The 45,115-nt window shown below is 59.0% G+C and carries 42 protein-coding genes and 1 pseudogene (1 of these 43 running past the window's edge); 18 read left to right on the top strand and 25 right to left on the bottom strand.

Annotation, left to right across the window (positions count from 1 at the left end; all coding sequences use genetic code 11):
* Positions 1–39: 39 nt before the first annotated feature.
* Positions 40–411 (bottom strand): Rieske (2Fe-2S) protein, encoded by a 372-nt coding sequence (locus tag HMPREF2692_RS08765; RefSeq protein ID WP_061925459.1) that lies wholly within the window; start codon positions 409–411, stop codon positions 40–42.
* A 236-nt stretch (positions 412–647) separates the two neighbouring features.
* Positions 648–1,103, bottom strand: a complete 456-nt coding sequence (locus tag HMPREF2692_RS08760) for an SdpI family protein (RefSeq protein ID WP_061925457.1) — start codon at positions 1,101–1,103, stop codon at positions 648–650.
* A gap of 167 nt (positions 1,104–1,270) precedes the next feature.
* On the opposite strand from HMPREF2692_RS08760, the gene HMPREF2692_RS08755 reads away from it, so the two are divergent.
* Positions 1,271–2,488: a dicarboxylate/amino acid:cation symporter gene (locus HMPREF2692_RS08755; RefSeq protein WP_070432470.1), complete on the top strand. Its 1,218-nt coding sequence runs from the start codon at positions 1,271–1,273 to the stop codon at positions 2,486–2,488.
* Positions 2,489–2,601: 113 nt separating this feature from the next.
* Here HMPREF2692_RS08755 and trpA read toward each other — a convergent pair whose 3' ends face one another.
* The 6 genes from trpA to HMPREF2692_RS08725 are packed head-to-tail and all read right to left on the bottom strand — an operon-like array spanning position 2,602 to position 9,261.
* Positions 2,602–3,420 carry a tryptophan synthase subunit alpha gene (gene trpA / locus HMPREF2692_RS08750; RefSeq protein WP_070432469.1) on the bottom strand — a complete coding sequence of 273 codons (819 nt, stop codon included), beginning with the start codon at positions 3,418–3,420 and terminating at the stop codon, positions 2,602–2,604.
* The gene (gene trpB / locus HMPREF2692_RS08745; protein WP_070432468.1) at positions 3,420–4,634 is read right to left on the bottom strand and encodes a tryptophan synthase subunit beta; all 1,215 of its coding nucleotides are present in this window, start codon (positions 4,632–4,634) and stop codon (positions 3,420–3,422) included. The genes trpA and trpB overlap by 1 nt, the downstream gene beginning before the upstream one ends.
* 37 nt (positions 4,635–4,671) lie before the next feature.
* Positions 4,672–6,048, bottom strand: coding sequence for a bifunctional indole-3-glycerol-phosphate synthase TrpC/phosphoribosylanthranilate isomerase TrpF (gene trpCF / locus HMPREF2692_RS08740; protein WP_070823396.1), 1,377 nt, complete (start codon positions 6,046–6,048; stop codon positions 4,672–4,674).
* Positions 6,041–7,063: an anthranilate phosphoribosyltransferase gene (gene trpD, locus HMPREF2692_RS08735; RefSeq protein ID WP_070823394.1), complete on the bottom strand. Its 1,023-nt coding sequence runs from the start codon at positions 7,061–7,063 to the stop codon at positions 6,041–6,043. Before trpD ends, trpCF begins: the two co-directional genes overlap by 8 nt.
* The gene (locus HMPREF2692_RS08730) at positions 7,064–7,729 is read right to left on the bottom strand and encodes an anthranilate synthase component II (protein WP_061925439.1); all 666 of its coding nucleotides are present in this window, start codon (positions 7,727–7,729) and stop codon (positions 7,064–7,066) included.
* Positions 7,726–9,261, bottom strand: a complete 1,536-nt coding sequence (locus HMPREF2692_RS08725; RefSeq protein ID WP_061925436.1) for an anthranilate synthase component 1 — start codon at positions 9,259–9,261, stop codon at positions 7,726–7,728. Before HMPREF2692_RS08725 ends, HMPREF2692_RS08730 begins: the two co-directional genes overlap by 4 nt.
* Positions 9,262–9,555: 294 nt before the next feature.
* Here HMPREF2692_RS08725 and HMPREF2692_RS08720 point away from each other — a divergent pair, with 294 nt between their 5' ends.
* Positions 9,556–10,197: a hypothetical protein gene (locus tag HMPREF2692_RS08720; RefSeq protein ID WP_141761318.1), complete on the top strand. Its 642-nt coding sequence runs from the start codon at positions 9,556–9,558 to the stop codon at positions 10,195–10,197.
* Positions 10,198–10,283: 86 nt separating this feature from the next.
* Here the strand turns inward: HMPREF2692_RS08720 and HMPREF2692_RS08715 are convergent, their stop codons facing one another.
* Positions 10,284–12,134 (bottom strand): FAD-dependent monooxygenase, encoded by a 1,851-nt coding sequence (locus HMPREF2692_RS08715; RefSeq protein ID WP_070823392.1) that lies wholly within the window; start codon positions 12,132–12,134, stop codon positions 10,284–10,286.
* Between the two features lie 156 nt (positions 12,135–12,290).
* Positions 12,291–13,652 (bottom strand): MFS transporter, encoded by a 1,362-nt coding sequence (locus HMPREF2692_RS08710; RefSeq protein WP_070823390.1) that lies wholly within the window; start codon positions 13,650–13,652, stop codon positions 12,291–12,293.
* A 124-nt stretch (positions 13,653–13,776) separates the two neighbouring features.
* On the opposite strand from HMPREF2692_RS08710, the gene HMPREF2692_RS08705 reads away from it, so the two are divergent.
* The 7 genes from HMPREF2692_RS08705 to HMPREF2692_RS08675 all read left to right on the top strand — a co-directional run bounded on the left by HMPREF2692_RS08705 (position 13,777) and on the right by HMPREF2692_RS08675 (position 21,728).
* The gene (locus HMPREF2692_RS08705; RefSeq protein WP_061925423.1) at positions 13,777–15,255 is read left to right on the top strand and encodes a fumarylacetoacetate hydrolase family protein; all 1,479 of its coding nucleotides are present in this window, start codon (positions 13,777–13,779) and stop codon (positions 15,253–15,255) included.
* On the top strand, positions 15,252–15,923 hold the full coding sequence (locus HMPREF2692_RS08700) for a GntR family transcriptional regulator (RefSeq protein ID WP_061925420.1): 672 nt from the start codon (positions 15,252–15,254) through the stop codon (positions 15,921–15,923). Before HMPREF2692_RS08705 ends, HMPREF2692_RS08700 begins: the two co-directional genes overlap by 4 nt.
* 31 nt (positions 15,924–15,954) lie before the next feature.
* Positions 15,955–17,469: a 5-carboxymethyl-2-hydroxymuconate semialdehyde dehydrogenase gene (gene hpaE, locus HMPREF2692_RS08695; protein ID WP_061925417.1), complete on the top strand. Its 1,515-nt coding sequence runs from the start codon at positions 15,955–15,957 to the stop codon at positions 17,467–17,469.
* A 41-nt stretch (positions 17,470–17,510) separates the two neighbouring features.
* Positions 17,511–18,587, top strand: coding sequence for a 3,4-dihydroxyphenylacetate 2,3-dioxygenase (hpaD, locus tag HMPREF2692_RS08690; protein ID WP_061925414.1), 1,077 nt, complete (start codon positions 17,511–17,513; stop codon positions 18,585–18,587).
* Between the two features lie 107 nt (positions 18,588–18,694).
* Positions 18,695–19,480: a 2-oxo-hept-4-ene-1,7-dioate hydratase gene (hpaH, locus tag HMPREF2692_RS08685; RefSeq protein ID WP_062036576.1), complete on the top strand. Its 786-nt coding sequence runs from the start codon at positions 18,695–18,697 to the stop codon at positions 19,478–19,480.
* Positions 19,465–20,244 (top strand): HpcH/HpaI aldolase family protein, encoded by a 780-nt coding sequence (locus tag HMPREF2692_RS08680; RefSeq protein WP_070823389.1) that lies wholly within the window; start codon positions 19,465–19,467, stop codon positions 20,242–20,244. Before hpaH ends, HMPREF2692_RS08680 begins: the two co-directional genes overlap by 16 nt.
* An 8-nt stretch (positions 20,245–20,252) precedes the next feature.
* The gene (locus tag HMPREF2692_RS08675; protein ID WP_070823388.1) at positions 20,253–21,728 is read left to right on the top strand and encodes an NAD-dependent succinate-semialdehyde dehydrogenase; all 1,476 of its coding nucleotides are present in this window, start codon (positions 20,253–20,255) and stop codon (positions 21,726–21,728) included.
* 47 nt (positions 21,729–21,775) lie between these two features.
* On the opposite strand, the gene HMPREF2692_RS08670 is transcribed toward HMPREF2692_RS08675, so the two are convergent.
* Both HMPREF2692_RS08670 and HMPREF2692_RS08665 read right to left on the bottom strand, forming a co-directional pair.
* Positions 21,776–22,300: an excalibur calcium-binding domain-containing protein gene (locus HMPREF2692_RS08670; RefSeq protein WP_070823386.1), complete on the bottom strand. Its 525-nt coding sequence runs from the start codon at positions 22,298–22,300 to the stop codon at positions 21,776–21,778.
* 49 nt (positions 22,301–22,349) lie between these two features.
* Positions 22,350–23,294 carry an AraC-like ligand-binding domain-containing protein gene (locus HMPREF2692_RS08665; RefSeq protein WP_070823384.1) on the bottom strand — a complete coding sequence of 315 codons (945 nt, stop codon included), beginning with the start codon at positions 23,292–23,294 and terminating at the stop codon, positions 22,350–22,352.
* Between the two features lie 124 nt (positions 23,295–23,418).
* Between HMPREF2692_RS08665 and HMPREF2692_RS08660 the strand changes: the two genes are divergently transcribed.
* From HMPREF2692_RS08660 to HMPREF2692_RS08640, 5 genes are all read left to right on the top strand, one after another.
* The gene (locus tag HMPREF2692_RS08660) at positions 23,419–24,828 is read left to right on the top strand and encodes an aldehyde dehydrogenase family protein (RefSeq protein ID WP_070823382.1); all 1,410 of its coding nucleotides are present in this window, start codon (positions 23,419–23,421) and stop codon (positions 24,826–24,828) included.
* A 30-nt stretch (positions 24,829–24,858) separates the two neighbouring features.
* Positions 24,859–25,122, top strand: coding sequence for a hypothetical protein (locus tag HMPREF2692_RS08655; RefSeq protein ID WP_061925390.1), 264 nt, complete (start codon positions 24,859–24,861; stop codon positions 25,120–25,122).
* A complete protein-coding gene (locus tag HMPREF2692_RS08650) occupies positions 25,119–25,901 on the top strand; it encodes a zeta toxin family protein (RefSeq protein WP_239299026.1) in 783 nt (260 codons plus the stop codon). The genes HMPREF2692_RS08655 and HMPREF2692_RS08650 overlap by 4 nt, the downstream gene beginning before the upstream one ends.
* A 257-nt stretch (positions 25,902–26,158) precedes the next feature.
* The gene (locus tag HMPREF2692_RS08645; RefSeq protein ID WP_070823377.1) at positions 26,159–27,133 is read left to right on the top strand and encodes an NAD-dependent epimerase/dehydratase family protein; all 975 of its coding nucleotides are present in this window, start codon (positions 26,159–26,161) and stop codon (positions 27,131–27,133) included.
* Positions 27,134–27,426: 293 nt separating this feature from the next.
* Entirely contained in the window at positions 27,427–28,122 is a 696-nt protein-coding gene (locus tag HMPREF2692_RS08640; RefSeq protein ID WP_070587075.1) for an adenylate/guanylate cyclase domain-containing protein, read from the top strand.
* Between the two features lie 9 nt (positions 28,123–28,131).
* Here HMPREF2692_RS08640 and HMPREF2692_RS08635 read toward each other — a convergent pair whose 3' ends face one another.
* From HMPREF2692_RS08635 to HMPREF2692_RS08620, 4 genes are all read right to left on the bottom strand, one after another.
* Positions 28,132–28,863: an adenylate/guanylate cyclase domain-containing protein gene (locus tag HMPREF2692_RS08635; protein WP_070587040.1), complete on the bottom strand. Its 732-nt coding sequence runs from the start codon at positions 28,861–28,863 to the stop codon at positions 28,132–28,134.
* A gap of 7 nt (positions 28,864–28,870) precedes the next feature.
* Positions 28,871–29,344, bottom strand: a complete 474-nt coding sequence (locus HMPREF2692_RS08630) for a Pycsar system effector family protein (RefSeq protein WP_070587042.1) — start codon at positions 29,342–29,344, stop codon at positions 28,871–28,873.
* 612 nt (positions 29,345–29,956) lie between these two features.
* A complete protein-coding gene (locus HMPREF2692_RS08625) occupies positions 29,957–31,849 on the bottom strand; it encodes a heavy metal translocating P-type ATPase (protein ID WP_070587044.1) in 1,893 nt (630 codons plus the stop codon).
* On the bottom strand, positions 31,846–32,205 hold the full coding sequence (locus HMPREF2692_RS08620; RefSeq protein WP_005530797.1) for a Cd(II)/Pb(II)-sensing metalloregulatory transcriptional regulator CmtR: 360 nt from the start codon (positions 32,203–32,205) through the stop codon (positions 31,846–31,848). Before HMPREF2692_RS08620 ends, HMPREF2692_RS08625 begins: the two co-directional genes overlap by 4 nt.
* A 368-nt stretch (positions 32,206–32,573) precedes the next feature.
* On the opposite strand from HMPREF2692_RS08620, the pseudogene HMPREF2692_RS08615 reads away from it, so the two are divergent.
* A pseudogene (locus HMPREF2692_RS08615) lies at positions 32,574–32,800 on the top strand (type II toxin-antitoxin system RelE/ParE family toxin).
* Positions 32,787–33,095, top strand: a complete 309-nt coding sequence (locus tag HMPREF2692_RS08610; protein ID WP_083323825.1) for a HigA family addiction module antitoxin — start codon at positions 32,787–32,789, stop codon at positions 33,093–33,095. Before HMPREF2692_RS08615 ends, HMPREF2692_RS08610 begins: the two are co-directional and overlap by 14 nt.
* 54 nt (positions 33,096–33,149) lie before the next feature.
* Here HMPREF2692_RS08610 and arfB read toward each other — a convergent pair whose 3' ends face one another.
* The 4 genes from arfB to HMPREF2692_RS13405 are packed head-to-tail and all read right to left on the bottom strand — an operon-like array spanning position 33,150 to position 34,930.
* Positions 33,150–33,593 (bottom strand): alternative ribosome rescue aminoacyl-tRNA hydrolase ArfB, encoded by a 444-nt coding sequence (arfB, locus tag HMPREF2692_RS08605; RefSeq protein ID WP_062036597.1) that lies wholly within the window; start codon positions 33,591–33,593, stop codon positions 33,150–33,152.
* Positions 33,594–33,624: 31 nt separating this feature from the next.
* Entirely contained in the window at positions 33,625–34,215 is a 591-nt protein-coding gene (locus tag HMPREF2692_RS08600) for a putative glycolipid-binding domain-containing protein (RefSeq protein WP_201054667.1), read from the bottom strand.
* Entirely contained in the window at positions 34,143–34,598 is a 456-nt protein-coding gene (locus HMPREF2692_RS13410) for a Fic family protein (RefSeq protein WP_034657303.1), read from the bottom strand. Before HMPREF2692_RS13410 ends, HMPREF2692_RS08600 begins: the two co-directional genes overlap by 73 nt.
* Positions 34,598–34,930: a Fic/DOC family N-terminal domain-containing protein gene (locus HMPREF2692_RS13405; protein WP_005530810.1), complete on the bottom strand. Its 333-nt coding sequence runs from the start codon at positions 34,928–34,930 to the stop codon at positions 34,598–34,600. The genes HMPREF2692_RS13410 and HMPREF2692_RS13405 overlap by 1 nt, the downstream gene beginning before the upstream one ends.
* Before the next feature lie 354 nt (positions 34,931–35,284).
* On the opposite strand from HMPREF2692_RS13405, the gene HMPREF2692_RS08590 reads away from it, so the two are divergent.
* Positions 35,285–36,844 (top strand): ATP-binding protein, encoded by a 1,560-nt coding sequence (locus HMPREF2692_RS08590; protein ID WP_062036601.1) that lies wholly within the window; start codon positions 35,285–35,287, stop codon positions 36,842–36,844.
* Here the strand turns inward: HMPREF2692_RS08590 and HMPREF2692_RS08585 are convergent.
* Together HMPREF2692_RS08585 and HMPREF2692_RS08580 are read right to left on the bottom strand one after the other, a co-directional pair.
* The gene (locus HMPREF2692_RS08585; RefSeq protein WP_046646462.1) at positions 36,819–37,469 is read right to left on the bottom strand and encodes an MOSC domain-containing protein; all 651 of its coding nucleotides are present in this window, start codon (positions 37,467–37,469) and stop codon (positions 36,819–36,821) included. The genes HMPREF2692_RS08590 and HMPREF2692_RS08585 overlap by 26 nt on opposite strands.
* A 29-nt stretch (positions 37,470–37,498) precedes the next feature.
* Positions 37,499–40,015 (bottom strand): hypothetical protein, encoded by a 2,517-nt coding sequence (locus HMPREF2692_RS08580; RefSeq protein ID WP_070823375.1) that lies wholly within the window; start codon positions 40,013–40,015, stop codon positions 37,499–37,501.
* Between the two features lie 134 nt (positions 40,016–40,149).
* Between HMPREF2692_RS08580 and HMPREF2692_RS13265 the strand changes: the two genes are divergently transcribed.
* The gene (locus tag HMPREF2692_RS13265; protein ID WP_070455781.1) at positions 40,150–40,359 is read left to right on the top strand and encodes a hypothetical protein; all 210 of its coding nucleotides are present in this window, start codon (positions 40,150–40,152) and stop codon (positions 40,357–40,359) included.
* A gap of 536 nt (positions 40,360–40,895) precedes the next feature.
* On the opposite strand, the gene HMPREF2692_RS08570 is transcribed toward HMPREF2692_RS13265, so the two are convergent.
* The 3 genes in view from HMPREF2692_RS08570 to HMPREF2692_RS08560 are tightly spaced (at most 16 nt apart) and all read right to left on the bottom strand, a layout consistent with a single transcriptional unit that may run on beyond the window.
* A complete protein-coding gene (locus HMPREF2692_RS08570) occupies positions 40,896–43,538 on the bottom strand; it encodes a DEAD/DEAH box helicase (RefSeq protein ID WP_210387452.1) in 2,643 nt (880 codons plus the stop codon).
* The gene (locus HMPREF2692_RS08565; protein ID WP_210387454.1) at positions 43,531–44,466 is read right to left on the bottom strand and encodes a HamA C-terminal domain-containing protein; all 936 of its coding nucleotides are present in this window, start codon (positions 44,464–44,466) and stop codon (positions 43,531–43,533) included. The genes HMPREF2692_RS08570 and HMPREF2692_RS08565 overlap by 8 nt, the downstream gene beginning before the upstream one ends.
* A gap of 16 nt (positions 44,467–44,482) precedes the next feature.
* A protein-coding gene (locus HMPREF2692_RS08560) for a DEAD/DEAH box helicase (RefSeq protein WP_070455785.1) crosses the window boundary here: on the bottom strand, positions 44,483–45,115 show its 3' end. Its footprint extends 2,010 nt past the window's final position; only the last 633 of its 2,643 coding nucleotides appear in the window; its start codon lies off the right edge, out of view; it ends in the stop codon at positions 44,483–44,485.

The following is a 45,115-nucleotide window of genomic DNA, read 5'->3' as shown; positions in this document are numbered from 1 at the left end:
GAGCGAGTGTTTCACGTGAAACACTCGCTCTTTTTGGCCTTAAGCCGAGACGTTCTTAACCTTGTCGCCCTCGGTCTCGACGTCATATTCGGTTAGCGGTTTGGTTCCAGGGCCGTCGATGACGGAGCCGTCTTCCAGGTTGTAGGAAGTAAAATGCGTGGTGCAGGTTGCCGTCATCTCCTCGATCTGGGTGATTAGGCTGCCCTGGTGTGGGCAAGTCTGCGAGTATGCTTTAAACTCACCCTTCTTGGGTTGCGCGAAAATGACCTTGTCTACAATGACGGCCGAGCCGACCGGAACCTCGGTGGCTGCGATTTCTGCGCTTGGTTCCTTACCGCATGCGGCAAGGTAGGCGCCCGCGAAGGTGGTTGCGGAGCCGAGAAGGAAGATGCGACGTGAACACTGAGTCATGTGTCTACCCTATCGCATTCTTTCGGAAAATCGGCTCAGTTTCCTTTCGGTCGGTGAGGCCAAGTCTTGGAATAAACAAATTCTTTATACTCCCCATTTTCGGCTGACATTAGTTGCCAATCTTAAAGTCACTCATGACGATAAGTCCTTAGACTATCTGATTTGTTAATTAACGTCACTGTGTCTTTATGAAACTCTATGAAAATAGCCCCCGCAGCGCGAGGGCTGAAGGCTTGCTAGGCGTGATCTGCTTGCTCGGCTGCCTTGCGGAGCGCCCCGAGATCTACCTCGGGTTCGGTGGAGCCGCATCCATCGTCGCCACAGTTGCAGCTGTCACCGCAGCCCTCTTCTGCCTTGTGGGCTTCATCCCACAGGAAGGCTGCGCGAGAACCCATGTTAGATCCGATGGACAGCGCCAGGATGGAAATCACAAAAGTCAGGGCCGGGATGGTCCACATCCAGCCGCGTGCGGAGATCGCCACGACTCCGCCGAAGAGCAAAGAGACACCAGCGAGCATCCAGAATGGGCCGGCGATTGCATGAGCATTGTCCCAAGCTTCCTTAGTCTTGCGGATTTCTACCAGGCGGAGGCCCACGACACTATTACCGGGGAGCTTACGCGCGGTGGCGAGGCCGCCCACGATGAGGAAGATGGCGGCGAGGGTAAAGAAGATGATGGCTATCGCGAGCATGTCCCCTAGTTTATCCCTGAATTTGCCAGAAGAAAATCCAGCTCTTCGTGGGTTCGCGGTGATTTTACGATGAGTGTGAAAAGCTGCTCGTTTGGTAACATTCTGCTCGTGTTGTGCCAAAGAAAACAGTGGTCACACGCACCACATAACAATGAAAAGATAGCTAAATGAACCTCAAGAGTATTACTAGCTCTTTGCTCTTTAAGATCGTCGCTGCGATCATATTGGGCATTGCTGCTAGCTTCATTCTGCCGGAATGGGCCGCGCGCATCTTCGCCACGTTCAATGGGCTCTTCGGAAACTTTCTGGGCTTCTTCATCCCAGTTCTGATTTTCGCCCTCGTGGCGCCTGCGATTGCGGGGCTTGGTCGCGGCGCTGGCAAATGGCTCGGAATGACGGTCGCACTCGCGTATGGCTCCACGATTCTCGCGGGCTTCATTGCCTATGGATTGTCAGTCGCGCTTTATCCAACGATGCTTGCGGGCCAGACCATCGATACCAACGTTTCCGATATTGAGGAAGGTGCGCTGCAGCCCTACTTCACCGTGGATATGCCGCCACCTTTCGAAGTAATGTCGGCGTTGCTTTTGTCCTTCTGTATCGGCGTTGCGATGACTGCGGTGAAGTCCGACACTCTCTATGCGGTGACTAAAGAGCTGGAAGCCGTCGTAGTCAAGATTATCTGGGGATTCGTCGTTCCGCTTCTGCCGGTCTACATCTTCGGCATGTTCTTGTCGCTGGGAATGAATGGCAATCTTGGCGACGTCCTCGTTGCTTTCTCTAAGGTGCTTATCCTCGCCGTCGTCATGACCATCGTGTACCTTCTCTTCCAGTACCTGATCGCTGGCGCAATCGCGCGCAAGAATCCCTTCGTCGCGCTAAAGAATATGGCGCCGGCCTATTTCACCGCGCTGGGTACCTCATCCTCAGCGGCCACGATTCCGGTCTCCCTAGAGTCCGCGCTTAAGAATGGCATCTCCCGTCCGGTGGCTGGTTTCGTCATTCCGCTCGGCGCAACCATCCACATCTCGGGCTCGATGATCAAGCTGACTCTGTACGCTTTCGCCATCGTCACGATGACGGGCATGGATGTTTCCTTCGGCGAGGCGGCAGGGTTCATCTTCCTTCTGGCCATCATGATGGTTGCTGCGCCTGGCGTCCCAGGCGGTGCGGTGATGGTTGCGGTGGGTCTTCTGCAGGCAAACATGGGCTTCGATGATTCCCTCGTGGCGCTCATGATTGCGGCATACATTGCCATCGACTCGGTCGGTACCGCAGCGAATGTCACCGGCGACGGTGCAATCGCGATGATTGTGGATCGCTTCGCGCGCGGCAAGATTGAGGGCCTTGACAAGGAGACCACTACCCCAGCCGAACAACAGTAAGAGCTGTTCTTATAGGCGCTTAATCCAAAACTAGGACCCGAGGAAAGTTCATGCGAGAACTTCCTCGGGTCTTTTTATATGCGTTTTGATGCGCTCAGTTTTTTTAGGTGCCGCTACTTCTTGGTCGCCGCCTTCATGGATGCGACGAAGTCGGTGATGTCTTGCTTAAGGGCATCGACATCAATGTCGGTTTCACGTGAAACGTGCTTCTCAATGATCTTGGTGATTGCGGAGCCGGTTATAGCGCCCGCTGCGCCGGCAGCGATGGCATCGGCAACATGTTCTGGGGTGGAGATGCCGAAGCCGAGGAGAACCGGAGCGCCTTCGAAGCGCTTGACGTTGGCAACCACCTCGTCGAGGCCGCGGGTTTCCGAGACTTTCTCCGTACCAGTCACGCCGTCGCGGGAGATGGCATAAATGTAACCCTTGGAGTATTTAGCCACGCCTGCCAAGGTCTTCTCGCTCGCCTGTGCCGGTGCGATGAAGATTGGGTCGACGCCAGCCTTTTCCGCGGCCGCGACGAATGGGGCGCCTTCGCGCACCGGGACGTCGGGAAGCAGGATGCTATCTGCACCCGCATCGTGGAACTCCTGATAGAAGTTCTCGATGCCGCGGGTGAATGGGACGTTGCCGTAGATCAACATGCCGATGGGAAGCTCCGGAAACTCGGAGCGAATCTGCTTGATCTGCTCAATTGCGGCATCGACGGTCGCGCCGTTGGCTAGCGCGCGGATGTGCGAGGCCTGAATCGTCGGGCCATCGGCAACTGGGTCAGAGAAAGGAACGCCCAACTCGAGGGCGTCGGCACCGCCGGCGACGGCCGCGCGGACGATCTCCAGAGCTACTTCCGGAGAGGGATCGCTCAGCATGATGAAAGGAACGAATGCTCCCTCGTCCTTGAGGGTGGCAAACAGGGTGTCGTAGCGGCTCATTAGTTTTCCTCCTTGAGGCGCAGCTGTGGGTTCTGCTCGAGGGTGTGGCGGACGTGGTCGATGTCTTTATCGCCGCGGCCAGAAAGGGATACGAGGATGGTGATGTCTTCTTCTTTACGCTTCAACGCATAGGCGAGGGCGTGGGAAGATTCGAGGGCCGGGATGATGCCCTCCTTCTTGCTCAGTAGCTGAAAGGCTTCGAGTGCCTCGGCATCGGTGATGCCGACGTACTTAGCGCGGCCGGTCTTAGACAGGTGTGCGTGTTGTGGGCCGACACCCGGGTAATCCAGGCCGGCGGAGATGGAGTAAGACTCCTCTACTTGGCCGTCAGCATTGCGCATCAGATAGGAGCGCGCGCCGTGGAGGATGCCCACCGTTCCGTTGTTGATGGTGGCACCGTGCTTACCGGAGTCGAGGCCCTCGCCTCCTGGCTCAGCGCCAACTAACTCGACTCCCTCGTCCTCGATGAAATCGGCGAACATGCCGATGGCGTTGGAGCCGCCGCCGACACAGGCGACGACGAGGTCCGGCAGTTCGCCGGTTTGTTCAATCATCTGCGCCTTTGCCTCTTCGGAAATCACCTTGTGGAACTCGCGCACGATGGTTGGGAACGGGTGTGGGCCGGCTGCAGTACCGAGGAGATAGTGGGACTCGTGGAAGGTTGCGGTCCAATCGCGCAGTGCTTCGTTAACGGCGTCCTTGAGGGTGCCGGAACCGGTGTCGACGGGGACGACCTTGGCGCCCATGAGTTCCATGCGGTAGACGTTGGGTTGCTGGCGCTCGACGTCCTTGGCTCCCATGTAGACCACGCACTCAAGGTCGAGCAGCGCGCAAGCCAGTGCGGTGGCGGTGCCGTGCTGGCCGGCGCCGGTCTCTGCGATGATGCGGGTCTTGCCCATGCGCTTGGCCAGCAGAGCTTGGCCGATTACCTGGTTCGTCTTGTGTGCGCCGCCGTGCACCAAGTCCTCGCGCTTGAGGAAGATGCGGGCCTTGCCGCCGAGCTTGGTTGCCTCGGTCAGCGGAGTCGGGCGGCCGAGGTAATCCTTCAGGTAGCCGGCGAGCTCCTCACGGAAGGAGGGATCGTTTTGGGCATCGACGAAGGCTTGCTCAAGCTGATCGAGAGCTGGGATGAGGGATTCTGGCACGAATTGCCCGCCGAATTCACCGAAGTAGGCCGGGAGCAAGGTTTCCCTGGTTTCTTGTGTTTCAGTCATGTTCTTTCCTGTGTCGGGGTGTTGTGAAGAAGTCAATTTAAGGATTTGTGTAGTTGCGGATGGTTTGGAAGGCGCGGGCGATGAGGCCAGAGTCCTTGCCGCGGGAGGTCTCCATTCCGGAGTTGAGGTCGAGGCCGGCGGTGCCGACGGCGAGCGCTTCCTCCAGATTCTCGAGGTTGAGTCCTCCAGCGAGGAGGGCCGGGATATCACGTGGAACCGTGGACCAATCGAAGGTCTGCCCCGTGCCGCCGCGGCCGGTGTCGAGAACGAGGAGATCCGCGTCTCCGGCAAGCGCCCGCGCCAAGTCCGGGGCATCCGGCGCCGTCATGTCGATGGCACGCCAGACAAAGTTCGAATGCTTGCGGGCCTCCGCGATGAGCGCGCGCTCGGCTTCGACGCTCCCCTGATACGGGGCATGCAGCTGGATTGCGTGGATGCCCTCGAATGCAATCTCCGCGAAGTTGGATGTGCGGCGCGAGACCGCAACGTAACGCAGCCCCGGCTCGTGGCTGATGATCTGTTCCGCAGTTTCACGTGAAACATTGCGCGGAGAGTCCTCCTCGAAGATGAGTCCACCGTAGATGGCACCGGCCGTGCGGGCTGCCTGTGCCGCGGAAGGAGTACTGAGTCCGCAGACCTTGTTGTCGCCGTAGACGAGGCGGCGCGCGGCCAGGTCAATGTCCGGCTGGCTCGTCAGTTGAGAGCCGACGAGGAAAGCGTTGGCGTGGCCGCCGATGCGACGCACCGTCTGGTTATCGCGGATTCCTGACTCGGAGACAATGATCTTGCCTTGCGGAACATATTCCGCGAGCTTTTCCGAACGCGTCAGGTCGATGCTCAGATCGTGGAGGTTCCGATTATTGATGCCGATGATGTCGACGCCGAAGGCGACGGCGCGGTCGACCTCCTCCTTGGTAATCGCCTCCGTCAGTACGTCCAGTCCTAAGGAATCGGCGAGCGCCTTCAGCTCCGCGTAGGTCGCGTCGTCGACGATGGACATCATCAACAAGATGGCGTCGGCGCCATAGTAGCGCGCGGCATAAACCTGAATCGGGTCGATGATGAAGTCCTTGCACAGCACCGGCAGATGTGTGGACATCGCGACGGTTTGCAGATGATCATAATCGCCGCCGAACTTATCGGGTTCGCACAGTACCGAAATTGCCGAGGCATAGTGGGAGTAGATGCGCGCGATGGCACCCGGGTCGTAGTGCTCGCGGATGAGGCCGAGCGAAGGTGAGGAGGACTTGCACTCCATGATGAAGCGATTGGTGCCATCCAGGGCGTCGTAAAGCGAACGCTCCGACTTCGGCAGGTTCGCCAGATCCACGTGGGCGATGCGCTCACGGATCTCCGCGAGGTGGGTGCGACGCCCCGCGACGATCCCCTCCAGCACCGTTGGCAGCTTAGGCATAGTTCGCCTCCTCGTGGGTGCGCAACCAATCGGCCACCTGGCCGGAGTCGATGATTTCCTTCGCGTGGGCGACGCCCTCGGCGATGGTTGCGGTTTTGCCGTAGAGATAGAACATCGCACCCGCCGCGGCGACGATGGCATCGCGGTGTGCGGGCTTGCCCTCCCCCGCGAAGACGTCGCGAAGCAGCTGCGCATTCTCCGCGCCGTCACCGCCGACGAGGTCCGCGAGCTCGTGGCGTTCAATGCCGAGGCTTTCTGGCGTGACGTCATATTCGCTGATCTCGCCATCCTTTAGCTCCCACATGTGGGTGGTGCCGTGGACGGCAATCTCATCGGTGCCCGCACCGTGGACCACCAACGCGCGGGTGCGGCCTAGCTCCTTGAAGACTTCCGCGATGAGGCGTCCCTGCGCGGGGTTGGCGATGCCCATGATCTGAAACTCCGGGCGGCCCGGGGAAAGCAGTGGACCGAGGGTGTTGAAGATGGTGGAGATGCCGAGTGCTTTGCGCACCGGCTGCACGTGTGCCACCGCCGGGTTATAGGCCGGGGCGAAGAGGAAGGTGAAGTTGGACTCCTCAAACTGGCGCACGGCGCGCTCTGGATTGAGGTCTAGCGGAATGTTCAGCGCCTCGAGGACGTCGGCCGAACCCGACTTGGAAGAAACCGAGCGGTTGCCGTGCTTGATCATCTTCACCCCGTCGGAGGCTGCGACTAGCGACGCCGCGGTGGTGATGTTGATGGTATTCGCACCGTCACCACCGGTGCCCGCGGTGTCCATCAGGCCCTCGCCGGTGATCGGGAAAGGGCGGCCGGCCTTCAGGAAGGCATGGGCGGCACCGGCGACGTCGGCAAGCGTCTCGCCCCTGGTGCGGATGTGGGTGAGCAAAGCGGCGATGTGAATGTCGTCGTACTCGCCGACGGTCAGCGAAGTAAAGACCTTCCCGGCCTGTTCGAGGGTGGGTTCGGCGGTGTTCAAGTACTCCTGGAGCAGCTTCAGTGCGTTCTCGTTTTCCATTTAGTTGGCCTTTCCAAATAGGTACTTCGCGGACAAATACTCGATGCAGCTTTCCAGCATGATGGGCCCGGTGGGACTAAGTACGGACTCTGGGTGGAACTGGACCCCGAAGGCCATCTGGTCCTCGGTCTCGGCCGCCATGACGACGTCTCCGATGGCGGTCTCGGTGGTAGCCAGCGCCCGCATTTCTGTAGGGATTTTCTTGCAGCCCAGGGAGTGATAGCGCGCCACTGGGACTTGGGTGCCGACGTAATCCGGATTGTCCGGCTCGGAGTCGACGGCGAGCCCGGTGAAGATGGGATGTTTCGCGCCAGCTTTAGTGAGGGTCATCCGGACCGACTTGCCGTGAACCGGGCCGCAGGGCTCGACGGTGCCGCCGTGGTGATCCAGCAGCGCTTGGAAGCCGAGGCAGATGCCAAACAACGGGATCTTCCCCAGCACCTTATCGATGAGTTCCATCATGCAGCCGGCCTCGCGCGGGTGGCCCGGGCCTGGGGAGAGACAGATGATGTCGGGTTCCGCAGCCAGGACTTCTTCAACCGAGACGGTATTGCGGAAGATGGTCGTGCGGTAGCCGGCGAGCGCGTCGACCAAGTTGTAGACGAAGGAATCGTGGTTATCGATGAGCACCACGTGCGGGGAATGAGTCTGCGTGGAATGCGTCACCGGACAACCTCCAGTTTTGCGTTATGAGCGAGTGCGATGGCGTGCAGCACGGCATAGGCCTTGTGCAAGGTTTCATCGGCTTCGGCCTGCGGCACGGAATCGCGGACAACGCCGGCGCCAGCCTGAACCACCGCTACCCCGCCTTTCACGTAGGCGGAGCGGATGACGATGCAGTTATCCATGGAGCCATCGCCCTTCAAGTATCCCACTGCCCCGCCGTAGGAACCGCGGCGCGTTTTCTCGGTTTCGCGGATGAGTTCCATCGCGCGAAGCTTCGGGGCGCCGGTGAGAGTGCCCATGTTCATGCATGCGCGATAGGCGTCGAGGGCGTCGTAGTCCTCGTGGAGGGTGGCGGTTACACGTGAAACCAAGTGCATCACGCGGGAGTAGCGATCCACCTGGAGCAGCTCGGCGACCTTGCGAGTCTGTGGGACGGCCACGCGCGCGAGGTCGTTGCGGGCCAGATCCACAAGCATCGTGTGCTCGGCAACTTCCTTGTTATCCGTGCGCATCTCGAGCTCGTTGCGGATGTCGAGTTCGTGGTTGATGCTGCCATCCTTGTTGAGCCCGCGCGGCCGTGTGCCGGCGATGGGATAAAGCTGAACCTCGCGGCTTGGGGCGTCGAACTTTAGGTTGGATTCTGGTGAGGCGCCGAAGAGCTCATAGTCCGCGCCGCGCACGTAGAACATATACGGCGAAGGGTTCGTCTCGCGCAGTTGGCGGTAGGCGGCGAAGGCGTCGGGGCAATCGAGGGAAAATGCGCGGGATGGCACCACTTGGTAGATGTCCCCCACAGTCACGTTATTTTGTAACTGTGACACAATGGCGCGGAACTTGGAGTCGGTCATCGAAGCTTCCGCAGCGAGGCGATCTCGGTTCGGTGCGGGTTCTAGACTTTGCGGCTTGATGGATGCGAGCTCTGCCGAGCTTGCCGACGCCGCGTCCTCATTCAGATCGACCGCATGCAACGCGGCGGTCTCTGCAGCGTGGTCGATGGTGAGGAGAGTCTGTGCGACGAGAAACTCATAATCCGGATAATCGTTCGGCCCCTCCCCTACGGCGGGCGGTTTCTCGAAGGTCTCGAGATAGTCATAAGCAAAGCCGCCTCCGACGAATGGAAGGGCGCCATCCGGCGTGGAGTATCCGGCATCTAATTGAAGGGCACGAAGTACGGCGGCGGTCGAAACGTCGCGGAGGCGCTCGCGCTCGTCGCTCTTCGCGGAAAGGCTAAAGGCGAACGCCTCGCCATCGAAGTACTCGCCAAGCTGATCCTTGAGGCGCTCCATCATTGCCTCGCCCACTTTAGTTAGTGGCGTGGCTGTGACACGCTGTCCCCGGCAGGTAACTTTCAGCGCGGCCTGGAGAATTGCGATGCAATTGAGGTTCTTTTTCGACTCGATGTCGGCGGCTTCAAGGAGGAGGCTATCCTTCGGCTGCGCGAGCCGTTGGAAAAGCAGGGATGCATCCTGCTCATAAGGTATCGCTCGGGAGGCGGTATGGAAGACCGTTCCGGAGGTAGGGGTTGGTGGCATTCGTGGTGGCCTTTCGCGGCTAAATGTTGTCTGTAGCTTTTAAAGTTTTGAAGCTTTAGATTCGCGCCGCGTGCGCCGTGGTGGTTATAAAACCACGAAAGGCCCGCATAACGCGAGCCTAAATCTTCTGGGTTCGAGTGAACCGGCCCGCAGTTACGCGAGCCACCACCAGTTCTGGGTCTTGTTGGCCAGAAGTTGCATGAGACACACCATAGCATGAGTGTGTGCTACGTGTGTGGTTTCGAGCACATTTTATGCACGAACAAATGAATGCTCCGATGTATGGTTGTGACCATGGGCACACTTGAATCCAAACTCGCACCACTTCAGGAACAGTACTCGGAACAACTAACCAAGCGTCGTGAGGAAGCGGCCGAGACCTTCAAGCGTTTCATGGAAGTTCACGGCGACGATGAGAAGCTGAAGAAGCACAAGACATGGCAAGCGCCATATGTCGACGCCTTCGCCCGTGAGGTCGCTCCGAATCTCAGTGTCGATGAGGTTGAGCTCGTGCTCGGCCAATCGCTGGTGGAATACCACGGCAGCGATTGGCTCGTGGTTGGCGAGAACGATGGCGAGCCAGTCCTCGGCATCTTCGATCCGGGCCGTCGTAGCGCTGCCCTTCCCCGCAACTACGCCCGCGAAATCGTGGAAGGAAATTGTCCCAAGTTCTTCGGCCTCGACTGGGTCCAGGTCTGGGACTTTGAGCCGGATGCTCCGGAATATGCTCCGGGCAAGCCCATAGCGGTGATGGAACAAATCGTATTGAGTGCCGCTTTCTATCGCGCGTTGAAGCACCCAGAAGAATCTTCTAACGAGGTCCTGGATAAGGTCCTTCCAGAATTTGAAGCTGCCGATCTCCGCGAGAAGGGAGCGGAGCTGAACCGCCAGCCGCTCGCGGAGCGTCTGGAAGCGCTCCTGGCTAAGCACTCCTAGGCGCTGCTAACGCTAAACGCCCCGCGTAGTGTTTCACGTGAAACACTACGCGGGGCGTTGTTTGTGGCTGCTTTTTGAGCCGTTGCTTACTTGGTTGGCAACAGCGCCTTGTCGAAGTAAGCCTCGACCGCCGCGACGTTATCAAGCGGCAGTACCGCACCGACGTATTGGTCTGGACGGACGATGATAACGGCGCCCTCGCGGGAGATTCCGCGGGCGTCGAAGATGTCGCGCTCGCCAGGCAGGGCGTTGAATACGTTCTCCCAATTGGGGATATGGAACTTGCCGTTGAACGGGCGGAAGAGACGCGGGGCGTCCAAGATCTCGTAATCGTGGTGGTTGGTCTGCTGGTAGATGGCCTTGACGTCGAAGTAGGTGTTCTCGTCGGCGTCAGCGGGAGTGAACTTGGCCAGAACCTCTTTCATCCGCTCGGCCCAGGCGCTGAACTTGGATTCCTCGCCGGCCTTCGGGGCGTCGGCAAAAGCGTAGATGCGGTAGCGGCCGTCTGCGAAATGCTGGTGGCCCAGGTGCTGCTGAACTGCGTCGCAGCGGCGGAGAACCTCAAAGGACTTAAAACGCTTGCCCACCGGGAAGCCAGTGGCCAGTTCTTGATGCTGGGTGTCGCCGACGATGATGTTCTCCTCGTACTGGGTCATCATGCCGGCGGCGAATTCCTCGGCGGCGACGTAGTACTTCTCCACCGCGCATGGATCCTCGAGCTCCTCCGGCGGGGTGGCCATAAGGGTGGACCATTCCTTATCAAAGTTGATGAGGTTCTGTGCGGCTGGCTGGCGCTCGCCGTGGTAGGTGCTCAGCAGCTCCTCCGGCGCGCGGCCATCCAAGACGTGGCCAAGCTTCCAGCCAATGTTGAAACCATCCTGCATGGAAACGTTCATACCCTGGCCCGCCTTCGCGGAGTGGGTATGGCAAGCATCGCCGGTCAGGAAGACGCGCGGGGAATCGTTGTTGTCATCAAAGGCATCGACTAGGCGGTGGCCTACCTCGTAGACGGAGTGCCAAGCCACCATCTTCACATCGATGAAATAAGGAGAGTAGATCTCGTTGGCCTTCTCAATGATCTTCTCGATTGGCGTCTCGCGGATCTTGCCGTTGTCACCTTCTGGGACGACGCCCAAGTCGACGTAGATGCGGCAGAGGTAGCCGCCCTCGCGCGGGATGTGGAGGATCGAGCCAGCCTTGGAGTGGATGGCACACTTGGTGCGCCAATCTGGGAAGTCGGTATCGACCACGACGTCCATGACGCCCCACGCGTGGTTGGCCTGATCGCCGTCTAAGGAACGGCCGATGGACTTGCGCACGCGGGACTTGGCGCCGTCCGAGCCGACGACGTACTTGGCGTGGACTGTGCGGGGATTGCCGTTCTCATCTTCGAGCTTGACGGCAACGGGGTATTCGCCCTCCCCTACCTCGAGCTCGATGAACTTCCAGCCATAGTCCGGTTCGATGCGGCCCGGGGCGCGGTGGGCAAAGCGGGCGAAGTAATCCAGAACGCGGGCCTGGTTAACGATGAGGTGTGGGAACTCGGAGATGCCACCCTCGTCATCGACGGGGCGGGCGCCGCGGATAATGTGCTCGCGGTTTTCTGGATCCGGGTTCCAGAAGGACATCTCGGTGATCTCGTAGGCCTCTTCGGTGATTTCCTTGGCAAAGCCGAAAGCCTGGAAAGTCTCCACGGAACGGGACTGGATGCCGTCTGCCTGGCCCAGGATGAGGCGGTGCGGGCGGCGCTCGATGATGCGAGTGTTGACGCTCGGGAACATCGCCAGCTGTGCAGCCGTGATCATGCCCGCGGGCCCGGAGCCCACGATGAGGACGTCCATGGTGTCTGGCAGCTCGCTGGCGCGGTCGACGCCATAACCTGCGGGCTCGAGGACGCGGGGGTCTTGGGAAACATAACCATTGTGGTGGAACTGCACTGTGATCTCCTTGTTGGCCGAGATGAAGTGGATGGGATGCGGGTGACTTAACTCAATGCATTAAGGGAGTGTGATCTAAGTCCTATGTGCGGAATCATATATGATGCCGCAATTTTCTACAATGAGCATTTCGATTTGCGTGGAAACGGTGGGGAATTACTTGCTGAAGATGAAGTGCCCGCGCGCTTGCGCGGCTTCGTGCTCTGGGCCAAGAGGGATTCCCTTGCGCTCACGGAGGATGAAGGTGCACACGAGGCCAACCAGCGAAGCCGTGACTAGATAGCCGGATACCGCGAAGGTGGTGCCCGTTGCTTCGACCAGGGAAGCCGCAATCATCGGGGCGAAAGCTCCGCCTAGGACCGAGCCGAGGGCGTAGGTGATGGAAACGCCCGTGGCGCGAATGGATGCCGGGAAAAGCTCGGCATACATGGCGGACTGGGCGCCGTAGGTCAGGCCCAGGCCAAAGGTTAGCGAGGTCAGTGCCAGATAGAGCAGCTTGAGATCGCCAGTGTTGACCAGAGGGAAAAGCGCTGCGGCGCCGAGCGCCTGAGCGATAAAGCCGATGAGATAAGTCGCGCGGCGACCAATTCGATCGGAGATGGCACCGGCAAACAACGTAAAAAGTGCCCAGGTAAACGCGGAAAGCGTGACGGCATTCAGGACGTCGCCGCGCGCGAGCGCAACCGGACCGTCCGGGTCGGTCGCGTACTTCTGGATGTAGCCGCCCGTGGTCATGTAGCCCACGGTGCCATTGCCTGCGAAAACCAGTGCTGCGGTGAAGACTAGTGGGAAAAACTTCTTGAACAGAACGGCGAAAGGATGTGGCGTTTCTTCCTCTTGGCGCTCGGCGATTTCCTCGAAGACTGGGGATTCGTCAACGCCCATGCGGATTAGGTAACCCACCAAAACCAGCACGAAGGAAAGCAGGAACGGTACACGCCAGCCCCAGGCTATGAAGGCGTCGCCAGGCGCGATGGTGTTCATGATTGAAAGAACTCCGGAAGAAAGCAGCAGGCCAGCCGGCACGCCCACCTGGGGCCCGGCGCCATAGAGCCCGCGCTTATCGACGGGTGCGTGCTCCACCGCCATCAGCACCGCACTGCCCCACTCGCCGCCTGCGGAAATTCCTTGGATGATGCGCAGGGCAATGAGCAGGATTGGCGCCCAAACACCAGCGCTATCGAAGGTGGGCAGGACGCCGATTAGCGTGGTGGCGCCGCCCATGGCAAAGAGGGTGACCATGAGAACCACGCGACGGCCAAAGCGGTCGGCGAAGTGGCCGGCGAGGAAAGCGCCGATTGGGCGGAAGAGGAAGGAAAGGCCAACCGTAAGGAAGGAGATGATGGTGGCCAGGCCGCCTTCCAGCGGGCCGAACATGAGCTTGTTGAATACGAGGCCAGCTACCGCGGCGTAGAGGAAGTAGTCGTACCACTCGATGGCGGTACCGATGGTGGTCGCGGCGACAACACGGCGGCGTTCGGCCGTCGTGATTGTCGGAGCGGCAGTTGCTTGCGACATGTTTTCCCTTTCAAGTTGTGGCTTGTCGTATACCTAACCACTTATTGTGAGTTGAACCACTTGCGGCGTTGGTAGGGATAATATACGATTTGGGCAAACATTTGAGAGAAAAGAAGGATTTTTCATGGCTGTACCCCAATTCCTGCCTGAGAAACCGGGCAAGATTATTGCCGTGCACGTGGCTTTTGAGTCCCGTGCCGCTCAACGTGGTCGCTGGCCCAAGACCCCGAGTTACTTCCTGAAGGCGACCAGTACCCTGGCGGAATCCGGCGGCGTCGTCGAGCGTCCGGCGGGCACTGAGCTGTTGGCATTTGAAGGCGAGATTGCGCTCATCATTGGCAAGCCGGCTCGCAATGTCACCTTGGATGAGGCTTGGGGTCATGTCGCCTATGTAACTGCTTCCAATGACCTGGGGCTTTATGATTATCGCGCGCAGGATAAGGGATCTAATACCCGTTCCAAGTCCCGCGATGGTTATACGCCGATTGGGCCCATGCTTATCGACGCCCAGAAGATCGACCCCGCCTCGTTGCGCCTGCGCACCTGGGTTAATGGCGAGCTGGCGCAGGAGGGTACCTCGTCTGAGAAGGACCTCATCTTCCCTCTCGCGCAATTTGTCGCGGACCTCTCCCAGCACATGACTTTGGAGACTGGCGATATCATCCTGACGGGCACCCCGGCGGGCTCCACCGTGATCAAGCCCGGCGATGTCGTCGAGGTCGAGGTTGACGTACCGGGTGGCGAGACCTCCGGACGTCTTAAGACGGCAGTCGTAGAAATCCCGGCTTCCTTCGATTCGGCTCTGGGCAACCTGCCGAATGTCGATGACAAGCAGCGCGAGGATGCCTACGGCGACCGTGAGTCCGCTGGGCTTCCGCCGCTTGCCTCTTCCTCCTCTTCCGAACTTTCCGCGGAATTGAAGCGGAAATTGGAGGAGGCGCCCACCGCCGGACTTTCGGCACAGTTACGAAATCGCGGCATCAACCAATCCGTCATCGAAGGTGTCTATCCACAGACTCCGGGCACCAAAATGGTGGGCGTCGCCCGCACCCTGCGCTTCGTTGCCGGGCGCGAAGATCTCTTCAAGAGCCACGGCGGCGGCTTCAACGAGCAGAAGAAAGTCTTCGACACCGTGAAGGAAGGCGAAGTAATCGTCATCGAGGCTCGCCAAGAGCCGGGGTCTGGCACCCTGGGCGACATTCTTGCACTGCGCGCGAAGACCCGCGGCGCGGCCGGTGTTGTCACCGATGGCGGTGTGCGCGACTACGAGGCGGTCCGTGAGATCGGCCTGCCCGTCTTCACCCAAGGCGCACACCCATGCGTGCTCGGCCGCAAGCACGTTCCGTGGGATAGCGACATTGCTGTTTCCTGTGGCAACGCCACCGTTATCCCGGGAGACATCATCGTCGGCGATGACGACGGCGTCATCGTCATCCCGCGCGAGTTGGCTGAGGAGGTAGCAGACGCTGCGCTTGCCAAGGAGCACGAGGATGACTGGGTGGCCGAGCAGGTCAAGGCCGGCGCAAGCCTCGACGGGATGTTCCCGCCAAAGGGCGCCAACAAGGAGGCCTACCTCGCCTTCAAGAATGGGGGTGGTCAATGAGCCTCGCGGAGAGCAAATCCCAACAGGCATATAACTGGATAAGCCAGCAGATCCGCACCCGCGGATACGAGCCAGGCCACCGCTTGGTTCTTACAACAATTGCGGAAGAACTCGATGTCAGCGTCGTGCCGGTGCGCGAGGCCATCAGGCAGCTCGAGGCCGAAGGGCTGGTTACCTACGAACGCAATGTGGGCGCGCGAGTAACCACCCACAACCGCGAGGCCTACTACGAATCCATGGAGATTGTGGCCACACTCGAGGCCCGGGCAACCGCCCAGTCCGCTCCCTTCCTCGAAGCCGCGGACGTCGCCAAGGCGCGGGAGCTTAATCAGCAGATGCGCGAGCTTGATGTCACCCACGACCCAGACGAGTTCACCAAGCTCAACAAAGAATTTCATAGCGTGCTCTTTGCCAAGTGTCCCAACGAAAGGCTTGTAAAGCTGGTTTACGAGCAATGGGACCAACTGGAATATCACCGCGTTTCGACCTTCCGCTACATCCCGGAGCGGGCGTTGGACTCGGTGGAAGAACACGAAAAGCTAGTCACCCTCATTGAGATTGGCGCCGAGGAAGCATACGTGGAAAAGGTTGCACGGGAACACCGCTTGCAAACCTCCCGGAGCTATCGGGCAAAAAACGCCGAAACAGACACTGCAAACGCAACCTAGATACCCAGACTTAAAGGAGAACCCTAAAGCCATGAGCATCAACAACGACGCCGCGAAGCCAAACGACCTGCCAGAGAAGATCCTCCACTACATCGATGGTGAGTTCGTTTCCTCCATCGACGGCGACGAGTTCGACGTACTCGATCCGGTAACCAACCAGAACTACATCAAGGCCGCCTCCGGCAAGCCGGCCGACATCGACAAGGCCGTTGCTGCCGCCAAGGCTGCCTTTGAGCGCGGCGAGTGGTCCAAGGCTCTCCCCCGCGAGCGCGCTCGCGTCCTCAACAAGATCGCAGACATCGTCGAGACCCGCGCAGACAAGCTGGCTGCTTGGGAGTCCTTCGACTCCGGCCTGCCCATCACCCAGGCCAATGGCCAGGCCAAGCGCGCGGCGGAGAACTTCCGCTTCTTCGCTGACCTCATCGTTGCGCAGGCCGACGACGCCTACAAGGTTCCGGGCCGCCAGATCAACTACGTCAACCGCAAGCCAATCGGCGTCGCAGGTCTTATCACCCCGTGGAACACTCCTTTCATGCTGGAGTCCTGGAAGCTCGCTCCTGCTATCGCCACCGGTAACTCCGTTGTCCTGAAGCCTGCCGAGTTCACCCCGCTTTCCGCACAGCTGTGGGCAGGCATCTTTGAGGAGGCTGGCCTCCCGAAGGGCGTCTTCAACCTAGTCAACGGCTTCGGCGAGGAAGGCTACGCGGGCGACCCACTGGTCAAGCACCCAGACGTCCCGCTGATCTCCTTTACCGGCGAGTCCCGCACCGGTCAGATCATCTTCGGGAACGCGGCACCGCACCTGAAGGGTCTGTCGATGGAGCTGGGCGGCAAGTCCCCTGCCATCGTATTCTCCGACGCGGACCTCGACACCGCAATCGACGCCTGCATCTTCGGCGTGTTCTCCCTGAACGGCGAGCGCTGCACCGCCGGCTCACGCATCCTCGTCCAGCGCGACATTTACGATGAATTCGTTGAGCGCTACACCGCCGTCGCCAAGCGCGTAAAGGTGGGCCTGCCTTCTGACCCGAAGACCGAGGTCGGCGCCCTGGTTCACCCTGAGCACTACGAGAAGGTCACCTCGTACATCGAGATTGGCAAGCAGGAAGCCAAGCTGGCCGCCGGCGGCGAGCGCCCAGAGGGTTTCGAAGAGGGCAACTTTGTGCAGCCGACCGTCTTCGTTGACGTCGACCCATCCGCCCGCATCTTCCAGGAAGAAATCTTCGGTCCGGTCGTTGCGATCACCCCGTTCGACACCGACGAGGAAGCGCTCGAGCTGGCCAACAACACCAAGTACGGTCTGGCCGCATATGTCTGGACCTCCGACCTCAAGCGTGCGCACAACTTCGCGCAGAACGTGGAGGCCGGCATGGTCTGGCTCAACTCGAATAACGTCCGCGACCTGCGTACCCCATTCGGCGGCGTGAAGGCTTCCGGCTTGGGCCATGAGGGTGGCTACCGTTCCATCGATTTCTACACCGACCAGCAGGCAGTCCACATCAACCTCGACAAGGTTCACAACCCGGTCTTCGGCAAGCAGGACTAAATCCTTTTTCTCTCACCTAGTTTTCACCCAAGGAGCACATCATGACCAACGTTCAAGCACCGGATATCCTGCGTTGCGCCTACATGGAGATCGTTGTTACCGATCTTGAGGCTTCCCGTAAGTTCTACGTGGATACCTTAGGCCTCGTCGTGACCGAGGAAGATGACAACGCGATCTACCTACGCACCTACGAGGAGTTCATCCACCACAACCTGGTGCTGCGCAAGGGCCCTGTTCCGGCAGTGGCGGCCTTCTCCTACCGCGTGCGTAGCCCCGAAGATCTGGACCGCGCTGAGGAGTTTTACAAGGCCCGCGGCTGCGAGGTTCGTCGCAACAAGGACGGCTTTGTCAAGGGTGTCGGCGACTCTGTGCGTGTGCAGGATCCGTTGGGCTTCCCATACGAGTTCTTCTACGAGGTAGAGCACCGCGAGCGTCTGGCGTGGAGCTATGACGCCCATATCCCGGGCGCGTTGGTTCGCTTGGATCACTTCAATCAGATCACCCCGGATGTTCCGAAGGCCGTGGATTACATGGAGGATCTTGGCTTCCGCATCACTGAGGATATCCGCGATGAGCAGGGCACCGTCTATGCCGCATGGATGCGCCGTAAGCCGACCGTCCACGACACTGCAATGACTGGTGGTGACGGCCCGCGCATGCACCACATCGCGTTCGCTACCCACGAGAAGCACAACATCATCGCCATCTGCGACAAGCTTGGCGCTCTCCGCGAGTCTGACGCTATCGAGCGTGGCCCAGGCCGTCATGGCGTTTCCAATGCCTACTACCTCTACTTGCGCGACCCGGATGGTCACCGCGTGGAGATCTACACCCAGGATTACTACACCGGCGACCCAGACAACCCGGTTGTCACCTGGGACGTCCACGACAACCAGCGTCGCGACTGGTGGGGTACCCCGGTTGTTCCTTCTTGGTACCGCGACGGCTCCACCGTCCTCGACCTCGATGGCAATCCGGTTCCGCTGGTCGAGCGCACCGATGAGTCCGAGATGGCGCAGACCATCGGCGCGGATGGCTTCTCCTACACCCGCAAGGAAGATTCCGAGGAGATGCCGGAGTGGAAGCAGGGCGAGTTCAAGCTCGGCAACCAGCTCTAAAGCTCTCATGGATGCTGGACTGTGATTTCAAGGTTGATTAAAACCCAGAAATGCGGTCCAGCTTTTCTGCATGTTTCACGTGAAACAACGAACTAAGGAATTCGACAATGTTAGATAGCAAGCAACATATAGCCATCGCGGATGAGCTGGCGCAGGCCGAGCGCGACCGCACGATGATTCCTCTGCTGAGCACTCGTTTCCCGGACATGGGTGTGGAGGATTCTTATGCCATCCAGGGTGAGTGGGTAAAGCGCGGCATCGCCGGTGGGCGGCGCCTCGTTGGCCGCAAGATTGGTCTGACCTCCAAGGTGATGCAGGAGGCAACCGGTATTACCGAACCGGACTACGGTGCCATCTTTGCGGACCAGGTCTATGAGAACGGATCCGCTATCGAGCACGCGCAGTTCTCGAACGTGCGCATCGAGGTGGAGCTCGCCTTTGTTCTCAAGGAGGACCTGGCGGGGCCTAACTGCAGCATCTTTGACGTGCTCCGCGCGACCGATTACGTGGTGCCAGCCTTGGAGATCCTCTCCTCCCGCATTGAGATGAAGGGCCGCACCATCGTGGACACCATCTCTGACAACGCGGCGCTCGGTGCGATGGTTTATGGCGGCAACCCAGTCCGTCCCGAAGACGTTGACCTCCGTTGGGTCTCCGCCCTCCTCTATCGCAATGAATCCATCGAAGACACCGGCGTCGCCGCGGCGGTGCTCAACCATCCGGCGATGGGCGTCGCCTGGCTGGCGAACAAGCTGCATGCCCACGGCGACACTTTGAAGAAGGGCGACATCATCCTCGCCGGCTCCTTCACCAAGCCGATGTGGGTGGAGCCGGGCGATGCCGTCCACGCCGATTACGGAAAGTTGGGAGCAATCACATGCCGATTCCAGTAGAACTTCCGCCAACCTTCACGCGCGCGCTTGACGACGCCCCCTTGATCGGCGCCTGGATCTGCTCCGGCTCCCAGGTGGCGGCGGAGATTGTTGCTTCCGCCGGTTTCGATTGGCTGCTCATTGATGGCGAGCACTCCCCTTATAGCTTGGAGACCATCGCAGAATTGCTTCGGGCCACAGATGTGTATGGGCCAACCCGCATGGTGCGTGTTCCGGTTAATGATACCGCACTTATCAAGCAATACCTAGATGTTGGTGCCCAGAATCTGATGGTGCCTATGGTCGATACTGCAGCCGAGGCCGAGAAGGCTGTAGCGGCAATGTATTACCCACCGCGCGGTGTGCGCGGCGTCGGCAGTGCGTTGGCTCGTTCTTCCCGCTGGAATGGTGTGGAGGGGTATTTGCAGAAGGCCGCTGAGACCGTCAGCCTGACCGTGCAGATTGAGTCCTTCACCGCTGTGGAGAACGCGGCGGAGATCGCGGCAGTCGATGGTGTTGACCAAGTATTTGTCGGCCCATCGGATTTGGCGGCCTCAATGGGGCTGCTGGGACAGCAGACTCACCCAGACGTGCTGGACGCTGTGCAGCGTACTTTCGATGCGGTCCGTGCCGCGGACAAGCCGGTGGGCGTCAACGCTTTCAATCTGGAGCAGGCGCAGCGTTATCTCGACGCAGGTGCGTTGTTTGCGCTGGTAGGCGCTGATGTACAGCTTCTGTCCGGTGCGGCGCGTACGCTGGCGGACAAATTCTCGAAGAAAGGTTAGCAACTTTTATGACCATCAATGTTGAGCAACTGTTGGCCAAGGTTCCGACCGGACTGCTGATTAACGGGCAGTGGCGCGATGCTGCGTCAGGTGAGACCTTCGACGTGGAGAATCCCGCCACCGGTGAGGTACTAGCCACATTGGCTTCGGGTAACTCGGAGGATGCCGTGGCCGCGCTGGATGCCGCCTGTGCCGTCCAGGACGAGTGGGCGCGCACAACCCCGCGCGAGCGTTCTAACATTCTGCGTCGCGCCTTCGAGCTTGTTACCGAGCGCAAAGATGAATTCGCTGCGTTGATGACCTTGGAAATGGGTAAGCCTCTGGCTGAGGCCTACGGTGAGGTCACTTATGGTGCGGAGCATCTGCGCTGGTTCTCTGAGGAAGCCGTGCGTGACTATGGCCGCAGCTTGCCCGCACCGGAGGGCACCCTTCAGATGGTGACCCGCCGTAAGCCGGTGGGTCCGTGCCTGCTTATCACCCCGTGGAACTTCCCACTCGCCATGGCTACCCGCAAGGTTGCGCCGGCGGTTGCTGCGGGCTGCACCATGGTGCTCAAGCCAGCGAAGCTGACTCCGCTGACCGCTCAGTACTTCGCCCAGACCATGATTGACGCGGGTCTTCCGGAGGGCGTTCTGAACGTCGTGGCGGGCAAGTCCGCTTCCGCCATTTCTGAGCCGGTCATGGCTGACTCGCGCCTGCGCAAGGTGTCTTTTACTGGCTCTACTCCGGTGGGTAAGACCTTGTTGAAGGCTGCTGCGGACAACGTTCTGCGCACCTCCATGGAGCTCGGTGGCAACGCGCCGTTCATCGTCTTCGAGGACGCAGACTTGGATCAAGCTGTAGCGGGTGCGATGGGCGCGAAGATGCGCAACATTGGTGAGGCTTGCACTGCAGCTAATCGCTTTATCGTGCACGAGTCCGTGGCCGAAGAGTTCGCACAGAAGTTTGCAGCCAAGATCTCTGAGCTCAAGGTGGGCAACGGCATGGATGAGGGCGTTACCTGTGGGCCGCTCATTGAGAAGAAGGCTCAGGACAACGTCGCCGCGCTCGTCGAAGACGCCGTCGCCAAGGGTGCCAAAGTCCTCGTCGGCGGCAGCCGTGGTGAGGGTGCTGGCTACTTCTACGAGCCGACCGTCCTGACCAATGTTTCACGTGAATCACGCGTGGCGCAGGAGGAGATCTTCGGACCGGTTGCGCCGATCCTCACCTTCAGCGATGAAGCCGAGGCCATCGAGCTGGCCAACGACACCGAGTATGGCCTGGCCTCCTATGTGTTCACGGAAGACTCCGACCGTATGTGGCGCCTGGGCGATGGCCTAGAGTTCGGCCTCATGGGCTTTAACGCCGGCGTCATCTCTAATGCCGCTGCCCCATTCGGTGGCGTCAAGCAGTCCGGCATGGGCCGCGAGGGCGGCGCCGAGGGCATCGAGGAGTACACCTCGCTGCAGTACATCGGTGTGCGTAACCCATACGCCAACCGATAAGGAATATAAGAAAAGCAGCCACTTCGATGGGGTGGCTGCTTTAGGTTTTAACGAGGGTCGCGCTCGCAACCAACGCCATCGCCATCACGATCAAACTTCGACATGAAGCCAGGATCGCCAGAGCGGATTGGGCGGCCAATGGAGTTCCACACGGCAGTGCAGTTTGCATAGCTGGCGGTGACGCGAGCAGGGGCGGGTGCCATCACGCGAGGTGGGGCTGGAGCTGGCCTAGGGGCGGGAGCGGGAGCTGGTGCCGGTGCTGGCGCAGGGGCGGGAGCTGGTGCTGGAGGATTCGGAATAATTCCAGGCAGCGGATTGGGGATCATGCGCTGTTGAACAGCCCAATAGACTCCGCCCGCGATGAGGCCGGCCAATGCGAGAGCGCCAACGACAGAGCCAACAATTACCCCGGTATCAGGTTCAGAGGACTGGGAGTTGGTGGCGGTATCTTGTTCGGCTGTAACGCTCGTTTCGGAGGCAACCGGAGCGTTAACTTCTTGTGCTTGCGCTGGAGAGATAGCGCCAAATGAGAGGGCCGCTGCAAGCAGTAGGCCAAGAGATTTCTTCTTCACAAATTTATTATGCGACTACGCAGAGCCGTATAGGGGCTAAATGGGAGATTTACCCCCATTTAGAAGTCTTAAAGGGATGGACTGCGAAACGGGCGCGATAAGCGCTGGGAGAAAGCCCGAACTCAGTCTTGAAGATGCGCGAGAAATGCGAAGGATCGTGCAGGCCGTAGCGCGCGGCGATGGTGCCAATGGATTCCTTGGCATTTACGGGGTTTGTTAGCTCCTCCCGTGCTTTCTCTAGTCGGCGGCTGCGGATATAGGAGCTTACTGACAGGCCTTGTGCGGCGAAGCGGGAATGGAGATGGCGCACGGATACGAAAAGCGCCGTGGCGATGGCGCTTGGGGAAAGATCTGCATCACCCAAATGCTGCTCGATATATGAGGTGGCCTGGTTGAATAACAAATTCTTCGAGTCAGAAGCGGTGTCGATTTCAGAAGAGAACACTGTGACCAACATGTTCAAGGCGGAGTGAACAAGGGCCGGGGCGTGCGGGCCTTCGAGCACGTCGAGGTTATTGGCCAGCTGCTCGAAAAGCGGCACTGCCACCTTGCCCAAGCCATGATCACGGGAAACTGGGCTCGCAGTTAGCTGCTGAATCTGCGCCGGTGTGAGGCTAAGTAGGCTCTGTGGAAAGTGAACGATAAGAGTGTGCTGCTCGACGGGATATTCAAGAACATAAGGCCGTTGAGTGACATACAGTGCTAAGTCACCGGGATGAAGCTCGCAGGTTCGGCCATCTTGAGCCATGGTGGAGCGGCCGGAAAGTTGAAGGCTGAGCTTGCAAAAGGGGGCGTCGGCAAGCGCTGCGTTTTCCCTTTTTACCGAATGGGGCGCGGTGTGCATGTCAAAGAGGGAGACCTCCCCCACCCTGGTGCTGGTGAGCTGGGCCCAAAAGGTGCTCGCCTCGGGTGCGTGAACCTCCAGCTTGCCGAAGGTCTCCGAAGACGCCGCGCGCCAGGCCGCGAGGTCATAGTGCGAGGAAGTGTTGGGCATATTAGTACTATACAGTGACTTCAAGCACATTTTTGAACAAGTTTTGTGCACTTAAAGTCAAGTGGAATTTTGTGTTGTAGGTAACAATGGGCGAAACTTTGCACACCTCGACCAAGGAGAATAAATGTCGCAGTTCGCCACGTATGAAGATCTTCTCGCAACCATCACCGCTGATGAGGGCCGCGAAATCATCAACCCGGCCACCGAAGAGGTTGTGGGTGTCGCGCCGGAAGGCAACGTTGAGGAGCTCAATGCGGCGGTCGAGCGTGCGGTTCAGGCGCAGAAGTCCTTTGCAAAGCTCAGCGATTCTGAGCGCTGTGACCTCCTGCTCAAGGCTGCGGACGCCATTGAGGCTTCCGCGGAGCCGCTGGTGGAGCTGCTCTCCCGCGAGCAGGGCAAGCCGCTGAACGGCCCGAATGCTCGCTTCGAGGTTGGTGCGTGCTCCGCGTGGCTGCGCGCGACGGCGTCCTTCGAGTCCCCTGATTACACCGCTGTCGATGATGACATCACCGCGACCGTGCACTACCGTCCGCTCGGCGTCGTCGGTGCGATTGGCCCGTGGAACTGGCCGATGATGATCACCATTTGGCAGATTGCCCCGGCCCTACGCATGGGTAATGCCGTGGTGGTTAAGCCTTCCGAGTACACCCCGCTGTCCGTCCTGGCGCTCATCAAGGTCTTTAATTCCGTGCTTCCGGAAGGCGTCCTGCAGGTTGTCACCGGTGACGGCGCGGTAGGCGCAGCGCTGACCACTCACGCGGACATCGACAAGATCATGTTCACCGGCTCCACTGCGACCGGCAAGAAGATCGTCGAGTCCTCTGCCGCGAACCTGCAGCGCCTCACCCTTGAGCTCGGCGGTAACGATGCGGGCATCGTGCTTGACGACGCCGACCCAGCCGCCATCGCCGGCGACCTTTTCTGGGGCGCGTTCATCAACACTGGACAAACCTGCGCGGCAATGAAGCGCCTGTACGTGCCGGAATCGCTTTACGACGCCGTCTGCGAAGCCCTCGTCGAGGTAGCCAAGGCCTCGCCGATGGGTGTGGGCTTGGAAGAAGAAAACGTGCTCGGCCCGCTGCAGAACAAGCAGCAGTTCGACATCGTGGACAAGCTCGTCAACGCCGCCAAGGACTCCGGCGCCCGCGTGCTGCTGGGCGGTGACCCGGACTATGACGCGCCGGGCTACTTCTACCCCACCACCCTGGTGGCGGACATCGACCCGGATAACGCGCTGGTCGTCGAGGAGCAGTTCGGCCCGGCACTGCCGATTGTGAAGTACACAGACCTGGATTGGGCCATCGAGCAGGCCAACAAGCTTGACGTGGGCTTGGGCTCTTCCGTGTGGTCCTCCAACCGTGAGCGCGCTCTGGAAGTTGCCGCGCAGCTGGAGGCTGGCACCACGTGGATCAACAGCCACGGTGCCGTAGATCCGCGCGTGCCGTTCGGCGGCATCAAGTCCTCCGGCTACGGCGTGGAGTTTGGCACCGAGGGCCTCAAGGGCCTGGCCTACCCGCAGATTATCAACGGCTAAAACCGCCGTGGCGCTGCTATTCTAAGCGCCATGAGCACCGCCAACGTCCCGGAGATCGAGTACGCAGCCTTCGACGCAATGAAGGAGGTTGCGTCCTCGCTGAAAGCTGCCTATTTCCACCAGCAGCTTGCGACCGACAGTGAGCTAGAAATTAAGTATTGGACTGCACAAGAGGATTTTGTCCAGCGCATTGTGAGTGGTGTTGATAACACCGACCTTGAGGAAATCCGTGCCGCAGCGGAATTCTTTGCTCGCTTGCTCGATGAGCTTGAAACCCGCGCAAAGGTGGCGTGACAGTGCTGAAGGCTGCGGATTTTCCGGTCGATGATGCTTTTAAACGCCGCGTCCTTGAGCGGCGTATCGCGTATCTCTTTCGCCAGCCATCCGCGGAACCTGAGGTCATCTACCTAGCAGGACAACCAGCATCGGGAAAGTCTTCGGTGATTGAGACGCTTACGCACGACCATGTTGTCCTAGCTTCGGATGAATTGCGTAAGTATCACCCCGCCCTCGACGAAATCATGGAGCGCGACCCCCTGCGCATGGATGTGCTCACCAACGGTCCGGTCCCCTATTGGATGTCCTCGCTGATCGAGGATGGCCGGCAGCACGGCCACTCCCTCATCATTGAGAACACGCTGTCCAACCCGGAATTCATCGCGGGTGAGATAGCCAAGTTTCGCTCCGCGGGTTTCCGCGTGAGGGTCGTGGGCTTGGCGGTGGCGCAGGAGGTCTCCAGGCTCGGTGTCGTCCAGCGCTACCTGGAGGCGCAGCGCGTGAGCCGCTACCCGCGCTGGACCAATGAGGTTTCCCATACGTCGGGCTTTAAGGCCATCGTCCCAGGGCTTCAAGCGATTGCCCCGCTTGTCGACGACCTCGAGATCCGCACCCGCGACGGCCGCACCTTGAGCGGTATCGAGGATATTGAAGCCGAGCGCGCAACCTGGTTCGACTCCCCCGCCATTCGTGCTGATTGGCTGGCCCGCTTCGACAGCTGCGACTTGAGTGGCCTTGAAGCGGAGAAGCTCACGCAAAACCTCGTGGCTGATGCAGAGCGTATCCGCAAACTTTAAGGCTGTGCCCGTGGAACTGCGCGCCCGGTAGGCGGTGGGAGCTTCGTGTCAAAGCGGCTGCTGGCGAGCTAGCGGTCTGCGAGGTCGAGCAGGCTGAGGATGTCGTCTGCGTTGAATTTAAGTTCAATGTGTAGGTTAGCCGAATAAGAAGCTCTGACAGATGGTGGGGTAATCCTGCTCTGACATCTTATTCCAGCTTGGATGCGCTGGGATTAGGACTGGTCACGTGTGAGAAGGTTTCGTGTACAACTAGTGACATGAACTTTTTATTGCTCGGTGGTACCGGTTTCCTTGGAGGACACATTGCGGCGGCAGCAATCGACCGAGGACATCAAGTTACTTGCCTCGCGCGGGGTAACGGGAAGGTTCCCAACGGAGCCGAATTTGTGAGTTCAGACCGTGACCGTGACGGTGCGTACGATGAGGTTGCGGGGAGAACTTGGGACACCATTGTGGATCTGACGAGTCAGCCGAAGCATGCGCGGGATGCGGCGACGAAACTCCAGGCCAAGCATCGTATATTTGTGTCTTCGAGCAGCGTATATGAGGACCAAGGAAGTATTTCTTCCGAGTCTGATTCCGTAGTCACTCCGCTTGAAATTGACTACATGGAGAACATGGGGCAGTACCCAGCCGCAAAGTCTGCTTGCGAAACGATATATCGCAGCACAAATCGGTCGGTAATGGTAGTTCGCCCCGGTCTGATCGCCGGCTACGGCGACGAAACAGGGCGCAGTGGTTACTACCCGTATCGCTTCGCGCATCCCACGGGTGAGAACGTTATCGTCCCAGACCCAGCGTTTCCCGTCGCTATGATTGATGTGAAAGACCTTGCAGGCTGGATAGTTGAATCTGCAGAAGTTGGGACTTTCGGAACCTTTAACGCTACGGGGTTTGCTACTTCCTTGTCTGATGTGTTCAAGATTTCGCGTGAGTTAACCGCATCGGAGGCTACGGAGCGACCTTACTCTGATGAACTGCTTCTCGCTAATGATGTAACCCCGTGGATGGGTCCAAAATCCTTGCCGTTGTGGGTACCAGGTGAACAGTTTCGCAACATCGCGCTACTCGATTGCGCCGCAGCCTACGAAGCTGGCCTGCGGATTCGTCCGTTGAAGGAAACATTGGCGGATGCGCTGCGATTCGAAGAAGAACAGCAGGGTGAAAGACTTGCTGGACTCAGCGATGAAGAGGAAGTCGTGCTTCGCCAGCGGTTAGAAGATGGTATTTAGCTTCGGAGGAACAGTTTTAGTTGCAGTCGGGACCGTGCTGAGTTGTCCTTGTTCCGCGACTGACTGTGAGAATGAGTCCGAATCTGACTGAGGGCAACTTCGGCGGTGCTAGCTCTTCGTGACGGGGAGCGATCTTGTCTTCTTTCGCCTCTCCGTGGAGTTCTGTTTCGTCATATAACCTCTGGTGTATGTGAAAGGTCGCGAGCAGACCTATTGCAGCAACCCCCTGACACCGTGCAATGGGTAAGCTGAATGAGCAAACGGTTAGAGCGATCGTGGGGAGGAGCCTCGGCATGAGTCTGAAAGATGAGCTGGAGGAGTACGTCCAGAAGACCGTTGATGAACAGTGGGAACGTCGCGCAGGCCAGAAGGTGCCCGACGCCGATGACCTTCCGCTGAAGAACCTTGCTGTCGAGCTCGACGCAACTGTCCTCTACGCGGATCTTGCGTCGTCGACGAAGATGGTCAAGGGGTACAAGGACTGGTTCGCTGCGGAGGTCTACAAGAGCTATCTCTATTGTGCAGCTAAGATTATTCGAGCGCGAGGCGGTATCATCACGGCCTACGACGGGGACCGCGTCATGGGCGTGTTTATCGGAGACTCGAAGAACACCGCCGCCGCAAAGTGCGGGCTCCAGATCAACTGGGCGTCGAAGAATATCGTGGCAGCGAAAGTCGCTGAGAAGTACCCGAAGAGCACCTTCGTGCTCAAGCAGCGGGTCGGCATCGATACCTCGAAGCTTTTCGTCGCCCGAACAGGCATCCGAGGCAGCAATGACTTGGTGTGGGTTGGGAACGCAGCAAACAATGCGGCGAAGTTGGCTGCGCTCGATCCTCGCTACCCGACCTACATCACCGCCGACGTCTACAACAGGCTGAATGAGACCTCGAAGCTAGGGGGTAACCCGAAGCAGAACATGTGGACTGACCTGGGGACCTCCGACATGGGCTATCGGATCTATGGGTCGACGTTCTGGTGGTCTGTCTGACGGGAGATGTCAACTGAGGGAGCTGATCCACTCGTCCATCTGCGGGATGATGGGATTTCCCTGGTACACGGTTCCGATGCCGGGCATCCCCTGCGGTCGGAGTAGGCCTTGGTTGTGATCGTTCAGGTTCGAGTAGAAGACGCCTCCGACGACAACCGGGCTCGATCCCCAACCGCGTCCCGCCAGGTGCGCTAGATGGGCTGCTCTGTTGACGACGTCGCCCATGTACACGACGTCGTTGATCGTGCTGCCGCTGTACCCCGCCTTGATCATGAGAACCCGCCCGTACTCAACGCCTATGCCAATGCTGAGCTGGGTGATCCCTGCCTTTTCGTAGTGGTGGTTTAGGAGCTTCAAGAGAGTATTGGCCTGCGCTGCGGTAGCGAACACATCGTCGATGTGGTTGACCTGCGTCGTCTTGTAGGAGGCCCACACGCAGTCGCCGACGATATTCACCTCACGCACATAGGCGTCTGAGTTTAGGACTGCCACCATTTCCGAGATGAACGACCGGTAGATCTTCGCAAGAACGGGCCTCTTATGCTTCGAAGTTAGGCCGGACGAGTCTCGGATGTCAATGAAGATCGCCGAGCACATGCCGTAGAAGCCGTTGGAGAACGTGAGCTTGTCTCGGTCAGGGAGTCCGTCTACCTCCTCATACGCTCCTGCCGGCTGGTCTAGGATCGCTTGGATCCGGGCCGAGCTGGCCTTCCAGTCATACGGTCTGTAGTTGCCGTCCATTTGCGTCTTAACTGTTCGTGATACCGACAACGAGGGACAGGACTGCGATAGCGGCTCCTGCAGCGAGAGCATACCGGATGGCCCTCTTTGCGGCGGTTGCTTTTACCGTGGCAATCCGAGCATTGACATGTATCTGGTCAGCGAGATCTTTCGTCAGCTCAACAGGGTTAGAGGTCAGTACATGGAGTACCTCGCTGTACTCATGTCTCTTGCCCCTGAAATTTCGATCGATGCTTCCAAAAAACAGTCTGTTGATCGCGTCTCGATCTGCATCCTTGTCCTTGACTCTCGGGGTCAGTGTCCATCCGCACCAAGCGCCGGTAATAAAAAGCAACAAGCAGGTCAACCCAACGAGAGTGTCGAACAATACAGTCCGGGAAGTAACGTCCTTTGCGAGGTTGTATGTCATTGTTGCCATCACCCCGGTGAAGGCAAGTGTCACGCTGGCCTTCGCATCTGAGTGGCGAATCCACTCGTTCACCAATGCGAGTGTCTTCCATGCGTGATCTGGGTTAGGTTCGGGTGAGCTGGCGAGCGTGGTCGCGTCGTGCGGATGGCCCTCGGTGGTCCGTCGTCCACCGCGCCGAAACGGCATTCGAAACATAGCTCTAGAGTACAAAGGTTTACATAGATACTTCAGGAACGTCCATTACACGCGAGTCTCAAATGGGGACCACGAGCCGGCAGTCACGGGTAGAGCTTGAAGATGGTTTACTCTCCTTCCCCCGCAGCTGCCGGGGCTACTGCGGCGGACGCGCCACCTATCGATTCAGAGGTTACCCTGTACTGAAACGTGGTCGAGTTCAAGTTCAACGTGTAACGCGAGGCGTTAATGACGTTTCGCGTTATTGGGGTAGGTTGAAGAGCGCTGTCTCTAACTCCGGTTTTCGTTCGGCCTCGGTCCATTCCGCTACCTCGTGTGAAGAATCTGCAAGCGGTATCAGGCCGTTGAACTATTAGGTTCACCCACAGTTCCCGTGCCTGCACGCATCGAGAAGGACCAGGCGGTGAACTCGAATGACTCGCCTGGTCCAACGTGTGTGTGTGCGCTCGGCGCGTGGTTCAACCCTTATAAGACTTGCCGGTCACAGCCTCAGCGTTTCGCTCGTGCAGCCCGCAGGCCGTTCAAGATCACGATGACTTCGGCGACTTCGTGTACCAACACGACGGCGGCCAGGCCCAGTACACCGCTGATCGCCAGTGGCATCAACACGATGATGATGGCCAGAGACAGCACGATGTTTTGGTTGATGATCCTGCTGCCTCGGCGGGCGTGCTGCAGCGCCTGCGGGATCAGCCGGAGGTCGTGGCCGGTGAAGGCGACGTCAGCGGACTCGATCGCGGCGTCAGAGCCGGTTGCTCCCATCGCAATGCCCACCGTTGCGCCCGCCAGTGCCGGCGCGTCGTTGATGCCGTCGCCGATCATCGCCGTCGGCGTCTTGGAGGAGAGTTCGGCAACGATGCTTGCCTTGTCCTCCGGTCGCAGCTCGGCGCGCACGTCGTCGATTCCGGCGATTTCAGCCAGCGCCCGGGCGGTGCGAGTGTTATCGCCGGTGAGCATGCTCACTTCCACGTCGTTGTCGTGCAGGGACTGCACGGCATCGGGCACCTCGGGCCGCAACTCGTCGCGCACCCCGATCGCCCCGGCGAGAGCGTCATCGACGGTGACTAGGACGCAGGTCTGGCCTTCGGACTCCATACGCTCAACGTCCGCCTTCAGTGGCCCGGCGTCGATCCATCGGGGGCTGCCGACCAGCACCCGTCGGCCTTCGACGGTGCCGCCGATGCCATGACCGGCTTCCTCGCTGATACCCAAGGCGGTGGGCGCTTCGGGCTCCGCTGCCACGATCGCCGCGGCGAGGGGGTGCGTCGATTGCTGCTCAACCGCCGCCGCGAAGGAAAGCACCTGCGCCCGATCGAATCCGTCTGCCGGGACCACTCCGGTAACCTCGGGCTGGTTGCGGGTAAGGGTTCCGGTCTTGTCCACCGCCAGGTGACGGATGCCGCCGAGCCGCTCGAACGCCGCGCCGGACTTGATGACCACGCCGAACTGGCTGGCCGCGCCGATCGCGGCCACGACCGTCAGCGGCACGGAGATTGCCAACGCGCACGGTGACGCTGCGACCAGAACCACCAGGGCACGGGTGATCCACGTCTCGGGGTCGCTCAGCAGCGAGCCAATCACACCGACCAGCACCGCAAGGATCATCACCCCGGGCACTAGGGGTCGGGCAATCCGGTCGGCGATCCGGGCGCGGTCGCCCTTTTCCGCCTGCGCCTGCTCGACCAGGTCGACGAGGGTGGTCAGCGAGTTGTCCGTTCCAGCTGCGGTCGTCTCGACCTCCAGCACACCGGCGGAGTTGATCGCTCCCGCGGGTACCTCGTCGCCGGGCGCAACCTCCTCCGGAATGGATTCTCCGGTGATCGCTGAGGTGTCAAGGCTGGAGCGTCCGGACCGAATGATGCCGTCCGTGGCGATCCGCTCCCCGGGGCGTACGACCATTAGCTCGCCAACCTCAAGGTCCTTCGCAGCGACCTCGGCCGTCGTACCGTCGCGCAGCACGGTCGCGGTTTGCGGTACCAGCTTCAACAGTGCCCGCAGTCCGCCTTGGGCCCGGTCCATCGCCTTGTCTTCAAGCGCCTCGGCGATCGAGTACAGGAACGCCAGCGCCGCGGCCTCTCCGACGAAACCAAGGATCACCGCGCCGACAGCGCTGATCGTCATAAGCAAGCCAATGCCGAGCTTGCGCTTCGTGACAAGGTTCCGGATCGCTCCAGGTGCGAACGTGTAAGCGCCTAACAGCAGGCCAAGCCAATACAGTACCGTTGCGGGCGTCTCCAAGTCGGACCAGTCCAGCGCCAGTCCTGTAATGAGGGCTACGCCGGAGAAGATCGGTAGCAGTAGCTCGGGGTCCTTCCACCATGGCCGATCGAGCTCTTCGATCTCCGTGGCGGGTTCGTGTTCGCATCCACATGCTGAACTCATGCGTCCGTTCCTTTCTCGCCGCAGCCGGGCACCGAGCACTCAGTGTCGATGCAGGGGGCATTCTCGTCGACGGCCAGCGTCGCGTTGACCAGCGCTTCGAGCGCCGCCGCGAGGTGCGGATCGGCAATTTCGTAGCGGGTCTTACGGCCCTCCGGCTCAGCGACGACGATGCCGCAATCGCGTAGGCAGGACAGGTGGTTCGAGACGTTCGAGCGCGTCAGATCCAAGCTTTGCGAAATCTCGGCCGGGTAGCCCGGACCGTCGAGTAGGGTCATCAGGATTCGGGAACGCGTCGGATCAGCCATGGCCCGGCCGAGCCGGTTCATGACGTCGAGGCGTGAAGCAATAGTCAGCATGTACTGAACAATACAACGTGCGCTGAACTATTCAAAATGCACTGAACTGACGGTTGCGCGAAGGTCCGGCGACCTGCAGGAATTAGTCGATGGGATAGAAGATGACTGATCCTTTGTGGTTCGGCTGCCACCCAACGCGGGAGCGACGTGGGCGGCGAGGTTCTCAGAATCTTCACGTTGACGTCTACGCCATCCCGCAAACCTTTACGTGTTTCCATGCGCCCATATGTTCTCTGTGTGCTGACGTAATTGCAGTTTTCTGATTGTTGCAGGCTAACGAGAAAGTAACTTTGCAACAACATACCGTGGAGTTCAAATTTAACGTGTAGCGTTATTGATGCTTCGCGTTATGGGGGATAGGGTGAAGCATGATCCAGTCGTTCGCTGACAAGGACACTGAGCGTCTGTGGAAGCTGCGCCAGCTTGGGTACGCGCAGACTCTTGATGAGTTACGGATTCCCCGGGAAACCGGCTCGAGGCGTTGAAAGGTGATCAGCGGGGTAAGTTCAGCATTTGAATCAACGACCAGTGGCGGATCTGTTTTCGGTGGTCCGCCGCGGGGCCAGAGGAGGTTGAGATCGTTGACTACCACTGACAAGCTCCCTCCGGTTCACCCCGGTGAGATCCTCATGGAGGACTTCCTTAAAGGAATGGGGATCACCCAGCACAAGCTCGCCGTCTCCATCGGCGTTCCGCCCCGCCGGATCAACGAAATTGTTCACGGTAAGCGCGCTGTAACCGCTGACACGGCCCTTCGTCTAGCGAAGTTTTTCGAGATGAGCCCCCAGTTCTGGCTCGGGTTACAGGCTCAATATGACTTGGACGTGGTGGAAGACAAGACCCTCTCGGAAATCGAGCGGATTCACCCGGTCCAAGCTGTCTCAGCGTAGCGGTTACCCGAACCAGGTCCGTCAGCGTGAGGATATGCACGCGGATGGTTCGAACTAGGGAATTTGGGGCCGCCGTCGCGTGGACTTGAGTTCCGAGCGCCGCTTTTTCGCTTCGAGACGGCGTCGTACCGAGCTCCGCGTCGGCTTGGTCCTGCGCCGCGGAGGAGGAGGCGGAGCGAGCGCCTCGCGCAAGAGGGCGGCCATGCGTTCGCGTGCCTCGGCGCGGTTGCGTACCTGTAATCGCTGGGTCGATGCGGTAACGGTAAGGACGGTGCCGTCTAGGCGGTGCTCGAGGTTGTGAAGGACGCGGCGACGCTGGGCGTCGGAAAGCGATGAGCACGTAGCGATATCGACGGAAAGCTGCACTTTGCTGTCCGTAGTATTGACGCCTTGGCCGCCTGGTCCCGACGACTTCGCGAACCGCTCCGTCAGGTCGGCGGCGACGATCACGAGACCCCCAGGGATCCCTGGGCCAGGCGCGATGGTCAGGTCGTTCATACCGCCCAGCTTAGTTAGCGTTGTTTCCGGATCAGACCCGCCGTGCGAGATCAGGGTAGTGTACGACCACTCCGTCACCGTCGACCTCCAACTCGACGTCGACTCCCCGTGTTCCGCTTTCATATCGGGCAGTTTCAGCATCGACGGAGCTGTAGTACTGGTCTGATGCGATCACCTGGAGGGACGGTATATCAATCCAAGCCATGATCAGCTGCGTTTTCGGAACCTGAGTCTCAAGCAGCGTCAAGCGACGAATAGGCATTGTGTTGGTGAGAGGGCACAGACCGAGATCGCAATCGAGTGCGGCTTTCAGGTCGGCTGACTGGACGATACCGGGGGAGGGCAGCTCTTCAGGCTGGGCGCCCTCTTCATTGGTTTCCGCCGACCACACGCCTTGTTCGGACCTTAACAGCTCGAGGCTTCGCCCCCATCCGTCGCCTTCAACGTTCACCGACACACGTTCGGTCATCCAGTTCTCCGCGGCGCGCAGCTCCCACGTGGCCTCGTATCCATCGCCGTATTGCACTCCGGAAGCGGTCAAACCGGCTCCTAAAAAATGAACTGCGGCCTCGTTCCGGATGAGGGGAGTCTCGACATGCTCCCACTTATACGTGCGCTCCATGGTGAGGATTTTACAACGCTCGATGGTGCGAAAAGGCAGGTAGCTTTCGATTTGGACCGCGTACCGAGGAGGAGGCTTACCGGCAGAATGGTGTACTTCGTAAGCCCGCGGCGCAGAAGAATTCCATGAATGAGAGCAGGGCCAACGTGCCCGTTGCCGTCTGCAAAGGGATGAATCGTTTCAAACTGAGCGTGAGCAATTGCGGCCTGGATGAGAGCACCGTGCGAAGCGCCATCGAGGTAAAGACATAAGTCGTCCACGAGGTCATGGACTAGGCCTGGGGGCGCTGGGATGAACTCGGCCCCAATGGGTGTGTGGTTACTTCCACCAATCCAGTTCTGAATAGTGCGAAGACCAGTGGGGATAGAGCCCTTCTCCCCCATCAACTCTCTTTGGAGCTTTTCAAGAAGGCCGATGGAGATGTTGGTTCGGTGGCAAAGCTCTTCTCAATGGAACACAGAACGGTGAGGTTACGCGCAACCTCTTCCGCGCTTTCCTTAAAGCCGCGGACTTCCTCCTTTTGGGCGAGTTCCGCGAGGACAACCTTGTCGACGTTGGGCGCAATACCTTCAATGCGTGAGGAAGAAATCGCCTCAGAACGCATGAGTAAGCGGGCCACAGACTCCAACTGGCCAGAAGCAGCATGACGGTTGAGATCCAAGATCTCTCGCTCGATACGTGCTGCCCGGCTGGTGAGCTCTGGGGAAAACTCCATGCCTTACTTACAAGATGGTCAGGGACATAGACCTAAAAAGGGCCTCCGGCCTTATCGCGCCGGGGAGTGCCGGAGCCTGATTCGGGGATCCAGCTCTCGGTAACGTAGTGAGGCTTGTAGAGGCTATCCATTCGTCAGACAGCAAATGAGTGGTTGGATAACTCTTATCCAACCACTCATTGCGGTTTATGCGCTAGATAAAGCTTAAACATACGGGGTTTCAGGGCCATAATTTGGCCTCAATGAGAATGTCAATGACACCTCAATGGGAAGATCAATGAGAACTCTTGTCATTGAAGAGGAATGAAGTTAGCATTGAGCCGTCATTGTTAACATTGAGGGCGGGTATTCATCGTGAACAATTGGTCCGAGAATCAGCTGAGAGAGCTATTGGCTGAGCTTGAGTTGCGCGGCGGTGATTCAACAACAGTCGAGGTCAAAACCGCTCAAGGGGGCATTCCGGACTCTCTACCGCAGACATTGTGCGCGTTCGCAAACATGCCGAGTGGCGGCCTTATCATTCTCGGTGTCAATGAGAAGGAAGGATTCATTGTCACTGGCATTGAGAATCCTTCGGAGATGGAGGCTGCTCTGGCCTCGCAGGCGCGTCATGCCATCACCCCTCCAGTCACAGTGCATACCGACAGTGTGGCAATAGATGGCACGCATGTCGTGATTGCGGAGGTTACGGGTCTTCCGATTATTGATAAGCCTGCTATCTACAGGGGAGAAGCGTATCTTCGAATGGCTGATGGGGACTACCGTATGAGTGCCTCGGAGCTGCGCATGATGGACGTGGCAAAGCTGCATGCCGAAGAGGCAGTGTCCTATGACACGACGATTGTGGAAGGCACGAGCCTTGCAGACCTAGATAGCGACGTGGTGCAAGATTTCTTGGTTCAGGCGCGGAAAAAGAATCGGCGACTATCGGGACTTACTCAAGATGAGGACGTCTTACGGGCGCTAGCGGTGACGACCGCGACTGGAGAGCTGACCCTTGCTGGCCTGTATGCGCTGGGTTTCTATCCCCAAGGACATTTTCCCTCCTTAGCAGTAACGGTGGCGCAAAGGCTACCAAATGGTTCGAAGCACGGGCGAGTGCTGGGGTTGGAGACCTTTGAGGGGCCCGTTCCGGTGCTGTTGAACTCGGTAATGGGATGGGTAAGGCAACGTTTAGCCGCCGTACGGCGATATCGAGAGGACGGATCAATGGTGGAAGTTCCTGAACTTCCCCTTCCGGCCATTCGAGAGGCCGTGGCTAATGCATTGGTGCACCGTGATCTTGGGCCAAATACGTTGGGTGCGGGTAAATCGATTGATGTCCGCCTACTACCGGACAAGATGGTTATCTCCAGTCCAGGAGGCCTACGGGATCTGACGGTTGAACAGCTCAAGTCGAGAGATCTGGCGCGCCAGGAGATTAACCAGCGGCTCTATAGACTGTGCCGATATCTCAAAGCAGACGATGGCTCTTTTGTTATTGAGGGCGAAGGCGGCGGCGTGCAGCTCATGCTGGATGCCGCGCGAGAGCAAGGACTACCGGAGCCTGACCTGATAGATTCTGGCGTGCAATTTACGGTGAAGATGTGGCGGCCGGACACTCGTGGAGAGGCCCGTATCTGGGAGCCACTACGCAAGGAGGAATCAGGCACCGGCCCGGAACGACGAGTGGATGCACCAGTGACCTTGGAACGCCTGGGTGTTAACGCCCCGCGCGTAGCGGAGGCGCTGCGTACGGCGGCACAACCGCTGTCTATCGGCGAAATAGAAACAGCCACAAACCTTACTCGAGCGCAGGTCCGATATGCGCTGAAGTCACTGGTGAAGGCACGATTCGTGCGTATGGATGGCACGCGCGGTTCACAAGCGACAACCTATGAATGGCTAGCTAACCGCGGGGCTGCAGGCGCTTAACCAGCTGATCGTGGTGGACTGCGGCAAGGCAGCCGGCGTCGACGACGCGCCGTGCTAGCTCCTTGTCCCCCATCTTGGCGGCAAAGGCCATGCCCATGGTGATGTCATGGTCGGGGCGGCCGATGAGCGTAATCTCATCGCCTGGGTTGATGCGGCCGGGCTCGATGATGCGCAGGTAGGAACCGCAATCGCCACGCTCAGTGAAGGACTTGAGCCAGCCGGGCTCGTCCATCCAACCGGAGAAGGTGGCGCAGGGCGTGCGCGGGATAGACACTTCGAGCACGCACTCCCCCACCTGAATCTGCTGGTTGATCAGCATATTCGGCCAGGAGATCCCCTCGGTGGTGAGGTTCTCCCCGAAGTAGCCATCACGCAGCACGCGGTTGAGCGTGCCCTCCCAGTAGTCGAGCTCCTCGCGGGCATAAGCGTAGACGGCCTTCTCGGCACCGCCGTGGTGGGCGTGGTCACCGATGGAATCCCCCACCACGCCGGAGCCGTCACCGTAGTTGGGCCCAGGTATCTCCAGGTCCAGGAAGGGGCGTGGCTGCTTATCGATGCCCGTGTACTCGTGTCGCCCATGCGGCTCGGGGCGGCGGACAGCGACGTTCGTGGAGATAACCTTCATGCTCACCTATTGTGGCACACCTCACGCGCTCACATGCCGCGATCGCGGAAGAGAGCTTCGGCCGTCACGAGGTCGTAGAAGAAGAGGCGGGGGGCGAGCGGCATGACGTCGGCAAGCATGGGCATGTCCTCCTTCAGCAGGGCGTTTTCCGGGATGGCGCCGTGCGCCACCGCGCGGGAAGCCAGCGCGAAGGCGTAGGAGATATACGGCATCCACGCGGCGGCGTTGAGCTCGTCGGCGGTGTTGCCGCTGCCAAAGGCGCTCAGCGCGATGAGCGTGTGGCTCATGGACATGTCCACGCCGGCTTCCTGAACAATCGAGGTCAGGGCCGTTGCATCCTTGCGCAGCTTCTCCACGGTGCCCAGGGCATCGAGCGGGCCGTTGTTAGCAAAACATTCGCGCAGCGCGACGATGCGGGCGGCCTCGCTGGTGAGGTCATCTACCTCAGGCGAGGGGCTCGGTGTGGTGGCGGCCGCGAGCAGCATCGGGCGCGTCAGGCTGTCGACGCCCGAGGTGCGCACGGTGGCGAGCTCTTTCGGCAGCGCGGTATCGGAAGCGACGGCGCCCAAAAGGCCCGGGTAGTTATCCGTTGCTGGGTTATCGCTGGCGACGTCCATGTGGAACAAACGGGTGCGCACCAGGGAACGAGCCTGCTGGTTAACGCTCACACCAGACTGGCCCAGTGCTTGCACGGCTGCGGCTGGGTCGAGGCGCAGATTGTCGATGATGCTGTCGAACATCGCCTGCAGGCGCGGGTTCGGGCTGCGCTGCGAGAGCACGTGCAGGGAACGGAAAGCGTCCCAGAGCTCGAGCGGGGTCCACTCCTTTGAGGCCAAGGCCGGCTCGGCGGCGTCGGTGCCCACGACGAGTGAGGCGCTCGACGGGCGCGCCGGGGCGGCGAGGTTGGAGGAAGCCTGTAGCTCGCGGACGTCGACAAGCAAAGTGCCCTCGAGCTCAGGAGCTTCGAAACCGGCCTCGTTTGGCTCAAGGCGGGTTGGGGCAACGGTTGGGTTGGCCAAAGGCCACGCCCATCCCACGAGGTCAACGGGTTCTTCGAGGTTCTGCTCGATCTCGATGCCCTCCCCAATCAGGCCGCGGCTGGCCAATGGGGACTTGCGGACGGTAGCCAGCGCAGCATAGATGAGGCTCGAGGAAGCCGATGCCTCGTACTCCAGCACGCGGCGCTCCATGCTGCGGCTCAGGTGCGCGGCGCGCTCCTTCTCAGGCAGCTCGGCGAGGTAATCCTCGTAGGACAGCGTGGACCACATGAGGAACAGCTCGCAGGAAGCCTGCTTGCGCACGGCGCTGACCAAAGCGCCATTCGGCACGGACAGGTTGCGCACCGGCTGAGTGGTACGGGAGGTACGCGCGAGCTCCTTGATCTTCTGGCGGGAGTCGATGGTGACGAACTTCGCCAGCGGTAGCGGGCGCGGGGAATGGACGCTGAACTGGGCGTCCTGGTCCAGTTGACCTGCCAGGATGACCGGCTTTTCGTAGTGGATGGTCGGCTCCAAGCCGATGCGTTTGACGCGGGTGAAAAGGGCCTCCGGGATGACGTCGAATTCCAGCTCGTAGCCGGCCTCGCTGGCCACTACCTCGCGGCGGGAGACCTCCGTCTCCTCGAAAGTGCGAGCCTTCTTTTCCAGTACGATCGGCTTCTTCGGCGGCGAGGCGAGCAGGTAACCAAACGCGGAGTGCTTGCCTAAGGCATCGATGAAGCGGAAGTCGGTACCGCGCGGGCCCTCGTTCTTTGCGCGCATGTGCAGGCCCTCGGCCATGGAGATAAAGCGGACGTCGACAAGCGTGTCCTCGTGGTACAGCGAGACCTCGTAGCGGCCGACCCACGGATCCTCGTAGAGATCGGAGGGGAACGCTTCTGCTATGCCGGTGCCGAGGGTTTGCTCGGAGATCTCTTCCTGCTCGCCGTCGACAGGCGCATAGACCAAATCGAGGCGCCACTCCCCTTCTTGGTGCAGCGTTACCTTCGGCGACTGCGTATAAATCGGCTCGCCGTCCAGGCCCTGCGCATTGGGCAAGGTCTTTACGGAAAAGTCCCACTCAAAGAACACTTGCTTATCGATGTCCACCGGCTCGCGTTGTGGCACCTCTACGCGTTGTGGCAGTGGACCAAACTCCCAGCCCGCCCAGATAGCTAGCGGCGTGGCATCCTCCAAGGTGCCCTGTGGGGCGAGCAGCGTGGTCTGATCGTGGATGATAAACGGCGCATCGCTGCTGATGCCGGTGAAGTTAAACTCCGGTGCGAGTGGTTCCTCGCCGTCCATGAGGGTTACCTGGATGGACTTGAAGGGGCCGGGAATGCCCACGCGCAGACGCTCGCCGGCTTCGAAGACGCGGACGGAGTGTGGGCGATCGATGAAGTGGGATTCGACGCGCCACTGCGGTTGCTCCAGTTCGTGCTCCATGAGGTCTGGCAGCGCGATATCCAGGATGCGAGTCTTTGGGTCAAGGCTTAGGCGAGGAGCCTGTTCGAGATAAGAGGACTGGTCTATTGCCGTGGTTTCCAAGCACAGAGTCTCCGCATTCATTTGCCCCATATTAGGACAAATCGCAGCGTGTTGGTAGTGCGCTGGTAGCGGGCTGTGGCGGCTTGTGCAAGGTCATGACGGTTTTGGGCTATGAACTGCACAGTGTGCGCGCCGCCTGGGCCTCGAATTCGTGATTGGGTACTGAGCGTGCGTTTTATCGTCTCACGCGGCAACTGCTGGACCTCGTCTGGAATGCAACCGCGCTGGAGGGAAATACCTTTACGTTGCCGGAGCAGCGCACGCTTCTCGATGGCGTAACCGTCGGCGGAAAGGACCCAGCTGAGCAGCAACAGATTTTGGATTTGTCGGCTGCGTCGGGCTGTTTCGTGGTGATGGCTCAGTAACCGGTGACGGTGGTGGGGTGCGCCTCATGAACGGTGGATTTGTTGAGTTTGATCCAGCTGCGGAGCTGCATGCTGCACATGCTGAGTTGCTCGACTCCCTGGCGTTGCTTGATGCCCAATTGAACGTGGACTGGCCTACTTCTGCTCTGCCACACGTAGCCACTTCTACTTCGACGGCAATAAGCGAACAGCCCGGCTTATGGCTTCTGGGATGCTCATGTTCGCGGGGTCAGGTCCAATGGCCACCGCCCATTTTCAGAACAGTAACCATCAAAGCGTCAACCATCACCCGACTCATAGTGTCAGCTATGAGTCGGATGATGACATTGGATATTAAGACGTCGAAAATGATAATAGCAGCTTGAGCCCTTGAGCCCCTGTTGAGCATGGGTTTTGTCGTTTCTGGGGTTGTTCGTTGGCTCGCTGGAGGTCCGGTGATCTGATGCTCGTCGCCATGACGTCCGCGCGGCAGGTGCGCGTTTCGACCTAAGGGGGTCTGCGCGAGTGCTTGCGTTAGCGGGTATCAGACGAGGGTGTTAGAACAAGAAACCTGGCATCGAGAAGGCTTCTGGCACGTTGTATCTGATTTCGTTGGCTTCTTTGCGGACGTTGATGTTCGAGCTTTCGAGAAGAATCGGGTTCAGGTAGGGCGTTCCTTCGTGAAGAAAGATTGCATTGGAGACGTTGGTTCGAATGTAGGTGGCGCTCTCGCGGGTGAATCCCAGCCGTTGGAGAAGAATAGTTTCCTGTTTCGTTGTGCCGTACTCGATGTACTCGTACCAGTCGTTGCCGAACTGCTCTACCCCGTGGACCTTCTTGTATTCGTTGGAGAATTTGAGGAAGTAGTTCGACAGGCTGAAGAGGATGACATCTTCAAGAACTTTCAAGATTTCACTGATGACGATGTTGCGGTGCTGGAGCGTGTTCTCGTAACGGATCGCTCCTTGCCCTTTGACATAGAGCGTTCCTTGTTGCAGGCGGTACTGGAGGGCACGGTTCATGATCGAACGGAGTCCGTGACCTTCCATCCATTGTGTGAGCAATACGGTGTACCAGCGCAGCATCGTGAGTTGGTTGCTGTACTTATCTGTTTTTCCGAGTGTTTCGGGGTCGTAGACGCGCCATTTGAAGATTGAGGCGAGCCTTTGGAGAAACGCGAGAGTTTCGTCGTAGTTGAACTTCCCGTCCGGGGAGATGCGTGGGTAGTTGAGTCCGGCTCGGACAGCTTGAGTTAAGGATTCTGCTTGGTCGACGGATACGTTGATGTCGTCGTCTTGTTGCCCTTCTCGTTGTGCGAAGGATTCGCGGATTTGGCTGACGGTTTGGTCGTCGAGGTAGTCGGAGAATTCTTCACGCACTAGGCTTTGACGTCCTGTGGTGATGTCGCGCAAGAGCATGAGTCCGAATTTGCGCTTCATGTTGTAGCGTTCGTAGCTTTCATCTCCCTTGGCGAACTCGATCTGTCCTTTTTGGAGATCAGCAACGACCCCTTGCTTCATTTTCTTGCTGATAATTTGTGAGTCAGTTTGCACGGATAGCTTCTGTGCAGGAACGTTCGCTTGTAGGAGTTCCTTGGCTTTTTGCTCGGATGCAAGTTGGTTGCCCACGATGATGAATACGTTGCCGTAGAGGTTGAACTCAATACGCCCGACTCGGCCGATCAGGTTCTTGAAGTCGACTGCTGTCATTCCTGCTTTGCCGACTTTGTTGGTTGTGATGACGAGGTTGTCGGCGGGAAGGTTGACTCCTTCTAGAAGCGTGCTGGTACAAAATAGTGTCGAGATTTTGCCTTCGCGGAACAGGCCTTCGATGCGTTCGCGGATTGCTGGTGGAAGGTAGCCGATGTGGTAGCTGACGCCTCTACGGATGAGACCGCTGAGGTAGTAGTCCTCGTGGACGTCGCGTTCGATGTCTTTTGCGAGAGCGTCCAAGTCTTTATCGTTGAGGTCTGCCAAACCCTCGGCATAGGCACGCGCCGCTTGCACTGCGTGATCTCGGGCAGCATGAAACACGATGGTTTGCCCACGGTGATCTGATCGTCGTGATGATTCACTAACAAATCGGGTTACGCCCTGTGCGGTAGCGTGCTGAGCTTGAAGCGAGGCTAGGTGCGTGAATTCTTGGGTGTGGTCGTTGTAGCTGGAAATGGTGTTCTCGTGCAGGTTGACGAGGTATTTGAACTGCACGACTGGCGAATACTGGGTTGCGACTGCGTTGGTTTCATTCTCGTCAGAGTTTGGATCAACCAGCCTTAGGAGTACCTCTGGGTTGGGAATGTTGGGTGAAGCGAAGACGAAGTGTGGTGGCCTGTGGCGGTGTTGAAGAATCGTCACGGTTTGGTAGTAGAACGGGGCGCGACTGTTCTTGCCTGAAAGCTTGTGCGATTCGTCGAAAAAGACGTACTCGAACTCGATCGCAGGTTTGCCGATCAGAAGGTAAAGCAACCGTTCTGGGGTAAGCACGAAGATGAAATTGTGATCGCCTTCGAGCACGATGTCACCAGCGGCACTGACGATTCGATAGTTGTGCCGTTCCAGGTCTTCGCCAAGGTCAGCGATCAGTTTCGAGCGGGTCTCGTTAATCAGCGCTTTTGACGGCACGATGACCGCAAAGTTGGCCTTCACCCCGGATATGATCTGGTTGGTGATGAAAGTGCGCATGATGAAGGACTTGCCCAAGGATGTCGGGGCTGAGAAGGAAAACTTGCCGTCAGTGAGGCGGCCGTAGATTTTCTTTTGCGGCGCGAAAAACTTCATCGATTTGTCACCGGGTACGGTGAGGTATTCGGCCTGGTAGGCATTGAATGCGGCGTCGAGGATGCCTGCATCGGAAGTCACGCCCAGCTGCTTCAGGCCTGGGTAGTTACCTAGCGTGGTGAAGATTGCAGGAACGTATGCTTTCGTTCGTGCGTCTTGTGGGTAGAGGATGTGGCACAGGAGCGCGATTTCTTGCGCCCACACCCTGTGCCGGTCACGATTGTTAGGGTGGATTGATTTCGACAGCAGATCCGCAAACCGCAGCGCTGCTTCAAGATCCACATCGTATGGTTGACGATCCACCAGCCCCAACCGATGTAAGCCGTAGTTGTAGAGCAGGTTTGTGTACAACTGTTTGAGGAATTCGTTGGAATCGATGTCGGAAAATACGAGATCGCCGACGGTTACTTGCTTGTCAGACATGGCTACCACCTGGCCCGCCCACGAACCCATCCATGATTGCGCCCGCGTCAACGTCTACTTCGTTGAGGGGCAGAACGTAAATGTAGAACGAGTAGTTATCCAAGTTTCGTGTGTTGATCTCGTCGGCGATGCGTTGGGCGTGCGCGGCGATATCTACCTGCATTTTCTGATCGAGTGCAGACCGATACTGCTGATTGTCGTAGTTCTTCGGATTCAAACCGATGTCGTAGCCCAGAAACATCGAATAGGCAGTATCGAACACGGGTGCCCCACCCGGCTTCGGGATCAGCAGATCCTTCACGTAGCCTGCGGTCGCTGCGTCGAGAGTCTTGGTGAACACGGTCTGCTCGGCGAGCTGAACCTCGTCTGAGCGATTCTGCTCGATATCTACAACACGGTCGAATGCTGCAGTGATGGCATCCCCAATATTGCCCACAACGCTGGAGGTTCCAAACACGATACTGCTGGTGGTTCGCTGACCGTCTGGTATGAGTAGGTGGATGGCGTCACAGCGGCTGTGGATCTGGCCTCGGGCTTGGTTGAGCTCGATCTTACTCATCACTTTGGGTGCTTCGAGGATTTGTTCGAGCAGGACGTAGAGCAAGATTTCACCTAACCCCATGCCGTCTTGTTGTGAACGCATCCGGTTTACCGCGTCGAGAGCGACTTCTTCGAGATCGTCTCGTTGCTTATAGCCTTCGTATTCGGCGCGGGAGAAGACGTAGCGTCCAACGTTGCGTTTGAGGAACCTGACGAGGGCTGTGTGGTCGAAGCGGTTGCTTTGGACAGACAGATGGAACAGTCGTAACTGTTCCTCGTTTCGAAGACCTAACGTGTTCGAATGCGCCACCTCGGTGAACGTGGACTCAAACGTGTCGCCTCGCAGCGTTGGCGTGATCGTCGCCTGTGCCATCTCGTCTTCTCTCAAAAGGTGTCCTTCCCGCCTAGAGCTTTTCGAGGATACGCACGAGCTCCGACAAAGTAACCGCCCCGTCAGGAGGAGTGACTCCGTCCTCGAAGACCATGTAGTAGCGATAGCCATTGCCAGACATGTTCGCCCACGCCCGTCCGAGCCTGATCTTGCGGTTAGAATCGTCGTTCTTCAAATGCTCGCCCTTGGACTCGACAACCACGATGGTGCCGCTGGTGGTCATCATGACGAAATCTGGGTAGTGATTGAACGGACCATTGAGGCAAAAACCCTTGCGTTCAATGACGCGGTGCCACCAGCGAACGTTGTCCATTCCGGAGAAACGACCAGCGAGTTCGAGCTCAAAGCCGTTCATCTTGTCTTCGGCCTCATACAGCGACCCGCCAATCAGGGAGCTGGCATGAATGGGCTGGATCGCTTTCGGAAACGGGTATAGCGCTTGAACGTCAACGCGCCGAGTTTCGATGTCCTCATAGAACCTCTTGACCTTATGCGCTTCCAAAAGACCATCGATTTTTTGCTTGACCTTGCTTGCTACCGCATGCGGGTGCTCTTGATAGGTCAGCAGCTGCTCGGTGCCGAACGCTTCAACCATCCGCACAATGTATGCGCGCAAATCAGAGTCAGTGATCGAATTGATCGGTTT

This window comes from Corynebacterium sp. HMSC036D03 (assembly GCF_001836185.1).
Classification (GTDB): domain Bacteria; phylum Actinomycetota; class Actinomycetes; order Mycobacteriales; family Mycobacteriaceae; genus Corynebacterium; species Corynebacterium simulans.
This window is presented reverse-complemented; position numbering and strand designations above follow the sequence as displayed.

Excerpts from the sequence above, each read along its gene's own strand:
- HMPREF2692_RS08765 (WP_061925459.1), bottom strand. The coding sequence starts at position 411 with ATGACTCAGTGTTCACGTCGCATCTTCCTTCTCGGCTCCGCAACCACC.
- HMPREF2692_RS08760 (WP_061925457.1), bottom strand. The coding sequence starts at position 1,103 with ATGCTCGCGATAGCCATCATCTTCTTTACCCTCGCCGCCATCTTCCTC.
- HMPREF2692_RS08755 (WP_070432470.1), top strand. The coding sequence starts at position 1,271 with ATGAACCTCAAGAGTATTACTAGCTCTTTGCTCTTTAAGATCGTCGCT.
- trpA (WP_070432469.1), bottom strand. The coding sequence starts at position 3,420 with ATGAGCCGCTACGACACCCTGTTTGCCACCCTCAAGGACGAGGGAGCA.
- trpB (WP_070432468.1), bottom strand. The coding sequence starts at position 4,634 with ATGACTGAAACACAAGAAACCAGGGAAACCTTGCTCCCGGCCTACTTC.
- trpCF (WP_070823396.1), bottom strand. The coding sequence starts at position 6,048 with ATGCCTAAGCTGCCAACGGTGCTGGAGGGGATCGTCGCGGGGCGTCGC.
- trpD (WP_070823394.1), bottom strand. The coding sequence starts at position 7,063 with ATGGAAAACGAGAACGCACTGAAGCTGCTCCAGGAGTACTTGAACACC.
- HMPREF2692_RS08725 (WP_061925436.1), bottom strand. The coding sequence starts at position 9,261 with ATGCCACCAACCCCTACCTCCGGAACGGTCTTCCATACCGCCTCCCGA.
- HMPREF2692_RS08720 (WP_141761318.1), top strand. The coding sequence starts at position 9,556 with ATGGGCACACTTGAATCCAAACTCGCACCACTTCAGGAACAGTACTCG.
- HMPREF2692_RS08710 (WP_070823390.1), bottom strand. The coding sequence starts at position 13,652 with ATGTCGCAAGCAACTGCCGCTCCGACAATCACGACGGCCGAACGCCGC.
- HMPREF2692_RS08705 (WP_061925423.1), top strand. The coding sequence starts at position 13,777 with ATGGCTGTACCCCAATTCCTGCCTGAGAAACCGGGCAAGATTATTGCC.
- HMPREF2692_RS08700 (WP_061925420.1), top strand. The coding sequence starts at position 15,252 with ATGAGCCTCGCGGAGAGCAAATCCCAACAGGCATATAACTGGATAAGC.
- hpaE (WP_061925417.1), top strand. The coding sequence starts at position 15,955 with ATGAGCATCAACAACGACGCCGCGAAGCCAAACGACCTGCCAGAGAAG.
- hpaD (WP_061925414.1), top strand. The coding sequence starts at position 17,511 with ATGACCAACGTTCAAGCACCGGATATCCTGCGTTGCGCCTACATGGAG.
- hpaH (WP_062036576.1), top strand. The coding sequence starts at position 18,695 with ATGTTAGATAGCAAGCAACATATAGCCATCGCGGATGAGCTGGCGCAG.
- HMPREF2692_RS08680 (WP_070823389.1), top strand. The coding sequence starts at position 19,465 with ATGCCGATTCCAGTAGAACTTCCGCCAACCTTCACGCGCGCGCTTGAC.
- HMPREF2692_RS08675 (WP_070823388.1), top strand. The coding sequence starts at position 20,253 with ATGACCATCAATGTTGAGCAACTGTTGGCCAAGGTTCCGACCGGACTG.
- HMPREF2692_RS08665 (WP_070823384.1), bottom strand. The coding sequence starts at position 23,294 with ATGCCCAACACTTCCTCGCACTATGACCTCGCGGCCTGGCGCGCGGCG.
- HMPREF2692_RS08660 (WP_070823382.1), top strand. The coding sequence starts at position 23,419 with ATGTCGCAGTTCGCCACGTATGAAGATCTTCTCGCAACCATCACCGCT.
- HMPREF2692_RS08655 (WP_061925390.1), top strand. The coding sequence starts at position 24,859 with ATGAGCACCGCCAACGTCCCGGAGATCGAGTACGCAGCCTTCGACGCA.
- HMPREF2692_RS08645 (WP_070823377.1), top strand. The coding sequence starts at position 26,159 with ATGAACTTTTTATTGCTCGGTGGTACCGGTTTCCTTGGAGGACACATT.
- HMPREF2692_RS08640 (WP_070587075.1), top strand. The coding sequence starts at position 27,427 with ATGAGTCTGAAAGATGAGCTGGAGGAGTACGTCCAGAAGACCGTTGAT.
- HMPREF2692_RS08635 (WP_070587040.1), bottom strand. The coding sequence starts at position 28,863 with ATGGACGGCAACTACAGACCGTATGACTGGAAGGCCAGCTCGGCCCGG.
- HMPREF2692_RS08625 (WP_070587044.1), bottom strand. The coding sequence starts at position 31,849 with ATGAGTTCAGCATGTGGATGCGAACACGAACCCGCCACGGAGATCGAA.
- HMPREF2692_RS08620 (WP_005530797.1), bottom strand. The coding sequence starts at position 32,205 with ATGCTGACTATTGCTTCACGCCTCGACGTCATGAACCGGCTCGGCCGG.
- arfB (WP_062036597.1), bottom strand. The coding sequence starts at position 33,593 with ATGAACGACCTGACCATCGCGCCTGGCCCAGGGATCCCTGGGGGTCTC.
- HMPREF2692_RS08600 (WP_201054667.1), bottom strand. The coding sequence starts at position 34,215 with ATGGAGCGCACGTATAAGTGGGAGCATGTCGAGACTCCCCTCATCCGG.
- HMPREF2692_RS13410 (WP_034657303.1), bottom strand. The coding sequence starts at position 34,598 with ATGGGGGAGAAGGGCTCTATCCCCACTGGTCTTCGCACTATTCAGAAC.
- HMPREF2692_RS13405 (WP_005530810.1), bottom strand. The coding sequence starts at position 34,930 with ATGGAGTTTTCCCCAGAGCTCACCAGCCGGGCAGCACGTATCGAGCGA.
- HMPREF2692_RS08585 (WP_046646462.1), bottom strand. The coding sequence starts at position 37,469 with ATGAAGGTTATCTCCACGAACGTCGCTGTCCGCCGCCCCGAGCCGCAT.
- HMPREF2692_RS08580 (WP_070823375.1), bottom strand. The coding sequence starts at position 40,015 with ATGAATGCGGAGACTCTGTGCTTGGAAACCACGGCAATAGACCAGTCC.
- HMPREF2692_RS08570 (WP_210387452.1), bottom strand. The coding sequence starts at position 43,538 with ATGTCTGACAAGCAAGTAACCGTCGGCGATCTCGTATTTTCCGACATC.